49 protein-coding genes (1 of these 49 running past the window's edge) are annotated in these 57,671 nt (G+C 45.8%); 20 read left to right on the top strand and 29 right to left on the bottom strand.

The features are described 5' to 3' along the window. From RIC07_RS21445 to RIC07_RS21415, 7 genes are all read right to left on the bottom strand, one after another. On the bottom strand, nt 1-291 hold the 5' portion of the coding sequence (locus RIC07_RS21445; RefSeq protein WP_446396296.1) for a hypothetical protein. The gene continues 87 nt to the left of window position 1, outside the view; 291 of the gene's 378 nt are visible here — the first part of the coding sequence; it begins with the start codon at nt 289-291; its stop codon lies beyond the left edge, outside the window. A 906-nt stretch (nt 292-1,197) separates the two neighbouring features. Further along, on the bottom strand, nt 1,198-2,601 hold the full coding sequence (gene leuC / locus RIC07_RS21440; RefSeq protein ID WP_446396295.1) for a 3-isopropylmalate dehydratase large subunit: 1,404 nt from the start codon (nt 2,599-2,601) through the stop codon (nt 1,198-1,200). Between the two features lie 213 nt (nt 2,602-2,814). Next, a complete protein-coding gene (locus tag RIC07_RS21435; RefSeq protein ID WP_446396294.1) occupies nt 2,815-3,837 on the bottom strand; it encodes a ComEC/Rec2 family competence protein in 1,023 nt (340 codons plus the stop codon). Then, a complete protein-coding gene (locus RIC07_RS21430) occupies nt 3,815-4,513 on the bottom strand; it encodes a hypothetical protein (protein WP_446396293.1) in 699 nt (232 codons plus the stop codon). Before RIC07_RS21430 ends, RIC07_RS21435 begins: the two co-directional genes overlap by 23 nt. A gap of 5 nt (nt 4,514-4,518) precedes the next feature. Further along, entirely contained in the window at nt 4,519-6,561 is a 2,043-nt protein-coding gene (locus tag RIC07_RS21425) for a sensor histidine kinase (protein WP_446396292.1), read from the bottom strand. 261 nt (nt 6,562-6,822) lie between these two features. After that, complete coding sequence (ppsA, locus tag RIC07_RS21420) at nt 6,823-9,324, bottom strand: phosphoenolpyruvate synthase (protein WP_446396291.1); 2,502 nt, start codon at nt 9,322-9,324, stop codon at nt 6,823-6,825. Nucleotides 9,325-9,996: 672 nt separating this feature from the next. Beyond that, nucleotides 9,997-10,203 (bottom strand): hypothetical protein, encoded by a 207-nt coding sequence (locus RIC07_RS21415; protein ID WP_446396290.1) that lies wholly within the window; start codon nt 10,201-10,203, stop codon nt 9,997-9,999. A 218-nt stretch (nt 10,204-10,421) separates the two neighbouring features. Between RIC07_RS21415 and RIC07_RS21410 the strand changes: the two genes are divergently transcribed. The 7 genes from RIC07_RS21410 to RIC07_RS21380 all read left to right on the top strand — a co-directional run bounded on the left by RIC07_RS21410 (nt 10,422) and on the right by RIC07_RS21380 (nt 19,177). Then, nucleotides 10,422-10,976, top strand: a complete 555-nt coding sequence (locus RIC07_RS21410) for a peroxiredoxin (RefSeq protein ID WP_446396289.1) — start codon at nt 10,422-10,424, stop codon at nt 10,974-10,976. Between the two features lie 171 nt (nt 10,977-11,147). Continuing rightward, nucleotides 11,148-12,065, top strand: a complete 918-nt coding sequence (locus tag RIC07_RS21405; protein WP_446396288.1) for a heme-dependent oxidative N-demethylase family protein — start codon at nt 11,148-11,150, stop codon at nt 12,063-12,065. A 336-nt stretch (nt 12,066-12,401) separates the two neighbouring features. After that, complete coding sequence (locus tag RIC07_RS21400; protein WP_446396287.1) at nt 12,402-13,166, top strand: NYN domain-containing protein; 765 nt, start codon at nt 12,402-12,404, stop codon at nt 13,164-13,166. A gap of 323 nt (nt 13,167-13,489) precedes the next feature. After that, nucleotides 13,490-14,173: a ribonuclease III gene (gene rnc, locus RIC07_RS21395; protein ID WP_446396286.1), complete on the top strand. Its 684-nt coding sequence runs from the start codon at nt 13,490-13,492 to the stop codon at nt 14,171-14,173. 500 nt (nt 14,174-14,673) lie between these two features. Further along, nucleotides 14,674-16,575, top strand: a complete 1,902-nt coding sequence (locus RIC07_RS21390; protein ID WP_446396285.1) for a S9 family peptidase — start codon at nt 14,674-14,676, stop codon at nt 16,573-16,575. A 219-nt stretch (nt 16,576-16,794) separates the two neighbouring features. Beyond that, nucleotides 16,795-18,138 (top strand): DnaJ domain-containing protein, encoded by a 1,344-nt coding sequence (locus RIC07_RS21385; RefSeq protein WP_446396284.1) that lies wholly within the window; start codon nt 16,795-16,797, stop codon nt 18,136-18,138. 277 nt (nt 18,139-18,415) lie between these two features. Next, a complete protein-coding gene (locus RIC07_RS21380; RefSeq protein ID WP_446396283.1) occupies nt 18,416-19,177 on the top strand; it encodes a PEP-CTERM sorting domain-containing protein in 762 nt (253 codons plus the stop codon). A gap of 244 nt (nt 19,178-19,421) precedes the next feature. Here RIC07_RS21380 and RIC07_RS21375 read toward each other — a convergent pair whose 3' ends face one another. The 5 genes from RIC07_RS21375 to RIC07_RS21355 all read right to left on the bottom strand — a co-directional run bounded on the left by RIC07_RS21375 (nt 19,422) and on the right by RIC07_RS21355 (nt 24,259). Next, nucleotides 19,422-19,559 carry a hypothetical protein gene (locus tag RIC07_RS21375; protein ID WP_446396282.1) on the bottom strand — a complete coding sequence of 46 codons (138 nt, stop codon included), beginning with the start codon at nt 19,557-19,559 and terminating at the stop codon, nt 19,422-19,424. A 9-nt stretch (nt 19,560-19,568) separates the two neighbouring features. Continuing rightward, nucleotides 19,569-22,553 carry a pentapeptide repeat-containing protein gene (locus tag RIC07_RS21370; RefSeq protein WP_446396281.1) on the bottom strand — a complete coding sequence of 995 codons (2,985 nt, stop codon included), beginning with the start codon at nt 22,551-22,553 and terminating at the stop codon, nt 19,569-19,571. A 374-nt stretch (nt 22,554-22,927) separates the two neighbouring features. Continuing rightward, nucleotides 22,928-23,509 carry an HMA2 domain-containing protein gene (locus tag RIC07_RS21365; protein ID WP_446396280.1) on the bottom strand — a complete coding sequence of 194 codons (582 nt, stop codon included), beginning with the start codon at nt 23,507-23,509 and terminating at the stop codon, nt 22,928-22,930. Between the two features lie 78 nt (nt 23,510-23,587). Beyond that, nucleotides 23,588-23,875, bottom strand: coding sequence for a DUF5132 domain-containing protein (locus RIC07_RS21360; protein WP_446396279.1), 288 nt, complete (start codon nt 23,873-23,875; stop codon nt 23,588-23,590). A gap of 87 nt (nt 23,876-23,962) precedes the next feature. Next, nucleotides 23,963-24,259: a DUF5132 domain-containing protein gene (locus RIC07_RS21355; protein WP_446396278.1), complete on the bottom strand. Its 297-nt coding sequence runs from the start codon at nt 24,257-24,259 to the stop codon at nt 23,963-23,965. A 20-nt stretch (nt 24,260-24,279) separates the two neighbouring features. Here RIC07_RS21355 and RIC07_RS21350 point away from each other — a divergent pair, with 20 nt between their 5' ends. Continuing rightward, the gene (locus RIC07_RS21350; protein WP_446396277.1) at nt 24,280-24,495 is read left to right on the top strand and encodes a hypothetical protein; all 216 of its coding nucleotides are present in this window, start codon (nt 24,280-24,282) and stop codon (nt 24,493-24,495) included. Nucleotides 24,496-24,520: 25 nt separating this feature from the next. Here RIC07_RS21350 and RIC07_RS21345 read toward each other — a convergent pair whose 3' ends face one another. Together RIC07_RS21345 and RIC07_RS21340 are read right to left on the bottom strand one after the other, a co-directional pair. Then, entirely contained in the window at nt 24,521-26,788 is a 2,268-nt protein-coding gene (locus RIC07_RS21345; protein ID WP_446396276.1) for a heavy metal translocating P-type ATPase, read from the bottom strand. A gap of 73 nt (nt 26,789-26,861) precedes the next feature. Beyond that, the gene (locus tag RIC07_RS21340) at nt 26,862-28,124 is read right to left on the bottom strand and encodes a hypothetical protein (RefSeq protein ID WP_446396275.1); all 1,263 of its coding nucleotides are present in this window, start codon (nt 28,122-28,124) and stop codon (nt 26,862-26,864) included. A 716-nt stretch (nt 28,125-28,840) separates the two neighbouring features. Here RIC07_RS21340 and RIC07_RS21335 point away from each other — a divergent pair. From RIC07_RS21335 to RIC07_RS21320, 4 genes are all read left to right on the top strand, one after another. Further along, on the top strand, nt 28,841-29,707 hold the full coding sequence (locus RIC07_RS21335; protein ID WP_446396274.1) for a calcium-binding protein: 867 nt from the start codon (nt 28,841-28,843) through the stop codon (nt 29,705-29,707). A 1-nt stretch (nt 29,708) separates the two neighbouring features. Then, a complete protein-coding gene (locus RIC07_RS21330; protein WP_446396273.1) occupies nt 29,709-29,849 on the top strand; it encodes a hypothetical protein in 141 nt (46 codons plus the stop codon). A 437-nt stretch (nt 29,850-30,286) separates the two neighbouring features. After that, nucleotides 30,287-30,685, top strand: a complete 399-nt coding sequence (locus tag RIC07_RS21325) for a hypothetical protein (protein WP_446396272.1) — start codon at nt 30,287-30,289, stop codon at nt 30,683-30,685. A 189-nt stretch (nt 30,686-30,874) separates the two neighbouring features. Then, nucleotides 30,875-31,111 carry a hypothetical protein gene (locus RIC07_RS21320; RefSeq protein WP_446396271.1) on the top strand — a complete coding sequence of 79 codons (237 nt, stop codon included), beginning with the start codon at nt 30,875-30,877 and terminating at the stop codon, nt 31,109-31,111. Nucleotides 31,112-31,764: 653 nt separating this feature from the next. Here the strand turns inward: RIC07_RS21320 and RIC07_RS21315 are convergent. After that, nucleotides 31,765-33,621, bottom strand: coding sequence for a protein kinase domain-containing protein (locus tag RIC07_RS21315; RefSeq protein WP_446396270.1), 1,857 nt, complete (start codon nt 33,619-33,621; stop codon nt 31,765-31,767). Between the two features lie 351 nt (nt 33,622-33,972). Between RIC07_RS21315 and RIC07_RS21310 the strand changes: the two genes are divergently transcribed. After that, on the top strand, nt 33,973-34,263 hold the full coding sequence (locus RIC07_RS21310) for a hypothetical protein (protein ID WP_446396269.1): 291 nt from the start codon (nt 33,973-33,975) through the stop codon (nt 34,261-34,263). Beyond that, the gene (locus tag RIC07_RS21305) at nt 34,253-34,648 is read left to right on the top strand and encodes a toxin-antitoxin system TumE family protein (RefSeq protein WP_446396268.1); all 396 of its coding nucleotides are present in this window, start codon (nt 34,253-34,255) and stop codon (nt 34,646-34,648) included. Before RIC07_RS21310 ends, RIC07_RS21305 begins: the two co-directional genes overlap by 11 nt. Before the next feature lie 100 nt (nt 34,649-34,748). Here the strand turns inward: RIC07_RS21305 and RIC07_RS21300 are convergent, their stop codons facing one another. From RIC07_RS21300 to RIC07_RS21280, 5 genes are all read right to left on the bottom strand, one after another. Beyond that, on the bottom strand, nt 34,749-36,290 hold the full coding sequence (locus RIC07_RS21300) for an HlyD family efflux transporter periplasmic adaptor subunit (protein ID WP_446396267.1): 1,542 nt from the start codon (nt 36,288-36,290) through the stop codon (nt 34,749-34,751). An 89-nt stretch (nt 36,291-36,379) separates the two neighbouring features. Further along, nucleotides 36,380-39,430, bottom strand: coding sequence for a peptidase domain-containing ABC transporter (locus RIC07_RS21295; RefSeq protein WP_446396266.1), 3,051 nt, complete (start codon nt 39,428-39,430; stop codon nt 36,380-36,382). Nucleotides 39,431-39,488: 58 nt separating this feature from the next. Further along, a complete protein-coding gene (locus RIC07_RS21290; protein WP_446396265.1) occupies nt 39,489-40,226 on the bottom strand; it encodes a peptidylprolyl isomerase in 738 nt (245 codons plus the stop codon). Nucleotides 40,227-40,480: 254 nt separating this feature from the next. Continuing rightward, complete coding sequence (locus RIC07_RS21285; protein WP_446396264.1) at nt 40,481-41,611, bottom strand: tRNA (guanine-N1)-methyltransferase; 1,131 nt, start codon at nt 41,609-41,611, stop codon at nt 40,481-40,483. Nucleotides 41,612-41,742: 131 nt separating this feature from the next. Beyond that, a complete protein-coding gene (locus RIC07_RS21280) occupies nt 41,743-42,540 on the bottom strand; it encodes an SDR family NAD(P)-dependent oxidoreductase (protein ID WP_446396263.1) in 798 nt (265 codons plus the stop codon). A gap of 591 nt (nt 42,541-43,131) precedes the next feature. On the opposite strand from RIC07_RS21280, the gene aroF reads away from it, so the two are divergent. Further along, nucleotides 43,132-43,974: a 3-deoxy-7-phosphoheptulonate synthase gene (gene aroF, locus RIC07_RS21275; protein ID WP_446396262.1), complete on the top strand. Its 843-nt coding sequence runs from the start codon at nt 43,132-43,134 to the stop codon at nt 43,972-43,974. 256 nt (nt 43,975-44,230) lie between these two features. Here aroF and RIC07_RS21270 read toward each other — a convergent pair whose 3' ends face one another. Genes RIC07_RS21270 through RIC07_RS21260 form a run of 3 tightly spaced genes read right to left on the bottom strand, consistent with a single transcriptional unit; the run spans nt 44,231 to nt 45,832 of the window. Next, nucleotides 44,231-44,635 carry a DUF5615 family PIN-like protein gene (locus RIC07_RS21270; protein WP_446396261.1) on the bottom strand — a complete coding sequence of 135 codons (405 nt, stop codon included), beginning with the start codon at nt 44,633-44,635 and terminating at the stop codon, nt 44,231-44,233. 13 nt (nt 44,636-44,648) lie between these two features. Beyond that, entirely contained in the window at nt 44,649-44,975 is a 327-nt protein-coding gene (locus RIC07_RS21265) for a DUF433 domain-containing protein (protein ID WP_446396323.1), read from the bottom strand. Next, nucleotides 44,972-45,832: a pentapeptide repeat-containing protein gene (locus RIC07_RS21260; RefSeq protein WP_446396260.1), complete on the bottom strand. Its 861-nt coding sequence runs from the start codon at nt 45,830-45,832 to the stop codon at nt 44,972-44,974. Before RIC07_RS21260 ends, RIC07_RS21265 begins: the two co-directional genes overlap by 4 nt. A 12-nt stretch (nt 45,833-45,844) precedes the next feature. Between RIC07_RS21260 and RIC07_RS21255 the strand changes: the two genes are divergently transcribed. Then, entirely contained in the window at nt 45,845-46,765 is a 921-nt protein-coding gene (locus RIC07_RS21255) for a phosphodiester glycosidase family protein (protein WP_446396259.1), read from the top strand. A gap of 236 nt (nt 46,766-47,001) precedes the next feature. Here the strand turns inward: RIC07_RS21255 and RIC07_RS21250 are convergent, their stop codons facing one another. From RIC07_RS21250 to RIC07_RS21230, 5 genes are all read right to left on the bottom strand, one after another. Next, complete coding sequence (locus RIC07_RS21250) at nt 47,002-47,559, bottom strand: cytochrome C (protein ID WP_446396258.1); 558 nt, start codon at nt 47,557-47,559, stop codon at nt 47,002-47,004. An 87-nt stretch (nt 47,560-47,646) separates the two neighbouring features. Then, on the bottom strand, nt 47,647-48,510 hold the full coding sequence (locus tag RIC07_RS21245; RefSeq protein ID WP_446396257.1) for a Uma2 family endonuclease: 864 nt from the start codon (nt 48,508-48,510) through the stop codon (nt 47,647-47,649). A gap of 259 nt (nt 48,511-48,769) precedes the next feature. After that, a complete protein-coding gene (locus RIC07_RS21240) occupies nt 48,770-49,678 on the bottom strand; it encodes an AAA family ATPase (RefSeq protein ID WP_446396256.1) in 909 nt (302 codons plus the stop codon). 17 nt (nt 49,679-49,695) lie between these two features. After that, on the bottom strand, nt 49,696-50,673 hold the full coding sequence (locus RIC07_RS21235) for a bifunctional riboflavin kinase/FAD synthetase (RefSeq protein WP_446396255.1): 978 nt from the start codon (nt 50,671-50,673) through the stop codon (nt 49,696-49,698). Between the two features lie 128 nt (nt 50,674-50,801). Then, the gene (locus tag RIC07_RS21230; protein WP_446396254.1) at nt 50,802-51,707 is read right to left on the bottom strand and encodes an MBL fold metallo-hydrolase; all 906 of its coding nucleotides are present in this window, start codon (nt 51,705-51,707) and stop codon (nt 50,802-50,804) included. 989 nt (nt 51,708-52,696) lie between these two features. On the opposite strand from RIC07_RS21230, the gene grxC reads away from it, so the two are divergent. The 4 genes from grxC to RIC07_RS21210 all read left to right on the top strand — a co-directional run bounded on the left by grxC (nt 52,697) and on the right by RIC07_RS21210 (nt 56,282). Further along, nucleotides 52,697-52,975: a glutaredoxin 3 gene (grxC, locus tag RIC07_RS21225; RefSeq protein WP_006106260.1), complete on the top strand. Its 279-nt coding sequence runs from the start codon at nt 52,697-52,699 to the stop codon at nt 52,973-52,975. A gap of 236 nt (nt 52,976-53,211) precedes the next feature. Then, on the top strand, nt 53,212-54,174 hold the full coding sequence (gene gshB / locus RIC07_RS21220; RefSeq protein ID WP_446396253.1) for a glutathione synthase: 963 nt from the start codon (nt 53,212-53,214) through the stop codon (nt 54,172-54,174). A gap of 64 nt (nt 54,175-54,238) precedes the next feature. Beyond that, nucleotides 54,239-55,345 (top strand): Gfo/Idh/MocA family protein, encoded by a 1,107-nt coding sequence (locus RIC07_RS21215; RefSeq protein WP_446396252.1) that lies wholly within the window; start codon nt 54,239-54,241, stop codon nt 55,343-55,345. Nucleotides 55,346-56,024: 679 nt separating this feature from the next. Further along, a complete protein-coding gene (locus tag RIC07_RS21210) occupies nt 56,025-56,282 on the top strand; it encodes a hypothetical protein (protein WP_446396251.1) in 258 nt (85 codons plus the stop codon). A 410-nt stretch (nt 56,283-56,692) separates the two neighbouring features. On the opposite strand, the gene RIC07_RS21205 is transcribed toward RIC07_RS21210, so the two are convergent. Next, on the bottom strand, nt 56,693-56,992 hold the full coding sequence (locus tag RIC07_RS21205; RefSeq protein ID WP_006106268.1) for a ferredoxin: 300 nt from the start codon (nt 56,990-56,992) through the stop codon (nt 56,693-56,695). Nucleotides 56,993-57,671 lie beyond the last annotated feature (679 nt).

The raw sequence follows: 57,671 nt of genomic DNA, 5'->3' as shown, positions 1-57,671 counted from the left end.
CCATGCGACTTGATACTGATAATCCCCGTTGTTCCAGATATAAAGGCGGCGTTGAGGATTTCCCCGTACTTTCGCACCTCGGAGAACCAGGTTATCACCAGTTCGTTGATTAGTACCGTAGTACGTCAGGGCGTTGTTGCTATAGTTAATCGTGACCGACCATTCACCCCCTTGGAATGTCCCCAGAGGAACCCTAGCTTGGGCGACGACAGGTGTTTTAATGATAAACTCGGTAATTGTAGGCGCAGATAGACCGAGAATGGTAGCAAGCGCGATCGCTCTGATATTCATAGTATTTCCTCCGTTGCTGTAACATCAGCCTGGAAAGCAATTTCCGGCTAAAACGGTTTACTCTATAATTGAATTTCAACCCGTTTTAACTGAGATCTGGCAAAATTGGTAATACACCCCACATGACTCGCTCGGTGGGCAAGATTCACTACCTCTAATATAAGCGTTTCCCGCGTTATAATACTTGCCCGCGATCGCGGCGTGACCCAGCTAAAATTGTGGAATAGATTTTACCATTGAATCGGGCGCACGCCATGCGCCCCTACGGTTTCCGGGCTAATGGTTAATTCCTCCAATTAGGTGTGCCGAACCACTACTGGCGTGACCCAGCTAAAATGGTGGAATAGCTTTTACCATTGAGTCGGGCGCACGCCATGCGCCCCTACGGTTTCCGGGCTAATGGTTAATTCATCAATTAAGGTGTGCCACGCCACTACTGGACTGACACAGCTAAAATTGTGGAATAGATTTTACCATTGAATCGGGCGCACGCCATGCGCCCCTACGGTTTCCGGGCTAATGGTTAATTCCTCCAATTAGGTGTGCCGAACCACTACTGGCGTGACTCAGCTAAAATTGTGGAATAGATTTTACCATTGAATCGGGCGCACGCCATGCGCCCCTACGGTTTCCGGGCTAATGGTTAATTCATCAATTAAGGTGTGCCGAACCACTACTGGCGTGACTCAGCTAAAATTGTGGAATAGATTTTACCATTGAATCGGGCGCACGCCATGCGCCCCTACGGTTTCCGGGCTAATGGTTAATTCATCAATTAAGGTGTGCCACGCCACTACATAAAATTGGCTCAAGCTTACTCCATTAAAGGCTTTGAACCCGTTTTAACTGGTTTTAGCTTTCAGCCAGAACTTGAGTTCTTGGCTGGCTGGCTGGCTGGCTGGCTACTCACAATAACTGTCTAACATCAGAAACCTTCCCGTTAACCGCCGCCGCGACTACCATTGCTGGACTCATTAACAGCGTGCGTCCCGTAGCTGAACCCTGACGCCCTTTAAAATTACGGTTTGAGGAGGATGCACTAATTTGATCCCCTTGTAACTTATCCGGATTCATCGCCAAACACATAGAACATCCGGGTTCGCGCCACTCAAACCCCGCTTCCACAAAGATTTTATCCAATCCTTCGGCTTCGGCGTCTTTTTTGACTCGTTCTGAACCCGGAACAACAAACGCCTTCACCCCTTGTGCAACTCGCTTTCCTTGGGCAAATTGGGCGGCTTCTCGTAAATCTGTCAATCGTCCATTGGTGCAACTTCCAATAAAACAGACATCTACTTTTGTCCCCTGGATTGGCGCACCAGGGATAAGCTGCATATAACGATAGGCTTCTTCGGCGATCGCACGTTCTGATTCGGGTAAGCTATCAGGTATGGGAATCGCTTCATTTACGGCAATTCCCTGTCCCGGTGTAATTCCCCAGGTTACTGTTGGTGCAATCTCCGCCGCATCAAAGGTGACGATATCATCATAAACGGCATCATCATCGGAACGCATACTGTTCCACCATTCCACCGCTTTATCCCAGTCTTCCCCTTTCGGCGCAAAATCTCGCCCTTTGAGATACTCATACGTGACCGGATCAGGATTAATATAACCACATCGGGCACCGCCTTCAATGGACATATTGCACACTGTCATCCGTTCTTCCATCGTCATCTGCTCAAAGGTTGTGCCAGCATATTCATAAGCGTAGCCAACGCCACCTTTGACGCCTAGGGTGCGGATAATGTGCAGAATCACATCCTTGGCGTAAACACCGGGAGGAAGTTTGCCGTTAACTTCAATTTTGCGAACCTTAAGTTTAGACAGGGCGAGGGTTTGCGAGGCGAGGACATCCCGAACTTGAGACGTACCAATTCCAAACGCGATCGCACCAAAGGCGCCATGAGTTGAAGTATGAGAATCCCCGCAGGCGATCGTCATTCCGGGTTGGGTTAATCCCTGTTCTGGGGCAATCACATGGACAATCCCCTGATTCCCCGATCCTATATTATAGAAGCGGATACCATAATCTTTACAACTTTGCTCCAACACCTGCATCATCTCTTCGGCTAACACATCCGCAAAAGGACGCGCCTGATTTTCGGTGGGAACGATATGATCCACAGTCGCCACCGTGCGATCGGGATACAGCACCTTTAATCCCCTTTCCCGCAGCATACCAAAGGCTTGGGGGCTGGTGACTTCGTGGATTAAGTGTAAACCAATAAAGAGTTGAGTTTGACCCGAAGGCAAAGTACCGACGGTGTGGTAGTCCCAAACTTTATCGAATAGTGTTCTCTCGCTCATCTGCAAAAGGTCGTTATAGGATTTAAGGATAATCACCAGTCACCTATAGGCATAGATGCTGGAGCCTTCTATTTTATCGCGAGTATGACATTTTTCGGCATCTGTAGAGGGACGACATGTCCACTGGTGTCAACTTGAATTGAAGTTTTCCCCATAAGCTCCCATAATCTCTCTCTAGACCTTTATAGGGGTTTCTAATTGTTGCAGCAAGTCCTACCTAGAATCGGACTGAGATCTTGGTTTAAACTTCCGACATATTGGGGTAGGCACTTGAGCATCAATGAACGCTTTGTGCAAATCAATTTTAGTATAAGTTGTTCTTCCGCCATTTATATGGACTGAGACAGTTCCTCCACAACAACTGTTTTTTAACAATCCTTTAGCCGGAAGACGGCTTAAATGGGCTGGTTCAGAACTAGGCAGATTTTCAGCACATTGTTTGGATAGCTGAGTACACAAAATATGAGCCTCTGGAACCGATACACTTATCCCTTCTATGATTTCTTCACGAGGATTATTGAAACGATTGCGATCAATTGAAAAGATTATCAATTTGGGTTTGGTCAAATTACATAACTCTTGAGCAAATGTTTTGCCATCTGCACCACCCGGTTTTCCGCCATGATGAGGGAAGATAAGTATATCAGTGCTGATATCAGGTTCGTCCTGTAGCAGATTTTCTAATCCTATTTTGTCAATATCTGCCGCTAATATGGCGACTCGGTGAGAATTGTGGACTATGCCAATCACAACAGATATGGAGTTTGAACTCAATCCCCGTTCTTGTAAATCTTTTCTCCTAACACCATCAAGTATCAATTCAGGTGTTGGAGCCAGAACTTGTATCTCTACTTGACCAATGTTTAATTGTCCTGTCTTGGTTGTGGTTAGTTCTGTTGACACTGTCGTTCCAAAACGTTTGCGGGCATCTTTTAAAGCAATTCGTAGATCCTGCCAAATGGCACTATTTTTATTTGCATCAGGATTTAAATGAACATTGTGTATCCTGATATTCTCATCTAATAGCAAATTGACAATACCGGCAATATGGTCTGCATCTGCATGAGAAATTAAAATATGGGAAATTTCTTGAATCTCTTTATACTCAATAATTTCCTTTAATGTATTGCCATAGGGACAATCAATAACAACCACACCCTCTGTATCTCGGATAACAGCACAATTACCGTGACCAACATCTACAATAATAAGTTCAGGCAAGTCCATCATCGTCATCTGGCTCAGGTGCTAACTCAAATTTATCGAAGTATAAATCATCAGCCTTATCAGCTCCAATATTAACGTGAGCAAATAGACGGACACCTTTTTTTAATGCATCAGACCGAATAGTCTCAGGAATCAGTGAAGCTGGAAAACGGATGGCTTTATGAGGATTCCAACCAGGGACAATTGCATCGACAACAGGCTCATGAGATGCTTGATCAAGGTCAACAATTCTTACTAATGTTCTATAAGGTTTTCTGGTAATTGGCAGATAACCGCTAAGTTCTTGTTGACAAGCTTCAATTCCTTTGGTGATACTTGATGCATTTGCTTTGTCTCGACTTAACAAGACAGGAATTTTTCGTCTCCATTTTCTAATGGAAGAAGAAGTGTCAATTTCTACAAACTGAGATATCAGTAATGAAGGAAACTTCCGATCATACAAGGTAGCAACTAATTCAGCACCCGAAAAATTAGCCAGTCCAGAATTAGTCAAGCGATTATCACAAATAGCACCTTGAGTCTTTTCTAAAATAACTGATGCTAAATCATTGACGTTTGTAAAATGTCCCTTGACGACTAAAAAGGGTTCATACCCAGCGTCCTCTACTTCCCAGCCAGTTGCTTCTGCTAAGTCTGCTGCATCATCAACTATCGCTATTTTTTGATTAGATTGAATAACTGTCATAACAGTTAACCTCCAACAAGTGGTAGTTCTATGATAAATTCTGCCCCACCTAATTCTCCCTGAGCAATTGCCTGCACTTTTCCTCCCAAGTCAGTCATTGAATCTTTAACTATAGTTAGTCCCAATCCTGTCCCACCTGGTTTAGTTGTTTGACCCGGTAACCAAATGTCATTTAAGTTTATATCTCTAATTCCTAGACCATTATCTAAAATTTTTATCTGTACGTAACTTTCGATAATTTCAGTAACGATCATTACCTGACGTCCTTCTGTGCGTGATCCTTCGACATTAAAAGCATTGATAGTATTTGTCAAAATATTCGTAATAATCGCTTCTACTAAAGCCGTACTTCCGAGGATAAAATACTGATTATTAATACTACTTTTTACGACCTCTATTTTGCTGTCTTGAAGGAAAGGAGCAAATAGTTCAAGTATATCATCAATGACACGGGCAACCTCAACACGACCCGTTTTACGCTTTTCGCGCTTTAATAAATGCAAAGGAAACCTGGAAAAACTCAGTAACGACTTGCTAACTTTATAAAGGATGTCTACTGGTTTTGCAAAAGATTTTAAATATATCTCTCCTGGTAGTTCTTGACCTTTTTTCTCTATTCGTTTAGCGACTTTCTCGATTAGGGTGACAGGTTTACCAGACTCATGAGCAAAAACGGCTGCTGTTGTTCCGGCTGTCGCCAGACTTCGATAGAGTTGAAGGTCTTCCCGTAGTGCTTTTGTTTCACGCTCTTTTACCTCTTCGTACCGTTGAATTACCTTGCGTACTGTGTCACGGGATTGCTGTGGCACCGCTTTTTCAATAATACTTTCAATATTTCTTTTAGCAGAAATGACATCACGACTCGATTCTTGCTTAATTGTTTGTCGTTTATTTTCACTTTGTTTAAGCCTCTCTTTAGCCATCCAGTTCAATACATCAATGGCAAACCGCTTTAGCTCCAGAAAAGTTTCATTTTCTATAAAACCTAGCCTATCCGTCTTTTGAGTCAGCCGATCATTAGGATCATTGACTATTATCCGACCAATAACGGTGCTGGTTGAGGGACGTACCTCTGGGTTTCTGGCTCGTGCATAGTTTAAATTCAGCCAATCATCTCCTTGATCACCATAGGGTTTCACTCGCAAACCCCTGTGGTATAAATGAACATTACCCACTTCTGATAACCATTTTCTAACCTGTCCGAAAGAAGCTTTTTTTGTAGAGAAACTTTGAGGGTTTAGCAAAAATACCCATAATTCAAATTCTGCTGGTGCTGTTTTGTAAGGTTTTTGATAAATATCACTATGTTGGGCTTGAAATAGCAATTCACCCTTCCAGTCTAATACGGAAGCTTCTACAATTCCATCTCTATTAACTGACGACTTCAAATGATATTCAGCATCATCAAAATAAGATTCATTAACTTGTTTTTCAAGATCAGTAAATTCTGGAGCAATCAGCCGAGGGCGGAAAGCAATATCACTATCAAATGGATCTGCTAAAAATAAAAGTTCTCTGGCTAATCTTTTAACCTCTCGCCGACCCAACTTTATGTTTAAATTTTCAATTAAAATTTCCGTCCCTTGGGGCAAGTTAGCCATATCTTTTTGGACATCGAAGGAAATGTCTTCCACAACAGAGGCTTGCTCAAAATCTTGCCAATTAATCGTCAGAGAATACTCAACGGCGGGTTCATTTTTAGGTCGGGTTTTTAATTGTACTTTAGACCCTTGTCTCAACGCAGCTAACCGACCTAATCCCTTATCACCAACAGGTAGACGTCCTAAAGACGTAGGTTCGCGGGCGGCTTTTTTTGACCGACCTAGCACAAACCATCCGTTACTAATAGCCGCGAGATCCATACCAATGCCGTTATCTGAAATCAGGATCGAACCACCTGTGGTGTCAGTATTGATAAGCTCTACTGTACATTGGGTCGCATCAGCATCATAAGCATTCTTCACCAATTCGATAATTCCTTGGTCTGGATTAGGAATCAGTTCTTCACCTAATCTATTCAGGATATTGGGTGAAAACTTAAAATGCATGATTTTATCGCTGTAACTTGACAGCCAATCGCTCTGTTTAAGATTATACCTGAGTTCCATCGATGGGGTCGAGCCACGAACAAGTACACCCATAGAAGAGACGAATGTAGGGGCGCAAGGCTTGCGCCCTCACCCCCTCTCATCTTATGAGAAAGGCTATATACCTTCTATAAAAAAGCGATCGCACCTCCCACCGGAAATGCGATCGCTCTTTCTCAAGTCTACGCCCCATCAGGGACGCAGACGCTAAACACTCAAGACTTAGCCTTGTTGTTCTTCAACTTCAGCCACCATCAACAGTGTCTTCATCACCGAGTCAGGGTTCAAACTCATTGAGTCAATTCCCAACTCAACCAAGAACTTGGCAAACTCAGGATAGTCACTAGGCGCTTGACCGCAGATACCAATCTTACGACCATTCTTCTTCGCCTTCTCAATCACCATCCGCACCATTTCCTTAACCCCGTCGTTGCGCTCATCAAAGATGTGAGCTACTAAACCGGAGTCGCGGTCTAGACCCAAGGTTAACTGAGTCAGGTCATTGGAACCAATGGAGAACCCATCAAACACTTCACTGAACTGATCAGCCAAGATCACGTTGCTGGGAATCTCGCACATCACATAGACTTGGAGTCCATTTTCGCCACGCTTCAAGCCGTGTTTCTCCATTTCCGCCAGCACTTTGCGCCCTTCATCAGGAGTACGGCAGAAGGGAACCATGGGGATCACATTCGTTAAACCCATGTCATCCCGAACCCGCTTGATCGCTTGACACTCTAACCCATAGGCTTCGGCATAGTTGTCATCGTAGTAACGAGACGCACCACGCCAGCCAATCATCGGGTTTTCTTCCTTCGGCTCAAACTGCTGACCGCCGAGGAGGTTGGCATATTCGTTACTCTTGAAGTCGGACATCCGTAACACAACTGGGTTGGGATAGAATGCCGCCGCAATCATTGCCACACCCCGCGCCAACTTATCTACGAAGAAGTCCGCCTTACGTTCGTAGAGGTAGGTCATCTTGTAGACTTCCCGCTTGACTGTGGCATCTTCGAGCTTGTCGAAGTTCAGCAGTGCTAAGGGGTGCGCCTTAATATGATTGGCGATGATGAACTCTAAGCGGGCTAATCCCACGCCATCACAGGGGATCGCCGCCAAACCAAAGGCTTCTTCTGGGTTACCCACGTTCATCAAAATCTTGGTGCGGGTTGTGGGGAGGTTTTCCAGTTGGGTTTCTTGGACTTCAAAGGGTACAAGCCCTTCGTAAACCCGTCCTTCTTCCCCTTCAGAGCAGGAAACGGTGACCTCTTGTCCACTCTTAAGCACACCTGTGGCATCACCACAACCCACAATCGCGGGGATTCCCATTTCACGAGCAATAATTGCCGCGTGGCAGGTACGTCCACCTTGGTTGGTGACAATGGCTGATGCCCGCTTCATGATTGGTTCCCAGTCGGGGTCAGTCTTGTTGGTGACTAAGACTTCACCGGGTTCAAACTCATCAATCTTGTGGACATCCAGAATGACTTTGGCTTTGCCTTGACCAATCATTTCGCCAACAGCGCGACCGGTGACCGCCACCTCGGAGGTTCCTTTCAGCTGATAGCTCTTGAGGACGCTCTTGGACTTCTGGGATTGAACGGTTTCTGGACGAGCTTGGACGATGTACAACTCCCCAGTTTCACCGTCTTTTGCCCACTCAATGTCCATGGGGGTGTAGACACCCCGGACTTCGGAGTAGTGGTCTTCAATAATACAACCCCAGCGAGCCAGTTGCAGAATTTCTTCGTCGTTGATCGCGTATTTGACTTGCTCAGGCTCTGACACGGGTACGTTCTTGGTCAGTTTTGAACCACCGATGTCATAGATCATCTTGATTTCTTTGCTGCCCAAGCGCTTTTCTAGAATCGGGCGATACCCGTCCTTAAGCGTTGGTTTGAAGACAAAGTATTCGTCGGGGTTGACAGCACCTTGGACAACGTTTTCGCCCAAACCATAGGCAGCGGTAACTAGGGCGGCATTCTTGAAGCCTGTTTCTGTGTCAATGGAGAACATGACACCGGAAGAGGCTAAGTCAGAGCGCACCATTTTCTGCACACCAACGGACAGGGCGACATCAAAGTGATCAAACCCTTTGAGAGTCCGATAGGAGATGGCGCGGTCAGTGAAGATGGAGGCAAAGCAACGATGGCAAGCGTCTAAAACGTCCAGGACACCGTAGACGTTCAGGTAGGTTTCTTGCTGACCCGCGAAACTGGCATCAGGCAAGTCTTCAGCCGTAGCGGATGAACGGACAGCTACGTCAACCGCTTGGCTTTTCTCCTTGCATTCTTCTTGGTATTCCGGCTCAAACCGATCGCAAAACTCAGCGGTAACGCCATACCGTTCGCACAGCTTCAGGTAAGATTCCGCGATCGCGGTTCGCAGATCTTCCGGGAACGGTGTGTTGAGAATCAAAGACCGCGCTTGCTTACCCCTGACTCGCAGGTTACTCATATCCTCGACATCGAGGTCAGAAAACAGTTCGCGTAGCCTTTCTTCTAAACCGGCTTCCTTAATGAAGTAACGGTATGCATAAGCAGTCGTGGCAAATCCGGTGGGAACTCTGACGCCCTTAGCCGTCAGTTGTCGGATCATTTCACCCAGGGAGGCGTTTTTACCACCCACCAAGGGAACATCGACAATTCCTACCTCTTCAAACCACAGAATGAGAGCTTGTTCTTTGGACGATTGAGATGTTGTTGTTTCAGTAGCTGCAACCATTAAGTATTTCCTCCTACTCTTGGTTTCAGTATTTCAGTTTACCGATACTCAGCCGAAAAAATTCCTTTAGGTAATATTTTCTTTAGGATTCGGCTGTTTTTTATAGAACCATACCTCACAATTAAATTCGTAGCGATTTACACATTTATTTTTTGGCAACTCTGGCTACAGTCATAATCGCCGCCAAAATTGAATTGATGTTTATCAATTCTTTAGGTTTTGACTTAAGGCGTTGAATTAGGGAATAGATAGCTCAATCCACACTTGCTCAATCCCCACCTTGTCGCGCTTTGGCGGGTTTGTAGCCTTGCAAACTTCTTCTGGCGTTCTCCTTGAATAATTACTTACTTATTAGGAGAGCGAGTAATTCGGTCACAGTCCTTTATTTCAGAACAGTTATACCATAGCAGACTATTGAGAAATAGACAAGCCGTAATCCCTAATTTAAATCAGCACTAAAGCCACCCAACCCTAGGTATATTGACAACCTAGATATTGTTTATTCGGGAGGTAACCCCAATGATAGCTCTGCTGGTTATACATTGTTCCTTTAAATGTCTTCCATTTTTCAATGATCCCCAGATATAAGTATCAAATATTGTCTATCTATCCGTAATAGGTTTGGGTTTATCGAAATAAAGTCACTATAATTAAACTAGGGAATTTATAGGCTCAGTCGAGCGGATTGTCTTCATCCAAACGTCCCGAAAACTTTTGAATAGTTAAAACAATGGTGTTGAGGGGATTAGGGGTTGATGCTGAAAATAGCGATAGGCTTTTTTTTGTCACTTCCCCGGCTAAGAGTATGAGATTGTCGTGTCCCTCCAAAACGCGATCAGCATGAATTGTGGTGTGAACATCTCTAAATTCCCTTTCCATTGGACTCATCCTTATACCAGCCAATGCGGTCAGGAGCGTGTCTGTCTAAATTTTCTTTACCATTCCTGCACCCAAACATACCTCTCAGACTGACTTACGCGGGGATATTGACCTCCGACTGACCATTACCCTGCTAGACATGATAGCGCAATCCCAGAATCTGACAAGATCTAAATTAGGATTGTAAACTTATGTAAAACAAACACGCTGTATCAATCATGATTTCTCGTCGCACGCTTGTGAGCATTCTCTTGGCAAGTTGTCTGGCTTGCTTGACGTGGTTAAACGTCACTCCCGCCGCCTCTGCTCTCGGCGGTAAACAACCGCCATTAAATGAGCCTGCACCAGAGTTTACGCTACCGACCAATAGTGGGGATGGGGAGGTATCACTCTCCGATTACCGGGGGAAATGGGTAGTTTTGTACTTTTATCCCAAGGATTTCACCTCAGGTTGCACCTTAGAGGCTCGTCGCTTTCAGCAAGATTTGCCCAAATATATAGAGAGAAATGCCCAAATTGTGGGAGTGAGTGCGGATGATGTGGACTCCCATGCCGATTTTTGTGACTCAGAGGGGTTGAAATTCCCCCTTTTAGCCGATACAGATGGGTCAGTGAGTCAGGCGTATGGGTCTTGGATGGGGTTTGTCTCCCTACGTCATACTTATCTCATTGATCCCGATGGTATCTTGCGGGAGATATTTCTCGGCGTTCGACCAGCGATTCACAGTACAGAGGTACTGGCACATTTAGATGAGTTGCGATCGGTGACATAAGCCTCATCCGTTACCACAAAAGGAATTTGTAGGGGCGACCCGCTTGTATCAATTCACACTTCTAGTCGATTGAATTGGCTCGGGTCGCCCATTGCTTAACCCATTCGGCTTTCTCAACGACCCATGATCCGCCAACCCCTATATCTACCCTTTGCAGAAGGAAAATGGCAAATGAGAATGAGTCTCAAAACCCTTGATCCCCAGGATTGGATTGAAATTGACGACCAGCTTGTCAAGTATTTGTCACAAAAAGATACTCTGCTCAAGACTCGACATTCAGAGGTATTTGCTAGTCTCCCCGGAACCGAAGCCAGTCAGCAAGAGGTTCTAGATTTACTGCTGGATCATCTGGTGAAACACTTCCCCCAGCATTATCGACGCCACGGTCAAACGATTGAGGCGATCGCAACCCATCAAGTTTGGCATATCCCGGACTTCGAGTCAGCACCTTTGGATTTAGCTGGGCGTCTGGTACAGGAGGATTTATTATTGATGGAGCGATCGCCTCAAGGATATCGTTTAGTCGCCGCCTCCCTCTGTTTTCCCTTGCGTTGGCGACTGCGAGAAAAGTTGGGATGTCCTCTGACTCAAATTCACGCCCCTGTTCCGGGATATTCTGAAAAGCTGGCGCATCCTGTGGATAGTGTGTTCAGTCGCCTCAAATCCAGTCATCCCGTTTGGCGATTAAATTGGAGTATTGTGGAATCTCCCGAACTATTCTTCCCTCCAGAGATAGCAAAACCCGGTTGGGAAACAACGATAAATTGCCAAAACGCTGGGGATAAGCTGTTTTTGAGACTTGAACGTCAGACACTAAGACGGTTAACTGGAAGTGGTGACATTCTTTTTACCGTGCGTACCTACGTCCATCCTTTGCGAGTGCTTGAAGATAATCCCCAGATGGCGAAGAGTCTAGCAGAGATAATTGAACAAATGCCAGTTGAGATGCAGGAGTACAAAAACATTTTACCGATCCGCCAAGTGCTTCTGGGATATCTGAAGAGTATAGTCAAGACTGGAGCGATCGCGAATAATTTAGATAACCCCACCATTGTTATGAAAAGGGAACCAACTAGCCACAGCCAATGATTTGCTGAGATTGTGGCATAGTCAAGTAAAAAATGATTGACATTTAGTCTGGGATAGGTTAGGGTTTGGGTGGACAGCATTAATATCTCGCCAGCTAATGGGCAGGATGTTGGTTGCGGTCTCAGCTTTAGGATATGAATTCTGTAGCTTAATAATGGCTGTAGAATTCATCTGCTGAAGCTGAGACTTTAACCTAACAGATGAATCATTAGTGAAGCTAGTTGGTTATGTGGGTATAGAGAGATTTTATATAAATCTCTTGAATCATCTCTGTTACATCTAGATGTGTGACCTACTCGTGCTGTCCAGTTAATTACTCTTAATTGGACAAAATCCATGACTTTAGTTTCTGTGTATTGCGATTTTCAGAACGTCCCATCACTTCAAAAGTTCGCTAATTTATTACTGTCTTTTGCTCACACACAAGGACATTTGCTTGACAAAAAGGTCTACTATAATTCACAATGTCAAAACCAATCTCAAGCCAAAGAACCTCTATCCAGTCTTGGATTTGACTGTCGTGATGTTCCTTGTCCTCTCAAGAACAGCGCCGATTATAAATTGATAGCGGATTGTATTAAGGATATACAGAGTAATCGTTCTCCAGACATAATTATTCTTGTGTCAGGAGATGGAGATTTTTGCTCATTGGTTTATATTCTGCAAAAGTTGGGCAAGAAGGTGATAATCTTTGCCCAGCTCGGCAATGTGAAACAAAAGCTAAAGGAGCTTGTTCAAGATGACTTCTATTTTGTAGACCAATTGCCTAAGTTAGTTCAAGTTAAAACTAACCCTCAGACGACTGCCGTTCAAGCTCAGCTTATTTACGAGGAGGCGATTGATTGTTTGAGAAACGCAATCCAAACAGCATTAAACCAGGGTCAACGTACATCCCTTTCCAAGATTGGTAAACTGATGCGTGATAATCCGCATTTTCCTAAGTGTAGTAAATTCCCATTAGTTTGTAAATCTGATGGGACAACCTTCTCGAAATTGAGTAAGTTTGTTAATGCAGCTATTGCCGAGGGGATAGTCTACGCAAAAAAGACAGGTAAAGAGCAAGAATTATTTTTGAGCGAGAGAAATCGATTGCTTGTCTAAATCTTCTTTACCTAGATGTAAATAAACTTAAATCATCTCGGTTACTTAGTATAACTGAGGTGATTTAAATTCACGCTAATCGCGTTTATTTATATCAAACCATCTCACCTAACTTTTCACGGGAAGTCTAGAAACTCTTGTAGAGGCGTGCCATGGCGCGTCGGGGCGGGTTTAGTCACATCTGGGTGCAACCGAAAAGATGGTTGTGAAACCCGCCCCTACAGAGACACCACATACCGTGAAAAGTCCAACCCTTTCACTTCATTACTTTTGAACATTAAACTTCTATGCTAGTAACCTTTCCCACAACAAGTAAGTTAGAAATGCGTCAACTTCCAACTATCAAAAATGAAACGCTGCGACTCAGCGCCCTAACACACCGTTCCTACGTCAACGAACATCCAAAAGCTGGTGAACATAACGAACGCTTAGAATTCCTGGGTGATGCTGTATTAGGTTTTGTCGTCGGTGAACTCCTCTACAATCGTTACCCGGATTTAAGCGAAGCTCATCTGACCCGTCTGCGTTCTAATTTAGTGGACGAGAAGCAACTGGCTAAATTTGCCGCCCAAGTCGGTATCGGTGACTTGATGCGATTGGGTAAAGGTGCAGATAAAGAAGGGGGTCGCCAAAATCCAGCTTTACTCAGTGATACCTTTGAAGCTTATATGGCGGCGTATTATATAGAATCGGGGATTGACGCCGTTCGCGAATTTATTCACCCACTTTTTAGGAGTGTGGCTGATAGTATAGTTTTTCAGACATCCGATGCTGAACCCAAAAACTTAGTGGATGCCAAAGGTCGATTTCAGCAATGGGCGCTAGCCAAATTTGTCGAAAACCCGGAATATTTTATTATCGATGAGTCTGGACTCGATCATGCCAAGGAATTCACGGCTGAAGTTCGCGTAAAAGGCAAAGTCTATGGTGTCGGAACAGGTCGCCGTAAACAAGATGCTGAAAAACGTGCGGCTGAAGCAGCGCTTAAAAAGGTTGAAGTTGAATAAACCTGCGTGACTCCCCTAATGGAGTCCCATTGAAGAATTTAGAATTGTTATAAGTAGGTTGATGGAAATAAACTCAACCATGTTAAGTTATGTTAACAAGCCTCAAACCCTTACAAATGACGAATGACGAATGACGATCCCCACCGTTAACTTTAATTGTCCCCACCTACTTAAGCTGTTCGGCATTTAAACCTTAATGTCAATAATGGGGAAATATTTGTAGGTAGTGCGTTAAGCGAAGCCATGCCGCAGGCTTTGCATCTTGCTCGCTACTAATACCCAATTTAAATGCATGACAAAATTGATGCTTAAATTGGGTTCGTAATCAGGGCTTTCGCCTAAAACCTGGTTGGATTTCCAGCGTCAAGCCAACCGACACCCCATCCCACCATGTTAGCTGTGCCGTTCGATAATGGGGCTTACCCCTGAGTAGCTTCTAACACGCCAGATTCGTTACAGTGTCTCTAAGACAATCACAGCAATTGAATCCGTAAACTAAAATGGCAACGGCAACGACTTCTCCAGTATCCCAAGCACTACCTCCCTTAATTCCCCGCGAAACCCTATTCGGAAACCCCGATCGCACTCGCCCGCAGCTATCCCCCGATGGGAAGTATTTGGCTTATGTCGCCCCAGATGAGAAGAATGTGTTGCAAGTCTGGTTACGAACCGTGGGAGAAGATGATGATCAGCAGCTAACGGCGGATCAAAAGCGGGGGATTCGTCTTTATGTCTGGACATACAATCCTAACCAGCTTATTTATCTGCAAGACTCAGACGGCGACGAAAACTTTCACCTCTACTTGGTGAATGTCCAATCCAAGTTAGTGCGCGATTTAACCCCCTTCCAAGGCGTGAAAGCCCAACCGATTGACCTTGATCCGGAATTTCCTGATCAAGTCTTGGTGGGAATGAATCTCAACGATCGCCAAAAATTTGATGTGTATCGGATTAATCTAAATAATGGGGCAGTCGAGTTTGAGACCGATAACCCTGGTAATATCGTCAGTTGGGTAGCTGATGCTCAATTCCAGATTCGGGCAGCGATCGCAGCGACGCCAGATGGGGGTTCCGATCTGTTATTCCGCGAAACGCCTGATCAATCCTTTGAATTATTACGCCACTGGGGACCCGATGATGAAGGATCAGCCGTCACCTTTTCTGAGGATGGCAAAACCCTTTATATTACTGGATCACACGATGCCAATGCCCAACGGTTAATTGCTTTAGATTTAGCCTCCCGCCAAGAAACCGTTATGGCGGCTGATGAACAGTATGATATCGGTGGTGTGGTTATCCATCCGACTCAGCGCCGAATTCAGGCGGTGTCCTTTTATAAGGATAAAGTGGAATGGCAAATTCTCGATGAAAGCATTGCTGATGATTTTAATGCGATCGCACAAATCCGAGACGGTGAATTTGCCATCACCAATCGCACCTTAGCCGATGATACCTGGTTAGTGGGCTACGCCACGGATGATGGTCCAGTCTATTACTATGTGTATAACCGTGAAGCTAAAACCCACTCCTTGTTATTTAGCAATCAACCCGAACTGGAAACGTTGCAACTCGCATCAATGCAACCCATTTCCTACCAAGCGCGGGATGGTTTAACGATTCACGGCTATCTCACTACACCTGTTGGAATTGAGGCAAAAAATTTACCCACGGTGCTTTTGGTTCACGGTGGACCCTGGGCGCGAGATACGTGGGGCTATAGTCCAATCGTGCAATGGTTGGCAAACCGAGGTTATGCAGTGCTGCAAGTCAATTTCCGAGGCTCTACAGGCTATGGGAAAGCGTTCCTAAATGCCGGAAATCGAGAATGGGCGGCAAAGATGCACGATGATTTAATTGATGCCGTCAATTGGATTGTAGACCAAGGGATTGCGGATCGGAACAAGGTGGCAATTATGGGCGGATCGTATGGGGGATATGCCACATTAGTCGGATTAGCCTTTACCCCAGAAGTATTTGCGGCGGGTGTGGATATTGTTGGTCCGAGTAACTTAGTTACTTTAATGCAAAGTATCCCCCCATACTGGGCACCCATGAAAGCCATGTTTGCCCATCGCTTAGGGGACTTAGACACAGAGGAGGAGTTTCTCAAAGCGCGATCGCCTTTGTTTTTCATTGACCGGATTCAGAAACCCTTACTGATTGGTCAAGGGGCGAATGATCCACGGGTAAAACAAGCCGAAAGTGAACAAATTGTTGAAGCGATGCAAAAGGCAAATAAACCGGTTGAATACGCCCTTTATACAGACGAAGGACATGGATTTGCTCGTCCAGAGAATCGGCTTCACTTTTTCGCGATCGCGGAAGAGTTTCTCAGTAAGTATTTAGAGGGACGCTTTGAACCGATTGGTGAAATCAAGGGTCATTCGGGAGTTGTAAATTAAACCCTAACGTAGGGGCGCAAGGCTTGCGCCCTTTCCCGTGAAATTGGTTACGAAATTATGTTGTTTTAATGCAGAGGGGCGCAGAGGTTTACGCAGAGGGCGCAGAGAAAATTAGCGGATTTGAATGAATAGTTTATAGAATTGGATAAATAACCGGAAACGATATCGGTAGTCAAATTACCCATTAAATACGCCATTTCATGACAGACGTGCCATGGCATGTCTCTACAAAATCAGATGCAGGATTCTCATAATTATTATAAAATTCTGAAAATTTCTCCCGGTGCAACCGAACAGGAGATCAAACAGGCTTATCGTCGCCTTGTGCGTCAATACCATCCAGATTTGCATCCTGATAATCCAGACGCCACGGAGCGATTTAGAGTCATTTGTGAGGCGTATCAGGTGCTGTCGGATGAGGTAAGGCGGCGTCAGTATGACCAAGAGATTCAACCTCAGTCTAATCCGCCTAAAACTGAGTCAATGACGGCTCAAGATTTTTATGTGCGGGCGGTTAGTAAGGCGTTGGCTAAAAATTATCAGGGGGCGGTTAAGGATTGTAATCAAGCGATTTCCCTAAATCCTAATTTTGTAGACGCCTACGTGGAACGGGGCGCCGCGCATTATAAATTAGGAAATGCTAGGGGAACACTACAAGATTGTAATCAGGCATTAAGGATTAATTCTCAGTTTGCCCCAGCTTATTATTACCAAGGGAGAGCGCGTTATCGACTGGGATATAGTCAGGCGGCGATTGATGCTTATACTCAAGCGATCGCGTATGATTCTACTCACGCTCAGGCTTATTATCAGCGCGGTTTAGCCCATAAAGATTTGAAGGAATTTGAAAGCGCGATCGCGGATTTTCACCAAGCAGCAGAATTATTACGTGAACAAGGAGATAAAACAGGATATCGGTTAGTTCAGGAAACGTTGCGAACTCTGCAACAGACACCCGGAAAAGGGGGAGTTTCCCGGAAACGAAATCCTATCCGTTATCTCAAAGGGTTATTGGGGGACACGCTATTTACAATTAAGTCCTTTTTACTCAATCCCATGGGGGGACTCTTACCCAGTTTTGCCCGTCTCGATGCTCAACGCGCCATGGTGGTAGGATTCCTATTGGCGGCGATTTTTGATGCTTGTTTTGTCTGGGGTATTTATACAGGGTGGCGGGATGTAGTTTTTGTTTCCCTGGTTCCGTTAATCGGCGTGGGTATGATGCCGTTTATCATTCTAGCCGCGATGAGTGCGATCGCGCGATTAATTCGGCGTCATCCTGGTAGTTTGGCGGGGGATAGTTTTCTGGCTGGGGCGACACTGATGCCATTAACTATTTTAGCGATCGCTAATGGGATTTCGTCCAATTTGCCGAGTCAACTTATGGTGATGATCACTGTATTCACTAGCTGCTACACGATTCTGACGCTGTATAGTGGTTGCACACAGATCGCGAATTTATCAGAAAAGACAGCCGCGTTATTGGTTCCGGTGATGGTTCTAGTCAGCGGCTGGATTTCCTATTGGGCGTTTATGGCGATGCTGGGAATGGCGTCTTTTTGAGGATGCAATCAAGAAACTGTCCCAAGCCGACATTTGATAAAGTTTGTGTAAACGTCCAGACTCCCCTAAATAAAAGAGGAAATCCGGGAAATGATTCCAGGCGTTATCGCCAAACTAACTCAAACCGGGCATTTTTTAAACAATTCCCGAAAAAAAATCACTCTATTTCAGGTTGGGTTATAGGAAAAGCTGATGAAGTCAACGTAATCCGCTTGCCTTGGCGATCTGATAACTCTAAGCTAGGAAATAGCACAGTTATCAGTATTGTTAAGAAAGTATGAAAAAAACATTGTTGGCAAGTTTAAGTTTGGTCTTAGGCTTAATCTTTATTCCTGAGAATGTACAAGCCCTTACCTTGTATGAGGAAGATTTCTCTGGTGAAAACGGCAAAGGAGCAGCAGGCGGAGCCGCTACAGACGTAGTTGGCGTGGATTGGTCGATTGAGTTGAATGATGCGGCTCTCTTTGACTCCAACGATTACTTCAGAGTCGAGGCTGAAGCCTTCACCGCTCGTGATACAAACGCGGGTTGTCCGAATGTAAGATGTTCTGGGGGTAATCTTAATCCCTTATTTCCAGCGTGGCTGAGTCCAAAAATCGACATTTCTGGATTTAGTAATCTGGCATTATCGTTAGATGCTTTTGCCAGTGATGTCAGTTTTGAACATGAGGAAAACAGCCCGATTGGTCACAAAGATTACTTTATCGTGTCCTATTTACTGGATGATGTTGAGTTTCTGGCGGCTGACTTAATTACCCAGACTGGGTTTTTCAGGAATCAAACGGTGAATCAAGCGATCGGTAATGGTAGTACATTACAAGTGAAAGTGCAGCTTAACACGACGGCATCCACAGAGTTGTTGTCGTTTGATAACATTTTGGTCACAGGAGATCAAATCAATTCCTCTCAGTCTGTTCCTGAACCTGCATCTATTATGGGTTTAATCGCACTGGCGGGTGTCGGTATAGCTTCCCGTAAACACCAATCTGCTAAGAAAGCTATCGTCAACCCAATTTGTAGGGGCGGGTTTAGGAACTAACATATCAAAACCTAACCGATAACTTTCGTACAAAACCCGCCCTTCCACTGTTGAAAAGGAAATCGCAGCTACACAAACCAAGTCCGCCTGCGCGGACTAAATTAATCGCGTTATCGTCAACCCAATTTGTAGGGGCGGGTTTAGGGACTAACATATCAAAACATAACCGATAACTTTCGTACAAAACCCGCCCTTCCAAAGTTTGCGATCGCGTCTTTCCCGTCTGTTGTCATAATCTTTTTATTCACCGTTTCTTTGGCATTAGATTTTCCTTGACAAAATGACTTGAATAGGCTGAAGCCCTTACTACAAAACTCGCCCTCTCACCGCCTGCGATCGCGTCTTTCCCGTCTGTTGTCTTAACATTAGGATGGGTCAGCATTTGAGCGGATCATGAATTAGGCGCGTCTGGTGGTGGATTGGGTGGGGAAAGCGATAGCAGTTGCTTTAACCCTTCTGGCACATTGTAGGCTGTTTCTAATCCTCGCGCGTTTTTCCATTGAGTATTGGCATTCCAGATAATACTGTCTAGGTTGGCGTTGCTAAAGTCAGCGTCGCTAAAGTTGGCGCTGGTAAGATTGGCACTGTAAAGGTTGGCGTTCCAGAGGTCGGCTTCCTTGAGATCTGCGTTACTAAGGTTGGCGTTACTGAGGTCTGCATTGCCGAGATTTACCTTGCTAAGCAGGGCATCACTGAGGTTGGCGCTGGTAAGATTGGCACTGTAAAGGTTGGCGTCAAAGAGATTTGCGTTACTAAGGTTGGCGTCGCTAAAGTTGGCGTTCACTAGGTCAGCGTTGCTGAGGTTGACGCGAATGAGATTGGCATCGCTAAAGTTGGCACGGCTTAGGGCGGTACGGCTGAAATCCGCATATGTAAAGTCTGCATTTCTGAGGTCGGCGTTGCTGAAATCCGCACCTGTAAAGTCTACATTTTTGAGGTCGGCGCGGCTAAGAAATTGGCTAACTATATTTACAAAGGTGTCAAGTTTAACGCTATTGCTATAACTAATAATGCGAAGCAATCGAGTTGGTTCAAAACTATCACTATCTATCTGACTACAAGGATTAAAGCTAATCTTACCCTTCAGTTCATCCGTGTTCTGAGCGTAACGATTCAATACTAACAGCAGAATCATCACATTTAGCCCAGCATAGATATCCACCTCTCGTAGTCCCATTAAACTGCCATGCTTTCGCAATTGCAGCATCGTTTTCTGAGGCAGATTACTCGTAGGTTCTGCATTAATAAAGTCCCCATTGCACCAATCGAGGTAGAACTCTTCTAAACGCTGAAATAATTGCAAAAATTCTTCCTGATTGACATCAAGCAACACCATCACATACTCGACAATTTCCGATGTCAGCCCCCCATACCCCAGTAAATCGTAAACTTCCTCGGCTAACTTTTCCCGGCTAACCAGAAAACCTCCACGTCTGCGGCGCGGTTCAACTAATACCCACTCTTTCAAACTTTCAACTAACCGCTGGGCGCATAAGAACTCAGCAAAACTTTTATGGACAAACTCCACCGCGCCTTCTGTGGCGTCAGCAGCCGAAGCGGGTCGTAAATAAAACGCTGCTAGCGCATTTTTCAAGGGATTATTGCCAATGCGTTCTCGTGCCTTTTCTAACAATTTTCTGGCTTGATCATCTCCCTTGAGACGTTCCTCAATCATGGCAATTGAAGTCCACTCTCCACCCGATTGGGTGACACATAACCCCGCTTCCGTGAGAATGCGCCGCAAGTCTTCTGTTTCCTGTGCAGTAAGTTCCAGATTCAGTTCTTGAGAACGCTGCTGAGTCAGTACCCAATCTAAAGCCTTTTGATAAATTAACACTTTCGCACCAGCGCGGCTGGTTCCCTCAAACATTTCCAAGGATATTTCACCATCCCGGTGCATCGCAGCTAAAAGGTAAAGTAATAGCGGTTCTTGCGCCAATTCCTTCACCCGTTCTGGGCAGTTTTCAGCCTGTAAAAATTCCCCAAATGCATTAGCGTTATCCTCACCTACTAACTTTGACCATTTCCCCAACCACTGCTGCTGGAGTTGGTCATTCATGAGGGCAATTTCTACCCGTTCTAAATTTCCAGGGAGAAATCGTTCATCATGTAATGCTAATTCTCTACCCGTGACTAAAAACCGATGTACCAGTTGTGAATTTTGCTGACAAATGGTTTGATAATTTCCCACCTGTTTGAGAAACTTTTCAATCCCGCCTGTAGTTCTCCCCTCCATTCGCAATTCATCAAATCCATCCAGCACGAATAAAAATCGGGTATTGCGGTCAGTTAACCAGCCGTCATCACTCTTAACAAAATTTGCCTTAACCGCAGCGCGGAGGGTATTTTCGATATTGTTTTCAAAGGCGTCAATATCCCGGAGTCGAATCAGAATCGGTGTCCAGATGGGATGAAGATGTTCTCGCACCCAATTGGAAAACATGCGACAAAAGACACTTTTTCCTCGTCCGGGTCCCGCTTGAATGAACAGAACTTGACCATTTTTATCCGAGTCCGTAAGTTGTTCTGTTGCCCACTGTTCTAAATTAACCGGGTTTGCTTGTTTATAAACTTTGCCGTTTTTATCGACTAAATGGGCTTCCAGTGGCACATAGATATCCGGAAGCGTGAACATTTCACCCAATACCTTCCACTGACTTTGTAACAGAGGATTACTGGTATCAGGAGATATCTGTTCCGTTAAATAGGATTCAATGCTGCTATATTTCTGGGTTGCTTGGGTTTCCCGTGCGGCGGTTCGGGTTAATTGTAGAGGTTGGGTAATCTTCTCTGATTCATAGGAGAGTAGCTGATCAATTATCGGATAGATTCCCCAGGCTACCCATCCGGTGACAATGGGAATACTGTACTGATTTAATCCCGCTTGGTTTAAGTATTCTGATAATTGTTGATTTAAAGCCTGTCCTAACCGGGATTCAGGAAAATAAGTTAAAGCGTCTTCAATTAATTTCTGATCGAGTTGAAGTTCTCCAAGCTGATCCAGTTGTGATTTAGCCGCTTGATTTGATATCCCAGAACCGATCGCCTGCTGTAGCCAATCATTCTCACGCACTAACTTATCGAAACTTTCCAGATACGCTAAAGGAAACGCGATCGCAGCCCACGCTTCTAAGCTTGTCTTCCCCTTCGCCTTATCACGATACAGGTTCACCCCTTTGCGAGCAAGCCCCACAAACGACAACCCCGCCGGGATCACCGCCACAGGTGCGGCTGGCGTTCCCAACAAACCCAGCGCGATCGCTAATTCTAACCCCGCCTTAGAAACCTCTGCGCCAGCCTCGGCAATTTCTCCCGGTTTCCCTAAATCCCGGATATCAGTATTGAGAAGCTGCCAAACCTGCTTAAATTTATTCACCGTCACTCAGGCATTAGACTCTCCCTTACACAATAACCTGAAAGTTCGTAATTGCGCTTGTAGTTGCGCTTTAGCGCCATAAACGCCTGTCACCCACCACAAACCTTTATAGCACTACGCATTGAGGTTAGGACAATACAATTAGGTGAAAAGGCAACAGGCAACAGGGAAATATGCTAACGTATCCCCGTAGTGCTATAAATCTAATTACGCTGACTTAAACCGCACATTGCAAACTAGGACGAGGACGCCAGCAAATAAATTTCCGGAACCTAAAGCTTAAGTAAGCCTTAGCTTACTAGGTAAATCTTGCAACCCGTTTTAACGGGTTTAAGCTTTTAGCCGGAACTTTAGTTCCAGGCTTAATCGGCTATCTATTCCGGAATTTCGCTAGTATAATGCAGCTTAATAAAACTATCAAAAGAATACCAAGCTAAAACATACCAAGGAATCACTTCAATCATCAATCCCTTAACGATTAATTGCCTTATCGCTAAAACACTAAAACCCAAAGGAATCAAAAATCTTATATCAACTATCCCATCGGTTGCCCGTCTCACGCGACGATTGAAATGAGTAACGGCATAAGTTACACTCGCCGCCGCATCAGATTGACCCTTTTCCGAACGCCTCGGTTCTTTTTCAGGAATCGGACTAAACGTAACTCCTAAATCCTGCAAAATCGCCCAAACTCCCTCGAAATTAATGTGATCTTGGGCGTAAAAAATAGTAATACTACCACTGTGGATATTAGCTCGTACCCGATAAATCTCTAGACGTTCATTTAACAACTTGATCAGCGGTTCAATGTCCTCAGATTGGCGATACTCTGGAGCCACCCGTAATCGCACTCGCCCTGGCGTTTGACTAATCAATTCAGCATAAATCGATGAAGCACCGATGTCTGGCATCGTTTCCTTTAGTTTGGGCATTTTGGAATTATTGGTGATAATCATAATAAATTATCAATTATGAATTGTGCATCACGAATTGTAGAGACGCGCCATGGCGCGTCTCTACAGGATTAATCGAAATTAACCTTCACTATTCGGCGCGGGTTCCAATTCGGCTTGGCTTTTTTGTTCAGCCAATTCTGCCTTTGCTTCTGCCACGATGTCTTCAAAAACTTCGCCAGATTCTGAAATCATCCCTTTACCTTTTTCGTAAAAGACAATTCCACCTTTGACCATCGCTTTGGCAACAGGTTTCCCCACCTTGACAGCAGCCGGAATCAGCAACGGCGCAGCAACAACGGCACCAATACCCGCCACAACACCGGGAACCCCCAGATCTTCAAACAGATCAGTTATTTTAAAAGCCATAATGTACCTCCTTCATTCAAAAAACTTTTCCGGAACTGTTATTCTAGCAACCCACCCAGGAAAATGCATGATCCTAGGGATACACTATTAGTTCGTTTCCGGATGATTGGACACTTGAACAATGCTATTCTCGTCTAATTCAGTCGCCAGTTCTGCCTTACTCTGTGCCACTAAATCGCCAAAAGCTTCGCCAGCTTCTGCCATGACAATTTTGCTCTTTTCATAGAAGACAATGCCACCTTTAATCGCAGCTTTAGCAACAGGTTTACCTGCTTTCGCCAAGGCTGGACCAAAAATTGGTGCAAGAACAACCGCACCAACACCGATAAGAACACCGGGAATGCCAATGTCTTCGACTAAATCTTCGAGATCAAATAAACTCATAAAACACCTCCAAACGTAGATTGAAAACTTTCAAGTTGAGACAGCAGGGGGAGCGGGGGGAGCAGGGGAAGCAGGGGAAGCAGGGGGAGCAGGGGAAGCGGGGGGAGCGGGGGAAGCAGGGGAAGCAGGGGGAGCGGGGGAAGCGGGGGAAGCAGGGGGAGCAGGGGGAGCAGGGGGAAGCGGGGGAAGCAGGGGGAGCAGGGGGAGATGAGGGATATATAACAAATGACGAATGACGAATGACAAATGACAAATGACAAATTAGTCACTCGTGGCTTCAACCTCAATCGCCGCTTTATCCCCCTTGAGTGCAGGGCGTAATCCGTTGACGCCAGCAATCACACTAGAACCATTGTTAATTAACGTTGCCGTCATCGGATTTAATCCCACCGTCGCCGCGATCGCTAAACCAGATAAATTAGGTACAGCGACGATATTGGTATTCTGGCGGATAATCTCTTTAGCATTCCGGGCGATCGCAATCGCTTCCACTAAACCGCGCAAGTTATTCTGCATCAACACCACATCAGCGGTTTCGCGGGCAATATCTGATCCATCCCGGAAGGATACCGATACATCAGCATAGGCTAACGCCGCTGAATCATTCAGTCCATCACCAACAAACGCCACCGTTTTCCCCGCTTCATGTAACTGCTGCACCACTTCCGCTTTGCGTTGGGGGAAGGCTTCGGCGTGGGTATGACTGGGAGGAATATTTAATTGAGCCGCCACAGTCGCCGCCCGTTGACAATTATCCCCCGTTAGGATATGAATTTCCGCCCCAATCTCATCCCGCAACAGGGCAATCACTTCAGCACTTTCGGGGCGCAAGGGATCGGTATATTGCAATATACCCAGAAGTCTGCCATTACTTGCCACATAAATGGTTGGATATCCGGTTGTCTTCACGTCAGGATGGGCGGTATAGAATGACTCTAGGTCAATTCCCTCTTTCACCAAGAAGCGTTCGCTCCCCACTAACACCGTCTGTCCTTCAATTTGCGCCTGAATCCCTAAACCGACTTGGTAATCCCACTCACCGCGCTGGGGTATAATCACCTCCTGATAATTCGCGTAACGCATTACGGCTTCCGCAACCGGATGGGTAATCCGTTGTTCCGCCGCCGCCGCCAGTCGCAGCACATCTAGTTCAGAAATAGCGGGATCAGCGGTTTTAATCCCAATCATTGCCACATCGCCTTGTGTCAATGTCCCCGTCTTATCAAAAACGATCGCATCCACTCGCGCCAATTGCTCTAACGCCCGCCCACTCCGTAATAGAATCCCCTGACGGGCTGCACTTAACATCGCCGCCATTACAGTAGTGGGTACCGATACCCGAATCCCCGTAGCAAAGTCAATGGTTAAAATTGACGCCGCCCTCGCCGCATTCCGAGTTAGAGCAAAAATAGCCCCCCCTAATAATAAAGTCGGCAGTACCATGCGATCGGCAATTTTCGCCGCATAGTTTTCCACACGGGTATCATGAACCGGGGCATCTTGCAGTAACTTCAGGGTTCGTCCTGCCAGGGTATCTGCACCGATACGTTCAGCTAGAATATACAGTTGTCCTTCCCGTACCAATGTGGAGGCATAAACGTTATCCCCCTCACTTCGCACCACGGGCATAGCTTCACCCGTGAGTTTTTGCTCATCAATCAGGGCTTTGCCATGCAGAATCTGCCCATCCACGGGAATCTGATTCCCCGGATACACAATCACGGTATCCTCTGGCTGTACCTGTTCAATCGGAATTTGCTGTTTTTCGCCATTCCGTTCCACCCAAACAACCTGCGCCAAGGAACTGAGCAAATCTAAGGTTTGACTGTGAGAGGAACGCGCCGTGCGTTCTCGAATTGCCTCACCCAGTTCAATTAGCCCCAACATACTACAGGAGGTGAGGAAGTGGCGTTGAGCGGTAATAATCGTAATCGCGGCTAGATCCAGAAAATCCACATTGAGGCGGCGTTCCTGAGTAATACTTTCGATCGCCCGTCGAGCCACAGGTATTGTCGCCAGTGCGATTGTACCGCCGATAATTAAAGGATGGAACGATAACCCCAATGGACCACTAACCAGAGAAATCACTGTGGCTAACGTCGGTAATTTTAATCTAGACCAATTTCCGGGTTCCGGTGACTTCTCTGGCTGCGTCGGATTCTCTGGAATCGTTAGCGCTGCATTGGTAGCAAGCTGAATCAGTTTCCCTAACCGGGAACGCATCTGGCTATCCGGTTCACTGGGCAGATAGCGAATCACCACCGATGCGGCGGCTGGTTTTAACCGCACAGACGTAACTTGGGGTTCTGCGGCTAAAAGCCGTTGCAGCCGTTGAGCATAGTTAGAATCATGAGCAATGCGCGGAATCCGAAACCGCACTCGTCCAGGTGTTGAGTGAACCACTCGATAGGTTACCTGAAACTGTCGTGTTTTTGGCTTGGTTCGCTCAATCACAGTTGGCGATTTACGTTCCATGGCTGCTGTCTGTTTCTGGGAAACATTGCCAGATGTCAAAAGCACTTGCTTCATTTTCACCACCCTCTCTTTCTGTCAATACAATTTGTTTTGGTGAGCAATATATAGGGAGCGATCGCAACTGGGATTAAACGCCTACGATTGGCATTTTTGCCATCAATCTGAGAATGGTGGAAAGCGCTGCTGACTTAAATTCCAACCAAGGACTCACTGAGGTTGCGATCGCGGGTTGAGCGTCTTCCATGGATTCTGATTTATTAGCTACAGAATCATCGGTGTTGGCTGGTTGTACATCCGGCTCAACAGAACTCTCCTCAGGCTCCTCACTTTTGTGATCCTCTTGTTCTACCTGCACCGGAGGAGTCAACGAATTCACCTCGGCTGCAATCTCCTCAGATCCTTCCTCTGGTTCATCTGGAAGGGCGGGTTTAGTCAAGTTATCTGTTGTCTCCGGAACGTTATCGGTAAAACCCGCCCCTACAACCTGGTTCTCAGACGTGCCATGGCACGTCTCTACATCCCCGGCTCCTCTGCTTTCCGGCTCTTTGAAGTCAGGATCAGCAGCGATTTGAATCAGACTAATGAAATGTAACCCAGCTTCCGCTTCGGAAACCTGCATCGGATTGTAGGTGATCACCACAGATGCGACGGTGCTGTTGCAGCGCATCTGGGTAATCCAGTCATCTTTTTTAACTAAGGATTGCAATCGGCGCAGATAGGCTGAATCTTCGGTAACTTTAGGAACACGAAAACGCATCCGTCCCGGAACTGTATGAACTAAGCCATAGACAACCGCTGAATTGGTATTGAATGCGACTGTTGGCGGCTTATTATTTTGCTCATAAGGTGTAGCAGTTGCAATAGCCTTTCCGTCTAAATTGACATTATTTTCGTCCGCCTTGTCACCTTCCTTCTGTCCTGTGTCTTCTAACCAATCCAAATTATACATAATCTGGCGAACGACATTCGCTGTCAGTAAATAGACCAGAATTGACCGCCATCCTTGCAGTCCTAGTTGCCTTGTGGTTAACAGTCCAATTAATAAGGGAATAAAGGATATAAGCTGAGTTCCTGATTTTTTCCAAGCCTCTGCGTCTAAAGGTTCCTGACTCTGAGGCTGTTCAATTTCGCCAAGTCCTAAATTCCCCAGAATTTGAAAAAGTTGAGCTAGAGATAACTGATTCGTATCAAAGGTAATGAGTAAACTTCCAATTTGCTCATTGGTTCGTATCTCTCGCACGCCGACCCGCTTTCGCAGGTGAGGCGTAACCGCTTTTAATACGGTTCCCGGTTCCTCTCCTAAGACTCGGAGTCTTAGACGACCTGGAACAACATGTAAAATTTCGACCTGCCGCTCTGGGCGAGGTGAAACCACACCAACCATTGGCATTGACCCTCGTAACAGTAGTGTGGAGTTTCTCTGGTTAAGAACAGGTTAACCTCCATACTTAAGCATACACCCTATCTTTAATTTTTTATCTGAAAAAAATATTATGAATGTGAGAGAGTCTCTTAACCTAATCTTATACTCTATGTATACAGGAATACATTGGTTGGATTTTTGCTTGAGATTTTGACTGATCGAATCTTTGTATTCTGCTATACATTATCTGTCTGACTGTTCCTTCCCGTTCCTTTCCCATCTCAACCGTCAACGGTAATGTTGTTCGGCTACTTAGACAAACTGGATCAGCTGTCATGGATTTAAATTAGGGATGAGTAGCGAACGAGACGCTCGCACTGAACGTGATTTCGTCCTTAATACCATTAAGGCTTAAATGCCGAATCGCTGATTACTGCAGCATTTCAGAGTCAAGAGAACATTGCTGGGCATGGGAATGCCTATCAGTTAGGTTGCGTCTTGACCAAAACTTCATAAAATCCTGATGATTTCTTTATTAAAACTTTATAAAAAACAAGAGAAAACTTTATAAAATAAAGTTGAATTCAATTTTACTCTGACTAGAAAATATTGCATTCAAAAAGAGGGTTGGCGCGATTATATTGTCGCAAAATTCAAGTTAATGCATGGGTGGAAAGTTGCCGTCTTAGCATACAGATCCAAGAGATAATCCAATATCATACAATCACATTTGGAGCAAGTCGATGAATTACATTTTTGGAACAGTTGGTGATGATTGGCTAGAAGGCACATCAAGTGATGATGTTATTTTTGGTGGTGAAGGAATCAATAGGATTATTGCGATATATGGTGATAATCTGATTTATGGCGGTTCGGCTGCTGACACAATTACGGCTGGGGATGGCAATGATACCATCTACGCCAATGAAGGGGTCAATATAATTGATGCTGGAGATGGTAATAATTCGATTTATGGCGGTTCGGCTGCTGACACAATTACGGCTGGGGATGGCAATGATACCATCTATGCCAATGAAGGGTTGAATGTCATTGATGCTGGAGATGGCAATAATCTGATTTATGGCGGTTCGGCTGCTGACACAATTACGGCTGGGGATGGCAATGACACCATTTATGCCAATGAAGGGTTGAATGTCATTGATGCTGGAAATGGTGACAATCTGATTTATAGTGGCTCTGGAAATGATACGATTACCACTGGTTCTGGTGATGATACCGTCTACGCTGGTGAAGGGGTAAACACGATTAGTACCGGACATGGAAATGACATTATTTACAGTGGTTCAGGTGATGATTTAATTAATGCAGGTAGAGGTCAAAATCAAATCTGGCTGGGTGGTGGACAGGATACCATTGGCTTAGAAATGTGGGGATCTAGTGAGATTAATAACTTTAACCCCTATCAAGACAAAATTGATTTAGGTAGCTTAGATCCACGCCACGTAGTTTTGATTGGACAAGGTAATGATACGATGATTGCTTTACCTCATTATTGGATTATGGCAACGATCCATAATGTTGATGTTCAAACAGTAGCGGCTCAATCAACGGATATTTTTGGCGCAGAACTAACCATATTTTCTAGTTGAGGTGTTAAGAAACTACAATAACCTTGTAGAGACGTTGCATGCAACGTCTCTACAGGTCTATGTCTACACTGTTCCCTGTTCCCTGTTCCCTGTTCCCTGTTCCCTGTTCCCTGTTCCCTCTTGGGATCAACTGATGTCCTAAGGTATCCCCGTAGTGCTATACATGATATGAATCGGACATCTCGCGATCGCGCCCAATGACGCCCCCATGACGCCCCCATGACGCTAAGTGGTACTCAAGAAACCCAAGCGTGAGAGATCGCTGGGTGGAAGTAGGTTGCATGTACACTCTTCATTTAGATTAGCGCATTACGCTTCTAAATAAACCTTTGCCGCTTAAATTTACCTTTTTTAATATAGTGACGGCGATAAATTTACCAAAGCTTAATTCTACAATTAAAAATTAATTAATTCACTGACAATCTGAAGATTATCAGCAATTTTCATGAGAAGACTAGACAGATTGTAAACGAAATGTTATAAATATTAATTAAGCGCAATACATACGATAGTAAATACTCAAAGATTGACGGGGTGTTGTCTGAAGCACGAGGATTGTCCTTTACCTATAGACTTCCAATGAATCAAAATTACTCAACCGTTTCCGTTGCCGCCCCTGCTGCTTCCCAGCCCTTAGCCAAAGTTACTGCTAAGTCCGGTTCAGATAACTCCCTCTGTTATGAGTTTCAGGTGCATGGAGTTGGCAGAGGTACATTTAGCTGCTCTGGTCATTTCCTGAATGGGAATAATACGGAGTCTGTACTTTTAGAGTCTTTAGTCTGGAATGGGAACGTCATCAAATTAAATAACTTCCAAGAACATAGCCTATGCTTTGATCAAGGAAAATTATTGGGACTGAATCTTTTAGGTGAAGGGTGGGAAATTCTGTTGAATCTCGGCATTCAGATCAATAGTGTTCACCGGATTAAAGAAGTCACCTATAAACTGATAAACCCATCCGCATCGGTTCATAGATAACACCAATCGAGGTAGGGATGCATGGCGTGCCATTGGTGAAAAATCCGCCATACCTTGATTGAACCCCTCCCTAACCCTCCCCTTGTCAAGGGGAGGGAACTTGCATAGCCTGACATGATATAAAATCTAGACAAGTTGGGTGCGAACAGGGATCGTTCCTAGTAAAGTCCTTTAAGATTTATTTAAACGATGATGAAACCTAAAGTAGTAGTAGCGGCTGTTTTGGCGACGAGCGCGATCGCAACGGGTGTGGTGCTAGGTTCAGCTAGTTCCGCTCAACCCTGTATGTATAAGCAGTCTGAGTCTTATCAGCAAAAAGAAGCACAGCTAGACTGGTTGCGATCGCCTTGGGCTATCGTGATCACCTTACCCGGAATCGCCTTGGCAACAGCGCTGTCTAGAGGCGGGCGTGCTTACGAAAGTTAGAGGAATTATCGCGGTTGTAGGGGCGAGTCGCTGCATATTGGTGTCAACTTAAGCTCAACCCCTCACCCCCAGCCCCTCTCCCAAGCTTGGGAGAGGGGAGCAAGAGATCCGGTTCCCCTTCTCCCCACGGTGGGAGAAGGGGTTAGGGGATGAGGGGGAAATGTCGAGGAGTAGACAGACACAGCTTAAAACCTTGTCAGTATTAGTTTGCACCTTAAGTTGACACCCATGGTCGCTGCATATCGTCGGCGGTGTGAGAATTAACCTATCTCGACTCGCCCTTTTATAACGGTACGTGGTTTCTGATCATTCCCGATACTCAGCCCAGGGCGACCCGATCACATTAAGGGCTGGGCGGTGTGAATTGAATGCGGCGGGTCGCCCCTACCATTGTCTTTATGTAGGGCTTGCTGCACGAAGCCGAAACCGCAAAGCCCATCAATACTTTGAGCTTTATTGACAGAGGGTTTGATTCAAGGAAATCGGGTAGTATTCTTTAAATGTATGGCATCACTTTGCTCAGGAAAAATGTACCCTTGCTCCCCCAGCTCCCCCAGCTCCCCCAGCTTCCCCAGCTTCCCCCGCTCCCCCTCACCACAACACTTATTCAGCAGCCCCTATATAGGGCTTGCTGCATGAATATGGCGCGTCTTCTACTCCCGATTCCCATGCCGATTTACCGAACACTGGGGCGCAATATACCAAGCCCCACCCCGATTCCCACTCAAATCACACGCTTCAATTGGACCGGCACCATTGGATTCGACATAAATTCCTTGTGCCTGATTCCGATTAATCTGACATTGCCAAATCTTAGCATTACCCTCTTTTTTAATTGTGACGCCAACTCCCCCATTTGCGCCAATATCGCAGGCGGCTAACGTCACTTTACAATCCGAACCAATAAATACGCCATCCTGCTGCATTCTATAAATTTTGCAGTGCTGTAGCGTGGGATGACTGCCTTTAAGAATAGACACGCCCGTATTATGGTCTGATAGGGTACAGTTTTCTATTAATCCCTGACCATTCTGACTCACTAAAATCCCATACATCGCTCCACCTTGGATCTGACAATAGCGGATTTTGGGATTCGCGATCGCGCCATGAATATAGATACAGGCAATACCGTTGGATATAATCGTACAGTCCTCTAAAATTAATTGCCCTTGAGGTATATCAATGGCATAGGGCTTCAGCAAGGGTTCACCAATTAAACGCCCCATCCCATTTGCCTGTTGTACATTAAACCAATCTTGATGACGCAGGGTTAAGCCGCGAACAACGGCTTGTTCGGTCTGAATTTGCAGACAAGGTTGGTATCGACTTTCGATAATAATATCCTCGGGTTGTCCCTGTCCCACAATTTCCACGTCCTTATCAATTACTAAACTTTCCTGATAGAAACCGGGACGCACGATAATGCGCGTCTGAGGTTCCGCCTGTTTAATCGCATCCCGGATACGTCGATAATTCGCCTCACCCAGTTTAGCGACAATCAGTTCTTTTTTTATTGGAAGTAAGGAAGGTGTTTTAGACAGAGATAATGAAGGCGGATTTGTCACCGTCTCTAAGTCATGGAGGACTTCTGTCGCTGACTGATAACGTTGCTTTGTCGCACCTTGCAACATTTTATCCAGAATGCGACCTAACCGTTCGCTGATTGGATGGTTAAGAATGTCTCGCCATACCCAAACCCCGTCATCGAATGAATACAGATCAAAGGGATCAGTTTTGGTTAAAAGATGAATACAAGTTACACCTAAACTATAGATATCGCTAGCAAATACGGCTTTCCCGGCGGCTTGTTCCGGGGCAGTATAGCCAGCACTGCCAATCACGGTTCCGGTAACCGATAGGGCGGTTCTAGGGGAAAACTTAGAGGCACCAAAATCCACCAGTACCAGTTTGGGGGCAGACGTCTGGAAAGAGGTGACAGATTCTGTCTGAGAGGTTGCTGAAATTTGAGTCAGTTGAGACGGAGAAGCTGGAATACGTTGAATAATATTTTCGGGTTTAATATCTCGATGAATCACCTGTTGGTTGTGGATAAATTGTAAGACGGGTAATAAATCCTGCAACAGGTTAATAATTTGAGTGTCATCAAAACTACCCTCTTGAGCCAGTTTTTCAGCTAAAGTCTGTCCCGGAATAAACTCTTGCACCAAATATTGACAACCCTCTGCTTCAAAATGCGCCAAGAGTTCTGGAATTTGGGGATGTTTACCTAATTCGTCCAGGCGCACCGCTTCTTGTTCAAAGAGTTCTGCTACTTTTTGTCGGTTTTGACTTCCGTGAATATGAGGAAAAACCTGTTTAATCACGCAATGGGGTTTCGAGGGTTTATATTCATCCACCGCCAAGAAGGTTCTCCCAAAACCCCCTTGACCAATTTGGCGAATAGGTGTATAGCGATCGCCTAGTCGTAATTTTGCCCCACAGTTTTGGCAAACCCTACTCCCATTCTGGTTTTGGGGAGATTGACAGGTGAGGTTGATACAGTAGCTCATTACTCAAGGGAACAGGGAACAGGGAACAGGGAAGCTCTCCGTAGCCTCGTCGCCTCGTTTCCAGGCTTGAGAAGGGAATGCTTTTAGGGAGGCTCTGCCTTTCATACTAGCGCTAGGGATAACCGATTGAATTGAGTCGGGGCGGGTTTAGTCACATCAATGAGATAAGTTTCATCGATTGTACATAAGCAGGGTGGCTCAAAAATCGCGGAAAGCCTCACTGTGAGGCTGTTTCGTTTTTTTTGCTGGGAGAACTTAAGGTTAAAGCTTTATCAAGGGAAGCCCGCGACAAAATCCGCGATCGCACTGCGATACAATTAAACAACTCCTTCAAAATCTAAACAAAAGAGGATGGCTGAACTCAAACTTAGATCAAAAGATCCAGATTCTCTCAGACAAATTATTCAAAGTGCTTTGTCGGAAAGATTACATAGCATTAACGCAGGCATAAAAAAAACACAAGAACGTCTTCAAGCATTTGAAACCAAGTATCAATTATCGACAGAGGAATTTATCACCCGATTTAACAATGATGAATTCGCCCATAATTTTGACTTTGATGAATGGATTGGAGAATCTCGAATGTTGACACATCTACAAAAAACCAAAGAGTCTATAGAGGAAATTGATTTTGTTGATTGAAGAGTATTTTCAGCAAATTAAGCTTTTGATTGAATCTTCTTCAATCGTACAATTATTTAATCTTGAACGAGACAAAAGAGGAATATATGAAGGTTTTATTAGAGGAAAAATTGACTTCAACGATAATTCATTACTGCATTTTCGAGAATTTGTCTATGTAGAAATTTATCTGAATAGAAAAATGTATAGTTATCAATATATGGATTCAGTAAATAATTTAATTTTTCGCTATGACAATACAGAACACCACCGAAAATTAAATCTTTCTACTTTTCCCCATCATAAACATGATGGCAGCGAGGATAATGTCATTACATCAGATGCTCCACTTTTAGCTGAGGTGCTTAAGGAAGTTGAAAAAATAATACATCAACAAAACCCATGATATCAAATTTTGTATCCATAACCCTGTTATGTTTACAGACAGATTGTAGAGACGTTGCATGCAACGTCTCTACAGGGTTTTGGCTCACCCCGACAAACGACTACCTTACCGTTTTCACACTATCAATTTTCCGCATAAACAAGTCGCTGAAGATACTAATCACAGGGCGCTTGCGTACCCTGATATTAGCGCTTATCGACATCCCCGATTGTAAGGGAACTTCTTTGCCGTTGACGGATATTGTTTGTCTATCCATGCGAATTTCGGCGGGAAAACGATAGAAGGGATAAACTTCATTGGGGGGTAAGGCATCCGAACCAATCTGGACTAACTTGCCTTTGACATCCCCAAATTCGCTATAGGGGAAGGAATCAACCCTGACATCCACGGGCATTCCTTCATTGACAAAACCAATGTCTTGGTTAGTGATATAAACTTTGGCAACGAGTGTGTCATTCGGCACAATTTTCAGAACAGGTTCACTGGTGTTTGCCACAAATTCAGGACTGGCTTGCAAGTCAAAAACGATGCCGCCTTCAGGTGCCTGTAATTCCTGATTGGTTAACGTTACCTGGATTTGGCTGAGTTGACTTTCGATTTCTTGGAGACGTTTTTGGTTTTCAACAATAATTTTGGTGAGTTGGCTGTCAATTTCAGCAATCCGTTGTTCGTTTTGGGCAATTAGCGTTCGCAGTTCTTCTTCTGAGAGCGCCATGGTGTTTTGTTTGCGTTCCTGGGCTTGCTGAATCGCTTTATCTAACCGTTCCTGTTCTTGTCTCAAACGGGCTACTTCGGCGGCGCTGCTGTCGGTGTCTTGTTTCTGACGCAGATACTGGAGTTCGCCGAATGCACCTTCTCGCCACAGTTTTTCTAGGCGATCGGTAATTTGTTGGTTAAAGGCTAACACTTGTTCAGCATCGGCAAGTTGGATTTGGGTTTGAGTCAGTTGTCGGTTGAGTTGTTCGACTTCTAAATCGGCTGCCGCGACACGAGAGTTATACTCGTTTTGGCTTGCCTGTAAGCGTTGCCGTTGGGCTAGAGTTAATCCGGCTGGATTTCCGGTGAGTTGGGCTTGATAAAAGTTCTTTTCTGCCACTAAAGCCGCCCGATTTTTGGTCAGTGAGGCAATTTGGGGCGGGAGTTTCTCTGGCAGATTTTCGGGGTCAATGGGAACGGCTTTGCCCGTCATCTGAGCCTGATAAAATTGATTTTCTTGGATTAAAGCGGCGCGAATTTGCTGGAGGGATTTAAATTGAGCTTGAGCCGCCGTTTGGTCAAAGGTGAGTAGGGTATCCCCTTTTTCGACGCGATCGCCTTCTTCAATCTCCACCGATTTAACCACCCCACCTTGAGGGGCTTGGACTTCCTTGACGGCGGCTTTGGGTTCGAGTTTGCCTTGGGCGGGAATGGCTTCTTCAATTTTCGCCAAACACGCCCATCCGACGGTTAATGTCGTCACCCCAAGAATCGCTACCACAATCATGCGGGGCCACAGGGGAGATTGTTGCAGGATAACGGGTTGATCAAATTCTGGGGGTTGATTGGTTCGACGGGTGGTTCCGGCTTTGGTTGCGGTTTTCACCGACTGTGCGGGCGATCGCGTGGCAAGGGGTTGGCTGGATGATCCGTTGCGTTGATTCATGATATAATTAGTCCTTCGTCATTCGTCATTCGTCAGTTGTCATTCGTTATTTGCTTACTGGCTACTAACATAAGCATGATGAATGACCATTAAAGTTGAGCGTCTTGCTGTTGATAGAGGCAGTAGTAGCGCCCTTGCAGTGCCATCAGTTCGTCATGGGTTCCTTGTTCAACGACTGAGCCTTTATCCATCATTAAAATGATGTCGCTGTTGCGAATGGTACTTAGACGGTGGGTAATGAAAAAGACGGTGCGTCCTTTGAAGGCTTCAATTAGATTTAAACAAACTTGCCGTTCGGTGTCATAGTCAAGGGCGCTGGTGGCTTCATCCAAAATTAAGAGTCGCGGATTTTGTAGTACCGTGCGGGCAATGGCAATCCGCTGGCGTTGTCCTCCTGATAGAGATGATCCCCGCTCCCCGACTCTTGTATTGTAACCACTGGACAAGCCCATGATAAAGTCATGAGCGGCAGCGACTTTGGCGGCTTCAATGATTTCCTCGGCGCTAGCATCGGGATTGGTCAGGGCAATATTATCTTGTACCGTACCATCAAACAGCAGACTATCCTGGGGTACAATCCCTACCTGACGACGTAGAGAATAGAGTTCAACTTTGGAGATATCGTAGTTGTCGATTAGAATTCTGCCTGAATCGACATCATAGAGGCGGGGTAATAGTTTCATTAACGTACTCTTACCCGAACCACTTTGACCGACAATCCCGACAAATATACCAGCCGGAAAATGCAGGTTAATATTGGTTAATTGCCAAGGACCACTGGTGCCAAAGCGGAAAGAGAGATTTTCATACTCCACTTCCCCTTTAATCGCAGGCATAGGAATATTTAAGCGATCCTCTTCATCCGCTTCTTGAGGGCTATCCACAATATCACTTAACCGTTCCAAGGATAGCGCCGTTTCTTGGAAATTCTGCCACAGTTGGGCTAACCGGAGTAGGGGACTGGTAACATAGCCGGAAATAATTCGGAAAGCGATTAATTGCCCCAAGGTTAATTGCCCATCTAACACCAGATAAGCCCCCACCCATAACACTAACAACGCCGAGAGTTTATTCAAGAAATTACTCATTGAACCCGCCGTTGTGGACGTTAGCACCGTCTTAAACCCTGCCGATACATACCGGGCATAGCGTTCCTGCCATTGCCAGCGCGATCGCAACTCGATGTTTTGCGCTTTGACGGTTTGAATCCCAGACATAACTTCCACTAAATAGGATTGCGTCTGGGCGTTCCGTTCGGCTTTAGTTCGCAGTTGGCGACGGACAATCGGTGAAACAATGACGGTTAACAACACAAACAGGGGAATAATCGCCAAGGAGACAATGGTTAGCACCCAGCTATAAATAAACATGACCACGATGTACAACACGGAAAACACCGCATCTAACACCACCGTCAACGCCGTTCCGGTAAGAAACTGCCGAATATTTTCTAACTCATTAATTCGACTTGCCAGTTCCCCCACGGGACGCCGTTCAAAATACCGCAACGGTAAGCGGACTAAGTGGTCAATAATCTCCGACCCCAGATGCATGTCAATCCGGTTCGTCGTATCCACAAATAGATAGGTTCGGAAACTGGTTAATAGCGCCTCAAAAACGGCAATGATCACCAGGAACAACCCCAGCACATGCAGCGTATCAATACTGTTCTGCACAATCACCTTATCGATGATCACCTGAATCATCAACGGATTCGCCAATCCAAATAGCTGCACAAAAAAGGAGGCGATAAACACCAAAATTAAGACGCGGCGATAGCGTACCAGCGACGGCAGAAACCACTGCAAACCAAACCGTTGCTTCGGCGTATGTTTCGTCCGTTGTACCAGCAGCACTGGGATCGCTTCCGGTGACTGCCCGTCTTCGCTTCTCGGTAAACTATCCAGTAAATCAGCAGGTTTGCGGCGGACAATCCCCAGTTCTGGCACGCCCAGCAGCAATTCCCGTGGCTTGGCTTCATAGAGAACGGCAAAGCCTTCATACCAAGGAACCAGGGCGGGGGTTTGCAGGCGACTAATCGATTGGGGCGGTACATTTACCAATTGGGCATGTAAACCGATTAAATCCGCCACCGCCCCACACAGGGGTAACGACAGTCCCCCAGTTCGCTGCATCTGTTCATTAAGTACCCGACGAATCACATCCCGGCGAAAGGGCATTTCTAAATACTTACTCAGCATTTGGAAACAGGCGAGGGTACCATCGAGGAGTCCCTTCCCTCGGACATGGGGATATTTGCGGCGTTGGTCAGAGGTTTGATCGACGTCCTCTGTGGCTTCTGGCGGTTTATCGGGGGCATAGGGGATACTATCGTTGCCATCGGTATCATCCAGCCAGGGGTCATCGTCGGTGGTGAGGGGGGTTTGTTCACCAACTACTGTAACTGGGGCGGTAGGGGGTTCAGTTTCACCTTCCCCGACTAAATCCGATTCGCGAAACCCGACAATCCGGGCGGGGGTAGATCCTTGGATGTCCAATCCCTGAGAAATTGCCTCTGGCGTCAGCCGACTTCCCACGGGAAAATCTTTGACGACACTCCCGCCACTGACAAACCACACCCGATCTGGTGTCAGCAGTTCCGTGGCGTCTGTCATGGGATAGAGGTAACGCACCTCGGCATCTTGGTAAGCGTTTTTTGCCAGTTCTTTGAGATTCATAATCCCACTGGCTTGGCGCACCAACTCCGCGCCGATTAACTCGAAGGCTTCGATGACACTGCACTGGTTTTGGAACGCGGCGGTAGCGGTGGGTTCCTGTGCCATCAACGATAAAAACTGACCCGTGGGGATGGTTAAACAGACCGATTCCGTCGATGCGATCGCGGTTTCACAAGGGATACCCCGGATCAGACTCACCCAACCCAGAATCGCGCCCGGTTTCAACAAGTCCAGAGTGACGGGTTTTTGGGTGGTTTGTTCGTAGCTTAAAAGCCGCGCCTTTCCCTCATAGAGAATCGAGATTTGAGAGGGCATTTTGTCTCGCACCAGGATCGGTTGACCCATGCGATAGCGCAACAGTTGACTTTTTTCCGCCAACTTGGTTAGGGTCGAAGCTTCAAGTTGATTGAAGGGAACGATATCCGCCAGAAAATCCTGAATCGTTGTCTTTGTGTAGGTCATGGGCAAGCCTCAGGGAATAGCATTGTTCCAGACGTAGCATGGCACGTCTTGACAGGGTTTAGGATTGAACAGGTGTACCTAAGGATATCTGTTGTCGCAGTTGCTCTTTTAACCAGGTGGTAAACATTTCATCCAGGAGTCGCTGACGCATGGCATCATCTAGTTGTACGGGTAAAAACTTTTCTAAACGAATGACGATAAACCAGTCCCCCAAGCGGGTAGGGGGTAGAAGTTGACCGGGTTGGCTAACGGTTAACATTTGCGCCAAGGTGGGGTGGGGTGTACTCAGTTCCACAGGTCCGACTAATCCGCCTGTTTGCGCCTCTGGTCCTTGGGAATAATCACGGGCGAGTTCATTAAACGATTGTTCTCCTTCTTGGATACGAAAATAGAGTTCTTGGGCAATCGCCGCCTCCTTTGTCCGAATCAGGGAATAAATCACCCGATCTAACCGTCCTTTGCGCTTGAGGAAATAGGACTCAATCTTATGTCCCCAAGTCGCCTGTTTAAATTTTTCCAGCTTCAGTCCCCGAACCGCTAACTCTTCAACTTGTTCTAAGCTTAAGTCTTGGCGATCGCGCCACGCTTGACGCTCTTCCTCGGAAGTTAGCTGATTTTTAGTATAGAACTGCTCGCAGGCAGCATTTTTTTCTTCGTCGGTACAATCTAGGGTGGCAATGGCTTGATCAATAATGATTTCTCGCAATAACTGAGGGAGTAATTGATATTTGGCTAACAGGGGAATTACTTCTTCAGCCGTGATGGTTTGGTCGCCAACCTTTAAAATGGCAGTCATCGTGGTGAGAAGCCTCTCAAGGTAGTGTTTTCAATAGGTAATGGACTGGGCGATTTCCAAGATAACATCTTGCTTCAACTCAGCGTTATACTCTAGCACCACGATGAATTAAAAGTTTATGAAAGTTAAGATTTTTCCTTGGGGCGAGAATTTTGTTAATTTTTTTGTGCAACAGTAATAATTCGTCATTTGTCATTGCCCTACTCGTTCCCGAAAAGAAGCAAGCTACGTCCTTCGTAAGGGTTTGAAGCTTGTTAACATTTCTTAGTACAGTGTACAGAATTTAGGGCGACAGCGATACAAGTGTGAATATCGGCGTTGGTTTTAATCGCTCCGGGTGTAATATGAGTCGCACAGGCGAAATATCCGCGATCGCGCAATGCCTGAATCAGATACTCTCGTTTGGGGATATCCAAACGCCCTCGGCGTCCAATTTCCGCCAAGGTATAAAAGTAGGGCGGGAAATCGGCTTCGGCTTTCATGAGGCTGAGGAGTTGTACCCGTTTTGGCCAGTGCCACTTTTGAGCTAATTCCTGCATCTGTCTTAACCAAGATTGATTATGCAACAGTCCCAGCCACAGGGGACCACTCAGGGTCAGGGATTTTTGGTCATAAGCACAAACCACACGCCCTAACTGACGCCAGGACACAATTTGATAATTACCACAGTGATGACAATAACCCAGAAACCCGTAATTTTGTAGCGTCAACGGCTGGGTTTTGACCAAACGCACCATCAGGCGATAGGTTTGACCCGTAAACAGGGAGAAAATCGGCTCAATCCCCAAACCCTTGGCAATGGCTTGCTGCTGGAGTTTACCAATCACCACTCGCAATCCTTGTTCCTGGGCAGCGGGATGGTTGCGGGGATATGCCCCATAAATACCCAAACTACTTTCTGAAGCATGACCTGTTAGTTTACGCCCATCGGTACTGGTGAGATAGAGGAGTCCGCCTAGTTTCAGCGCCCAGAGGCTGGTATCCAGATAAGGGGTAGGGGAACCAAAGCAATCCACATCGATGAAATCGTAGTAATCTCGGCGGTTATAGCACTCAAAAAAGACCTGATTGGCGTCGAGATGGGTAAGGGTGGCTTTATGGCTTGCGATCGCGCCTGCTAAATTTTGCTGTAGAATCGGCTTAAGCTCAGGATTTCCCTCATTCACCCAGATCCAATCGGCTTGACTCTCCAAACTATAGCGTAGAGAACGCACTCCACAGCCACTCATCGCATCAATTACTCGTAAGTGACCAATTTTAGACTTATAAATGGCTGCAGCTAAAACCCCTAAATCTCGCACCACTTGCGTCCCTGGGCGATAAAACGCATTACCAATTTTAAATGTGGCGTTGCCTTCGGTATGTTCGGTTAAATTTAGGTTCATTGTTTGCGCTTTTGAGTCTTATATTTATTATTTATTATTTATTATTTTTCAAATTTTCAAATAAGTGATGTACACAGATCCCCGACTTCTCAAAGAAGTCGGGGATCTTGCTTGGATAGACCGAACACCTTTTATCTGGCGCTATACCCACCGTCGATAACTAATTCAGAGCCTGTAATAAAACTGGATTCATCAGAAGCCAGAAATAACGTAGCATAGGCAACATCGCTAGGTTTACCAATTCGACCGAGGGGATACATTTTGCCCAACTCTTCCTTGCTTTTCCCCCGTTCTTTAGCACCGTAATCTGCCATCTGCGTATCTACAATACTGGGATGAACTGAGTTAATGCGTACCTGTTGGGGTGCGAATTCCATCGCCGCATCTTTGGTCATCGTGCGTACAGCGCCTTTACTTGCACCGTACAAGGTTTGTCGGGGAACACCGAGTAAGCCAGCCGTGGAAGAAATATTCACAATTGAACCGCCATCCTGTTGAGCCATTAATGGCGCACAATACTTCATGCCCAGGTAAACGCCTAAAGCATTGACATTCATCATTTTGTGCCAATCGTCTACTGTTGTTTTCGCCAGTTCTTTGTAGAAGAGAATCCCGGCATTATTGACGAGGATATTGGGTATACCCCAAACAGTTTGCGTTTCATTTAAAACACGTTGCCAATCCTCTGGTGAGGCAACATCATGCTGGTAGAATTGAGCTTTGCCACCTGCCTGCTCAATCTGGCTGATGGTGTCTTGACTCTTTTGTTGGTCAATGTCCGTTACCACTACCTTTGCCCCTTCTGCTCCCAGTAGTCGTGCGATCGCCTGTCCAATGCCAGCAACGCCACCTGTGACGAGAGCAATTTTGTTATCGACTCGACCCATAATGCTATCTTTACCCAATGGAATATTAGAACTATTCGCCACAGTAGACAGAACAAGCTAGAATCTACATCCTTCTTGAGCTAGAGTTCTTGAGTTTTGATTTTTACTGTTCCCTGTTCCCTGTTCCCTGTTCCCTCTTGGGAGAAACTGATGTCCTAAGGTATCCCCGTAGTGCGATATATATGAGTTGGGTTTCGTCCATCAACCCAACCTACATCTTGCCTCCACACCCGTGGGAAACAGAAACTTGATCCCGATCAGGTATTGACTTAGCCACAACAGCTTGCTATCGTGTCCAGTAACAGGCATCTCGTTAACGTTTCATAGAAAGCCCACAGCTATGCTCAACTGCAACAACTACTTTTATTTTTGGTTTACGGAGGTTCACCGGAGGTGAGCAGAGTTCCTCATGGAACCTCCCCGGTGGACCGCAGAGCGAAAGCTGCGGTCTTTTTGTTTTTTAAGGAGTATCTGATGACAACCTACCTGAATCACTGGTTTACCTTGTTTTACTTTTTTTGGTTCGGAAGTAGTTCCGGGTAGGTGATGCTGCGTTAAATTTTCTCAGAACCCGGAACCCACAAGGAACCGGGTTTTTTTATTGTCCACTCATTGTTTAAAGGAATTAGTCTGATGTTGAATGCTACACTTGCCACTCAATCTGATCGCCAAACTTTGGTTCATCTGTCGGATCGTATCACTTTCGGCGGTGAGGAACTGGTAATAATTGCCGGTCCTTGTACGGTGGAGAGTCGATCGCAGATGGAAACGGTTGCGACTCAATTGCAACGCGCCCCAGTTCAAGCGTTACGCGGCGGTGCTTTCAAACCCCGCACCTCCCCTTACTCGTTCCAAGGTTTAGGGGTAGAGGGATTAGAAATATTATCCCAGGTGCGATCGCGTCATCAGATTCCCGTGGTGACGGAAGTCATGTCCATTACCCAAATCGAGTTAGTCGCTGCCCATGCTGATATGCTTCAGGTGGGCAGTCGTAATATGCAAAACTTTGATTTACTCAAAGCCTTGGGTCAAATTGATAAACCGATTCTGCTGAAGCGGGGATTAGCGGCGACTCTAGAAGAATTCGTTATGGCAGCCGAATATATTCTCAGTCATGGAAATTCTCAGGTGGTGCTGTGTGAACGAGGGATTCGCAGTTTCGATACCTATACCCGGAATGTCTTAGATTTGGGGGCAGTTGTGGCACTCAAGCAGATGACTTCATTGCCTGTGATTGTCGATCCCTCCCATGCCACGGGGAAACGGGAATTAATTTCCCCGTTGGCGAAAGCGGCTGTCGCAGTAGGTGCGGATGGATTAATCATCGAGTGTCATCCCGAACCGGAAAAATCCGTATCGGATGCCCGTCAAGCGTTATCGTTAGACGATATGGTGCAATTAGTTCACAGCTTACATCCCGTCGCCGCCGCCGTCGGGCGAAAAATTCCAGCCAGTTTAGCGGCTGTGTTAGCCTGAGGTTTAATTTTAAATTGAGTTTTCGGCTGATGCGATCGCCTTATCCCGGACTTAGAAACAGTTCCGGGATGTTGTCGTTGTCAGGTCGATTCCCTTGTCGCTGGTGGTCAAGTAAGATGATGTTATCTTGCCTAATAATGCGAGGTTTCGGGAACATTAAACGGCTTTTCGCGCCAAGAGTGTTAGTTAACCCAATTACCAGGGAGAGAGGAATAAAGAGTAGCAGAGTAGAATGCATCGTCGCGATGAGGAAGACTCACCGGGTATATTCTTGGATCACAAACACTTGACGGCTGGATTTAGTAGGTGTCTGTTTTTTCACTCGAATTAAGCGATCGCGCAACGTTCCCACCGGGTTGTTGTTTAGTTCTTCTTGCAGGTAACTATGTAACGCTTGTGCCTGTCCGCTATAATCTCGATCCGTTTTACAGATAATGATACCGTGGTGAGGAATACCGCTACGGTGTAACTCAATAAAATCATCCCGGTTGAGCGTAATCACGGCTCGTTCGTGTTGGATGGCAAAGGCAAGAACCTCGTCATCTGGGATACCTTGATTCGCTTGCCCTGCATCATAAGAGGTGAGAACATCATAACCCAATTGGCGGAGTTCCTGGACAATATCCAGGGGAAAATTCTCATTCGAGTAGAGACGCGCCATGGCGCGTCTCTACTTAACCATCCCCATCCTGATCAACCGTCGCGATCACGCGATCGCATTCTTCTGGATGCTGTTTATAATATGCCCAAGCCGCCGTCAAGTCGTCTTGCGTCAATGTCGGATAATTTCGCAGAAGTTCCTGATCATCCGCCCCTTGCTGGCGAAAAGCCACCAATGTCCATACGGGGATGCGCGTGTTGTGAATGCACGGGTGTCCACCACATACCCCTGCTGTCACCTGAATTCGCTGGTTACTAAGTTGTTCAATGAGCAAACGGCGTTCTTCTGGGGTGAGGGATTCAATAATTTGCACCAATGAATTGACCAGTTGCACGTTCATCGACATTCGCTATTGTTACCCCTAAATATTCTAGCGGAAGTCAGAAAGGGGGGAGCGATCGCACTTTCTCTCCGACCTGGCTCAAATACAGCATTCGTCAAGTTAGCACCTCTAAAGCATGTCCCCGAAAACTCTTTAATTTCTCGAATCGCGAGGATCAGGGAGTGCATCGTCAGCCAGAGAAAACTCACCGATAAACAACTACAGACAACTCCCAAAGTTAGCTTTTGCACGCTTAAATACGCGATCGCACTCGTTCCCACCAGAAACGCAAACCCATACCCCGCGAGAGTTCCCGCCACTGCGATCGCAATGGCGACGAATCGACTTCTCACTTTGAAACTCACAATCGCTGCGACTATTCCTCCCAACACCGCCGCCGCCGTAGCGATTTGGGGGTTGTTGTCAGTGGTGGTTCCGGCGTAGAAGAAACTCAGCAAAGCACCAGATGCTGTTCCCGATATCACGGTTGCGATCTGTCCGACGCTAGACTTTGTACCCGTAATCTCCCTAACTCCCGAACCCGCCCCAGCCATTCCCAAACTAATATATAAGGCTAGAATATAAGCCCAAGTTGAACCTCCCGGAATCTGACCCAAAGCCCCAAAAATTGTATGCGCGATCGCATCGGCTGCTAATAATGCCACTATCATCGCCACTCCTAGTACCAAGATGATCTGTCTGAGTGTTTGACCCACCTTGACTCGCTCAAAATTGGCTCCTTTTAAGGAAGCATAGCTAAAATCACAACCTCGAATATCTGAACCGCTAAAGTCTGCACCGTTGAGGTTTTGACCTTTAAAAGAGCGGTTTCGCAAGTCTTGGTTAGTAAAATTAAGCGGGTGCGAATGAATCATGAATCGAGAACGATGAATCACCGAAATTGGATTAACTGGAAGCAATTTTTCATCATTGCGGGTATGGGTATCTTAGCCATCCCACTAATACTTTATAGTCGGCTGATTAGCTTACGCCCACCCCGTACTGATGTGGAAAAACTCCTGTTTCAAGGTATTGTTTATAAACGCGATGTTCGATTATCACCCCGCCCACTGGTTATTCATCGTGTCACCATTGACTTAACAGCACCCGGAGTGAAGGTATTTGTTACCCCAGGAACACCAACGTCAGATAATACCGTAACCAATGCGCGAACCACCTCAGAATTTGTCCGCGAGTTTAAACTGCAACTAGCAATCAATGCTAACTTCTTCTATCTCTTTCGGGAAAAGACGCCTTGGGACTATTATCCTCACAGTGGCGATCGCACGACTGTAATCGGACAAGCCATATCCAATGGCAATCGTTACTCACCCCCTAAACCGAATTGGTCTGCGTTATGCTTTTTAGGGAGCGATCGCGCCCAAATCGTTGAACAGGGAAACTGTCCAGAAGGTACAGTGCAAGCGGTTGCAGGTAATCGTCTTTTTGTCAACCATAGTAAACCTGTCACGGCTAGCTTCTCTAAGCAAAGCAACAACAAACCCTATTCGCGAATCGCCGTTGCTGTTGATCAGCAGGGTCAAAAATTGTGGCTGATTGCTGTAGATGGCAAGCAACCCTTTTACAGCGAAGGAGTAACCTTAGCTGAATTAGCTGAAATTGTAATTAATTTAGGTGCTGATCAAGCCTTAAATCTAGATGGGGGCGGTTCAAGCACATTAGTAATGGCAACCTCATCAGGAACGACTGTATTAAATGCACCAATTCATACCAAACTTCCCATGGTTGAACGTCCAGTTGCCAATCACTTAGGCTTTTATGCTTTACCCGCGACAGAAAATCAGTAAATCGAATAATAGTGAAGAAAAACACTGACTCATCAAGGGATTGAGCGATTTAAATTTTTCTTTTTTTGTCCTAACCTTAGAGCGTAGTGCTATATAACCCAGTCCGCGCAGGCGGACTTTGTTTGTGTAGCAGCGATTTCAATCGCCTTGGCAAAAGGGGGTAATAAAGGCGGATTTGGTATCAGAGGCTCTATCAGTGTAAAAATGACCATCAAATCCATAATCTTTCCACATCCCTACGGTGAATCATCCCACTCTGGTGTTAAACGCCGATAGTTATAATCTCTTGCTCCTGGATGACAACTAATGCACCCAGCCGCCGTCAATGTCGGAGGTAAATCAACACGCGGATGAAGTGCTTTAAAATATCGTGATTCAGTCACACGAAAGGGCGTTTTCTCATCTTCCCCTAACGGACGAGAAAACGTTCGTAAATAATTCCAGACAATGAAGATAAACGGGCGCGGAATCTGCTCTAACCGTTGTCCATAATGCTGTTCGGGTTCTAATAGCAAAGTTTCCCAGGTTTGAGTTGGCATGACTTCTGGGGGTAAAGCAACATGACAACTGCCACAGTTTTCCAGGTACAGTTTTAATCCAGTTTGATAGCGCTCTGGAATTGGGTCAACGGTGCCAATCGCCACCAGTGTTTCTGAATTCGGGGATTGGGGTGTTTCTGCTGCCCTTAAAACCCCTGCCATACCGCCACCAAGAAGGATACTCCACACCAGTACAAGTACCAATAAAACAGCGTGCGATCGCAGATTTTTATGTTGCCGAATTTTTAACCCCACAGGCTTTACCCTAACTCGAACACCGGAAGTTTTTCTTGAACATTGGGAGATCCCCCCAAACCCCCCTTCAAAAGGGGGGCTTAAACCTCAGCTTTGACCCTCCAAAAATCTATCAGGGTCAATTCCTGATTCCCGCAGTCGCTGAAGCACTGATTCTAACCTAGTTTCTGCTTCCTCAGCCCTAGATTCAGCCTCCTCAGCTCGCTGTCGCTCTTGTTCCGCCTCAGTCAGAATCCAGTTGCCCTCTGCATCATACCAGCGCAACCACAAGCGCTCAATGCCTTGAAATTCACTCTGCCATAATCCCAAACCTAACCCTAACTCCCTCATCCATACTCGCGATTCAGGTAACTCTAATTCTTGGTAACGCGCCCCCTCTAGTTTAAAGACTCGGAGCTGATTAGTATAACGACTAAAAACGATATAGTAAGGAATCCGTAAAATCTGTTCATAAACCTCCCATTTTCGCGGCGGTTTTTCCTTAGACGGAGGCTCAATAGTTTGTCCATCACCCTCCAGCGAACTTGGCGCAGGTGGTAACGTATCCGCTGCCAATTCCCCTAAATCTTCTTTTTCCGTACCGGGAGACAGTAACTCCACCACCACAAACGGATTGATACCCTCTTGCCAAACCACATAAGAAAGGCGCATATCGGCTTGATCATAAAGTCGGGGTACACCCACCACACCAAACCAATCAGGTCGTTTGTACCATAGAGCATGACGCACATCATAGTAAAGGTTCATGTCACTGGCACAAAACACCTCCTCCACCGGATAATGGGGCGGACAAAACGTGAGGCTCAACAATTGTGCCTGCCAATCATGGAACTCATCAGGCAAACCAGGTTCCTCCGGATTTTCACTAGGCAGATCATACATCGTCGGCAGGGTTTCCCTCGGCGATTTGGGTGGATCACTTTGAGGAATAGGGTATTTGATCGGAAACATAAGATCTAGCTAGGAATGATCAGAAATAATAAGTCAATTTTAGAAATTCCCTTTAGGGACAAATCGTAGGGGCGGGTTTAGGGACTTAATTCAGATATCCACCAATAAATGTTCAACAAAACCCGCCCTCCTCACCGATAAATCAACTAAATCAACAAAAACGCCCCTCTTCCCCACCGATAATGGAACAGCAAAACCCACCCTTTGTCCTAACCGAGATAATTTTGTCGCTTTTATGACAATTTTCCACGAGTTCCTCTTACGGAATTGCCACCGAACGCAATAACTGTTCAACAATCGGCTTCGCCTGTCGCCCTCCTGCTGCCATGAGACGATGGGACAGAACATGAGGTGCCAGCATCTTCACATCATCGGGAATCGCGTAACTTCGCCCGTCCAAAAATGCGAAGGCTTGCGCCGCCCGTTGTAATGCCACAGTACCCCGTGGACTGACTCCCAAAACCACATCTTCCGCCTCACGAGATGCCCGTACTAAGTTAAGAATATACTGCTGTAACTCTCGTTCAACTTGCACCTGCTGACAAAGACGCTGTAATTCCAAAACATCCTCCGTTGAAATACAGGGTTTAAGTTCCGAAAGCACCATCCCTCCCTGATGCAGTTGCAGCATTTGCAGTTCTTCCTCAGGCGTCGGATAACCCAGGGATAAAGATAGGGTAAATCGATCCATTTGCGCCTCTGGCAAGGGAAACGTGCCATGATACTCAATCGGATTTTGAGTGGCAATCACAAAAAAGGGTTGGGGAACGTTACGAGATTCCCCATCCACAGTCACTTGCCGTTCTTGCATCACCTCCAGTAATGCTGACTGCGTGCGCGGGGTTGCCCGGTTAATTTCATCCGTCAGTAGAATATTGGCAAAGACTGGACCGGCGAGAAATTCAAATTCACGGCTACTGGGATTCCAAATATTTGTCCCGGTGATATCCGCAGGTAAGAGGTCAGGTGTACATTGAATTCGCTGAAATCGCCCATCAATGGAACGTGCTAAGGATTTCGCCAGCAGAGTTTTACCCACCCCAGGTACATCCTCTAGCAAAGCATGACCGCCTGAGAGCAAAGCAACCAGGACTAAACGAATGGCATCGGCTTTCCCGACAATTGTCTGAGCCAGATTTTCTTTGAGTTGCTCAATCCGTTCTCTCATTACCGTTTCCCCATTCCCTATTGCTGAGATTCAAAAAAAGTTATCGTCGCCGCACAGTCAGCCTGGATTTGCGTCCTTAGGTCATCTAGGGAGGCAAATTTTTGTTCCGATCGCAAAAACTGCTCTAGGCTCACGGTTATCGTCTGTCCGTATAAATCACCAGACCAATTTAGCAGGTGAATCTCAACTGTCAAGCAGGTTCCTTTGACGGTAGGACGTTCTCCTATATTCATTACACCCCATTGATCCGGGAATGAGGGACGACTGACTCGCACACAGTAAACCCCATTGCGTGGTAAAAACTTGTCGGGGAACCATTCCAGATTGGCGGTGGGAAAGCCTAGGGTTCTGCCTAATTGCTGCCCTTTGACCACTTGACCCATAATGCTGTAAGGACGCCCCAATAAGCGATTAGCTTTGAGGATATCTCCTTCTTCTAGGGATTGGCGAATTAAGGAACTACTGATTCGTTCACCTTGACAGGTTTGGATAGTAACAATGGTAACCTGAACCCCATAAGTGGCTGCGATCGCCTGCAAGTCTTTCGCGGTTCCAGTCCGGCGATATCCGAAGCGAAAATCCTCTCCCACACTGACATGGGTGGCTCGCAATTGTTCAATTAAAATCTTGTCCACGAATTGTTCTGGACTTAATGCTGCCAATTCTCGGTCAAAGGGCAGTAGTACCAGTTGTTCAATGCCCAAGCGCTGCAACTGATCTACTTTTTCGGGCTTGGGTGTCAATAGCTTCCACGGTTGACCGGAAAAAAATTCACGGGGATGGGGATAAAAGGTTGCCAAAGTCGGATAAATATGCTTTCCTTCCCGATTAACCCTCTCTTGAGGATTTATCGGCTCAGACTGACCGGGTAAAATGCTAGAGTGCTGCAAAATAGGATGAATGACCTGTTGATGCCCTCGGTGAATGCCGTCAAAGTTTCCTAGGGCAACAGCAGTTGGTGTTAAAGCAGTGGCAAGAGAAGAAGTAACCCACACGCTTTACATTTTTACACATTCTCGGAGTCGTGGCTAGATCTTGACCAACTCGTTGGCTTCGAGTTAAATTAGATCCCCAACTTCTTCAAGACGTCAGGGATCGGGTAGGAGGGATAAAGTCGGGGATATTATCGAATCGAAGCTTTTGCCTCTTGTTGCAGAGGTACTGGATCGGAGACAGCCGACTCCACCAAAGAAATGGACAAGCCTTCACGAGCCATAACGGTATTGCGAAAGTGTTGAATGGCTTCTTCCCCAATTCGATCCAAGAAATCATCGTTGTGTAACGGATCGTGGTGAAAGATAACCAGAGTTTTCACGTTAGCGGCTTTGGCTAACTTAATCCCTTCTTGCCAAGTCGAATGACCCCACCCCACTTTGCTAGTTGCCGGAGAATAATATTCGGTATCCGTGTAGGTGGCGTCGTAGATCAGCACATCCACATCTTGAATCAGTTTTAAGATATTTTCATCTAAACCACTAGGTCTATGTTCGGTATCGGTAATGTAGGCGGCTGCATGTCCCCGCCAATTCACCCGATACCCCACCGCTTCACCGGGATGATTGAGCAGGGTATTTTCGACGGTAATCTCGCCCAGCTCAACGCTTTCACCAACCTCTAGGTCATAGAACTGCAAATCAGCTTGCATGACTTGCAACGGGACAGGAAAATTGGGATGGAGCATTTGGTCGGTGAGGCGTTGCTTAATCGTGGAACCATTGGGCGCGATCGCTCCATAGATACGGAAACGATTGCTTTTGATAAACGCGGGCACAAAAAACGGAAACCCTTGAATATGATCCCAGTGGGAGTGGGTGAAAAACAGATGAGCATCCACTGGCATTTGTGATAGCATGGACTGTCCCAACACCCGCAAGCCTGTACCCCCATCAAAAATTAATCGTTCTCTACCCACTCGCATTTCCACACAAGGAGTATTTCCGCCATAGCGAACCGTTTCTGGACCCGGACAGGCAATACTTCCTCTAACGCCCCAAAAGTGAATTGTGAATCCGTTGTGCTGACTAGACATAATTTTTCCTTGCAGGCTTTTTCAGACAGTCCATTTGTTAGTGTTTTCAGGTTGATGAGGAGTCTTTTTCATCCAATTTCCACAGTCTTAACATCTCCACCGACCCGGAGTAATCATCAACATATCATTGCTAGCGGTAGGCAACCCAATAAAACTCCCGGAGAGATTTAAATAGAATAGTCATGGTAATTTAGGAGTTTTTTTGTTTAAGCTGATTTGAACCAGTTGTTTTGATTGTGGATGGATGAGCTTAGGGACGTCAAGTAACATGTAACGTCTGCGGAATTTATCACCAGGGAATAACTTCCGCGATCGCGATAAATCCGTTCCTGACGCTTTTGAGTTGCTCACACCGCTCATCATCGAAACTCTTTTGGGTCTGAAACCCTGTCTTTATAAGACAGCTTTACAATTAAATGCTGGTTTTTAAATGGATATAATCCCAGGAACCAGCAAAACCTGTAATAAGTCCCTTCGCTCACCTAGTCCAAGATGTCTTGGCATTACCCAACGCCTAACCAATTAGGCTTAGAGATAGTCCGAACTAGGGAAGTATTCGGAAGTCTGTGCCAGGACTAGGCTCAAAAAGCTATTCACCTCTTACGTTGTCCAAACTGGCTTGGTCAATCCTTGTCCCTTTTAGGGCAAGGTTGGTGAATCGAGGCTATTCAGCAGTAGTGGTCTGAGGGAGGTAGTTGCACGAGAGCGATCCAGTTTCTTTTTGGGTTAAGGGGTCTAGCTACTATATCTGATGCTAGTTCCTCACGGATTAGCATCAGGTCTGAGATGCTTTACCTCTAGTTTATACCTACTGTTTTCCACAGCCTAACAAGTTTAGCTAAACTTGTTAGGCATTTGAGGCAACACCAATATGTGATTTTGATCACGTTTTAGCTCAAGTTGAGCTTGAATGACTTAATGACTTTGTGCAGACGTTCCGGCGAAGAAAGCTAAAATTTAAGAAATGTTGCTGACGTTGAGAAAAGAGAATGGAACCCAAGGTCGAAATTTATACCTGGAGCCGCTGCCCCTATTGTATGCGGGCTAAAGGGTTGCTCAATGAAAAGGGCATTAACTTTACCGAATATTGTATCGATGGTGATGAACAGGCGCGAGAGCAAATGGCACAACGGGCAAATGGACGCCGTTCTCTGCCACAAATTTTTATCAATGACCACCATATTGGGGGTTGCGACGACCTGTATGGGTTAGAACTACAAGGTGAACTAGATACCTTACTGCAAGACGGAGCAGGGGCGAGTCATTGATAGGGGAGTTCTGGGAGCAGGGGGAGCAGAGGAAGCAGGGGAAGCTGGGGGAGCAGGGGGAGCTGGGGAAGCTGGGGAAGCAGGGGAAGCTGGGGAAGCTGGGGAAGCTGGGGGCGGGTTTTGAACCAACGTTATCGTCAATAGTGAAACGAAAGTCCCTAAACCCGCCCCGACAAACCCCAAAATGGTACTATTAGCCGCAACTTGATTATTAATAACCGAGGTAGGATTCCAGCGTGAAATTTGCGTTTATCATTGACCCGCTCTCAAAGCTTAATCCCAGTCATGATACGAGTGTGGCACTCATGGAAGCTGCCCAAGCCTTAGGTCATGACGTTTGGATTACTCAAGCTCAAAAGCTAACAGTTGTCAATAATCAAGCGTGGGCAAATCTAGAGAAAGTGCAGCTAACCCCAGCCGAACTCGTTGAGGGGCGTTGGGTTGTCAGTGAACGCTGGTACGCGATCGCGGATACGGTGTCCCTTCCATTAGAGGATATGGATGCCGTTTTTATGCGGACTGACCCCCCCGTGACAATTCCCTACCTCTATGCGACGTACATTCTTGATTACATCAACCCCAAAAAGACTCAGGTTATCAATACGCCAACGGGTTTGCGACGGGCGAACGAGAAAATGTATGCCCTACAGTTTAAGGAAGTGATTCCTGAAACTATTGTTAGCCAGGATAAGTTGACCATCCAGAAATTCGTCGAGAAACAAGGAGCAGCCGTGCTTAAACCCTTGGGCGGTAAAGCTGGGGAAGGGATTTTGTTTCTAGAAGCAGGCGATCGCAACTTTAATTCCCTAGTCGAAATTAGCACTAAATGGGGATATGAACCCGTCATGGTGCAAACTTATCTTCCGGCGGCTAAAGAGGGAGACAAGCGGATCATCCTCCTCAATGGTGACCCGATTGGGGCAGTCAATCGCATTCCTACAGGCAGCGAATTTCGCGGCAACATGGCAGTTGGGGGTCGAGTGGCGGCGACAGAAATTACAGCGCAAGAGCAAAAAATTTGTGCTTTACTCAAACCACAGTTGCAACAAGATGGTTTGTATTTTGTGGGAATCGATGTGATTGGTGGCTATCTCACCGAGGTGAATGTTACCAGTCCCACGGGTATCCGTGAGATTGATCAGCTTAATGGTACGTGCTTAGGCAAAGACGTGATTGCCTGGGTTGAACAACAAAATTAGCTCATGAATTATGAATTAAAATTCCTTCTCGCCTGTTCCCTGTTCCCTGTTCCCTAAACAACAAATGACAAATCAAATTGGAGTTGCTGTAATCGGTACCGGATTTGGACAGAAAATTCATATCCCAGGTTTTCAGATTCACCCTCGCACACAGGTGGTAGCGGTTTATAATCCGCATTTGGATAAAGCCAAGGCGGTAGCTGAATCTCATAATATTCCCCAAGCGAGCGATCGCCTGGAGGATATACTAGCGATGCCAGATGTCCAAGCGGTGAGCATTTCTACCCCACCCTTTCTCCACTACGACATGGCGCAGCAGGTGTTGCAAGCCGGAAAACATCTGTTATTGGAAAAACCAATGACCCTCTCAGCTACCGAAACGCGAGATCTCTATCACCTCGCCCATAAGCAAGGGGTTGTAGCTATGCCGGATTTTGAATTTCGCTTTGTTCCCCCATGGCAACTCTTGGCAGAACAGTTAGAATCCGGCTATGTTGGTCAGAAGCGTCTGATTAAAATTGACTGGTTAGTCTCCAGTCGTGCCAACGCGCAACGGGCTTGGAACTGGTACGCCCAAAAAGAGAAGGGCGGCGGTGCATTAGGCGCTGTGGGGTCTCACGCTTTTGATTACATTAATTGGTTGTTTGGTTCGGTGCGTCGGTTGTGCGCCCAAATGAGTACGGCAATTCCAGAACGTCCTGATCCCAGTGCAGGGGGAAAACTGAAACCCGTGGACGCCGATGATACCTGTCTGCTGATGCTGGAATTAGCCGATGGTACACCTTGCCAACTTTGCATCAGTTCCGTTACTTATAATGGGCGGGGGCATTTTGTCGAAGTCTATGGCGATCGCGGAACGTTGGTTTTGGGCAGTTCCAACCAAAACGATTATGTCCATGGATTTCAGCTTTGGGCAGCCTCGGCTGGAGAATCGCTGTCAGAAGTAGACATTCCTAAACGACTAGCATTTCCCCAAGTTTACCCGGATGGACGTTTAGCACCCTTTATTCGGGTTGTGGATCAGTGGGTACAAAGTATTGATGCGAATAAACATCAAAGTCCTTCGCTGGCGGAAGGCGTCTATTCCCAATTATTAATGGATTTAACCCATCAATCGCATCAAGAGAACAGTTGGGTAGATGTACCTAGTTTATCCAGTTTTTTAGCGTAGGGGTTGCTGAATCAGTATTGTGGTGAGGGAAGAGAACAGGAAACAGTGTTCTCATAACTTTTTAACCCCTAAATGAGGAGGATCAACTGACTGCTTCCTGAATTTTGCCATCTTCCTCACCTTTATTCAGTCAACTTTTGTTAAAAGTAAGAGTTATAATGGGGAGTATTCGGTAGCGCTTGTTACTTTTTTAGAGTTTATAGCCACAAAATAAAATGATTAAGGCTTTTAAGTGGGCATCAAATTTAGCCAATTAATTTAATAGCTTGAGAGAATAATTGAGGCATTTTAATTTAATTGCTCAGAAGAATAATTGACTGTAAAAAATTATTTGAAGTCTGAGTAAAAATAACGGTAAAATTCTGTGAATCTTCCATAAAGAGAAGGGATTACAAGCCCTTATAACCACATCCCCACCAGGGGGGTATTCATGAAATTTTTATAGAATAAGTGATTTACGGCTATCCCCCCTAGAGGAAGTCTATGGCAGCAGACTTGAGGACATCGGAACCTAAGCCTCACTTAATGAGTCTAGAAATGTTAAGGTAAGGATGAAATGTCTTGATTTCCGTGCCTGTTGAGGTTGAAGAAAAATTCACCTATGTCACAGCCTACTATGAATACGTGTTCCCAAATTCAATGCCCTTTTTGCGATGTCAACTCTTCTGATAGCGGATGTATGCGATATAGTCATCCTACTCAATGTCACTTAACCTCGATGTTTGAGTTTGACTCGGATGATAAGTGGTTATTTAAGTCCGCCGACAGTGAATTCCAGGAGATTCAAACTCTCAATAACCGTTTTATCAACAAAGATAAAGCGAGTCGAAAACAACTCCAGCAACTCAAGAAGAAATCACCGAGAAGCCTGGAGTTACCAATTCCTCAAGCAATACCTCATCCCAGAACAGAAACACAGTTACAACTGGGAGGGTAAACAATTGTTCATTGTTGATGGTTCATGGGTGGCTGTTTGGAGATGTTTTAGTCTCTCTACAGTTTGACCTGAGTCTGGCTGGCAGCGAAAATAATACGGTTTTTATCCTCACCTCATGTAGGGGAAAGTGGTGTCTTCTTCTAGAGTAATTCCAAATCATTTATGGAATCCAATGCTAGTTTCTCAATAAAAAAACACCTGTCCCTCTTTCTGACTGTTCTCTGTTTCCTATTCCCTATTCCCTATTCCCTTTGTCTACTATCGTGAGTTCCACATCGCAAATGAAAACGCTATATATACTTTAAGCAGGAACACCGTTTTTTTGTGTTCCTGCTTTCCTTACTAACATAGTTAGCAGGCTTATTGATGGATTAGGCGATTGAGTTAACGCCTGAACAATATTGACAGAATTAGTACAGTTCTTCTTCTTGGTGAGTGACGATGGTGCAGTCAGATTTAGGATAAGCTACACAGGTCAAAATATATCCAGCTTCAATCTGATCATCATCTAAGAAAGACTGGTCAGACTGATCAATTTCACCATTGACGAGTTTACCAGCGCAGGTCGAACAAGCACCAGCACGGCAAGAATAGGGTAAATCAATACCCTGCTCTTCCGCCACATCGAGAATGTACTCGTCATCAGGTACTTCAATAGTAGTATCCAAGCCTTCAGCTTCGTTCTTTAAGGTGACTTTGTAACTTGCCATTTGTGTTCCTCTCTATTACTCTGAAGCAGCAGAATAAATTGTGCTGTAGTATGCTCCAACTAGCCTAAGCTGGTGGGAGCAACTTTTTCTGCCTCACTTCTGATACTACGAAAAAAAGTTAAAAAGTTTAAACAGGATTAGGAATGAAAGTGTTAATTGAATATTAAATTAGTTATTCTTATAGGTACATCAAGCCGTCAGTGTCCAGATATGTGAGGCATTATTATCCCAGTCAATGGCGGTGTTGGCAAGGGTTTGCCTGGTTTTTTATTCACGCTATTGACGGATTCCAGCCTGGATTAATCAGTATTAGTTATATTTATAATTAAGTTCGATGATTTGTACTTAGACATGAACCACCCCGCCGACTGTGAGGGCGGGGAAGCCTAAGTAAGTTGAATCAGTTGAAGGGGTGACAAGCTCGCGTCAAAGGTAGGCAGGGTGTGGGGTATGGGGTGTGGGGTGTGGGGAAAATCGTAGAGAAACACAAAAGAAAAGCCCCTAAGATGAGATAGGGTAAGGAGCGAGCGCTCTCCAAGCGAGCCAACGAATAAACAATTTTGGTGACTTCCTGAGTAAAGTTCAACACCTCGACTCCGCGGCAATTGAGCCTGTCGAAATTCGGTGTTGACGCCCTCGCGGAGTCGAAGCGTCAATTTTTCCCTACACCCTACACCCT

This window comes from Coleofasciculus sp. E1-EBD-02 (assembly GCF_040218245.1).
In the GTDB taxonomy this organism is placed as follows: domain Bacteria; phylum Cyanobacteriota; class Cyanobacteriia; order Cyanobacteriales; family Coleofasciculaceae; genus Coleofasciculus.
This window is presented reverse-complemented; position numbering and strand designations above follow the sequence as displayed.

What these genes read in the sequence shown, in the direction of transcription:
- leuC (WP_446396295.1), bottom strand. Translation starts at nt 2,601, where the DNA reads ATGAGCGAGAGAACACTATTCGATAAAGTTTGGGACTACCACACCGTC.
- RIC07_RS21435 (WP_446396294.1), bottom strand. Translation starts at nt 3,837, where the DNA reads ATGACGATGATGGACTTGCCTGAACTTATTATTGTAGATGTTGGTCAC.
- RIC07_RS21430 (WP_446396293.1), bottom strand. Translation starts at nt 4,513, where the DNA reads ATGACAGTTATTCAATCTAATCAAAAAATAGCGATAGTTGATGATGCA.
- RIC07_RS21425 (WP_446396292.1), bottom strand. Translation starts at nt 6,561, where the DNA reads ATGCATTTTAAGTTTTCACCCAATATCCTGAATAGATTAGGTGAAGAA.
- ppsA (WP_446396291.1), bottom strand. Translation starts at nt 9,324, where the DNA reads ATGGTTGCAGCTACTGAAACAACAACATCTCAATCGTCCAAAGAACAA.
- RIC07_RS21415 (WP_446396290.1), bottom strand. Translation starts at nt 10,203, where the DNA reads ATGGAAAGGGAATTTAGAGATGTTCACACCACAATTCATGCTGATCGC.
- RIC07_RS21410 (WP_446396289.1), top strand. Translation starts at nt 10,422, where the DNA reads ATGATTTCTCGTCGCACGCTTGTGAGCATTCTCTTGGCAAGTTGTCTG.
- RIC07_RS21405 (WP_446396288.1), top strand. Translation starts at nt 11,148, where the DNA reads ATGAGAATGAGTCTCAAAACCCTTGATCCCCAGGATTGGATTGAAATT.
- RIC07_RS21400 (WP_446396287.1), top strand. Translation starts at nt 12,402, where the DNA reads ATGACTTTAGTTTCTGTGTATTGCGATTTTCAGAACGTCCCATCACTT.
- rnc (WP_446396286.1), top strand. Translation starts at nt 13,490, where the DNA reads ATGCGTCAACTTCCAACTATCAAAAATGAAACGCTGCGACTCAGCGCC.
- RIC07_RS21390 (WP_446396285.1), top strand. Translation starts at nt 14,674, where the DNA reads ATGGCAACGGCAACGACTTCTCCAGTATCCCAAGCACTACCTCCCTTA.
- RIC07_RS21385 (WP_446396284.1), top strand. Translation starts at nt 16,795, where the DNA reads ATGTCTCTACAAAATCAGATGCAGGATTCTCATAATTATTATAAAATT.
- RIC07_RS21380 (WP_446396283.1), top strand. Translation starts at nt 18,416, where the DNA reads ATGAAAAAAACATTGTTGGCAAGTTTAAGTTTGGTCTTAGGCTTAATC.
- RIC07_RS21375 (WP_446396282.1), bottom strand. Translation starts at nt 19,559, where the DNA reads ATGCTGACCCATCCTAATGTTAAGACAACAGACGGGAAAGACGCGATC.
- RIC07_RS21365 (WP_446396280.1), bottom strand. Translation starts at nt 23,509, where the DNA reads ATGATTATCACCAATAATTCCAAAATGCCCAAACTAAAGGAAACGATG.
- RIC07_RS21360 (WP_446396279.1), bottom strand. Translation starts at nt 23,875, where the DNA reads ATGGCTTTTAAAATAACTGATCTGTTTGAAGATCTGGGGGTTCCCGGT.
- RIC07_RS21355 (WP_446396278.1), bottom strand. Translation starts at nt 24,259, where the DNA reads ATGAGTTTATTTGATCTCGAAGATTTAGTCGAAGACATTGGCATTCCC.
- RIC07_RS21345 (WP_446396276.1), bottom strand. Translation starts at nt 26,788, where the DNA reads ATGAAGCAAGTGCTTTTGACATCTGGCAATGTTTCCCAGAAACAGACA.
- RIC07_RS21340 (WP_446396275.1), bottom strand. Translation starts at nt 28,124, where the DNA reads ATGCCAATGGTTGGTGTGGTTTCACCTCGCCCAGAGCGGCAGGTCGAA.
- RIC07_RS21335 (WP_446396274.1), top strand. Translation starts at nt 28,841, where the DNA reads ATGAATTACATTTTTGGAACAGTTGGTGATGATTGGCTAGAAGGCACA.
- RIC07_RS21325 (WP_446396272.1), top strand. Translation starts at nt 30,287, where the DNA reads ATGAATCAAAATTACTCAACCGTTTCCGTTGCCGCCCCTGCTGCTTCC.
- RIC07_RS21320 (WP_446396271.1), top strand. Translation starts at nt 30,875, where the DNA reads ATGATGAAACCTAAAGTAGTAGTAGCGGCTGTTTTGGCGACGAGCGCG.
- RIC07_RS21315 (WP_446396270.1), bottom strand. Translation starts at nt 33,621, where the DNA reads ATGAGCTACTGTATCAACCTCACCTGTCAATCTCCCCAAAACCAGAAT.
- RIC07_RS21310 (WP_446396269.1), top strand. Translation starts at nt 33,973, where the DNA reads ATGGCTGAACTCAAACTTAGATCAAAAGATCCAGATTCTCTCAGACAA.
- RIC07_RS21300 (WP_446396267.1), bottom strand. Translation starts at nt 36,290, where the DNA reads ATGAATCAACGCAACGGATCATCCAGCCAACCCCTTGCCACGCGATCG.
- RIC07_RS21295 (WP_446396266.1), bottom strand. Translation starts at nt 39,430, where the DNA reads ATGACCTACACAAAGACAACGATTCAGGATTTTCTGGCGGATATCGTT.
- RIC07_RS21290 (WP_446396265.1), bottom strand. Translation starts at nt 40,226, where the DNA reads ATGACTGCCATTTTAAAGGTTGGCGACCAAACCATCACGGCTGAAGAA.
- RIC07_RS21285 (WP_446396264.1), bottom strand. Translation starts at nt 41,611, where the DNA reads ATGAACCTAAATTTAACCGAACATACCGAAGGCAACGCCACATTTAAA.
- aroF (WP_446396262.1), top strand. Translation starts at nt 43,132, where the DNA reads ATGTTGAATGCTACACTTGCCACTCAATCTGATCGCCAAACTTTGGTT.
- RIC07_RS21270 (WP_446396261.1), bottom strand. Translation starts at nt 44,635, where the DNA reads ATGGCGCGTCTCTACTCGAATGAGAATTTTCCCCTGGATATTGTCCAG.
- RIC07_RS21265 (WP_446396323.1), bottom strand. Translation starts at nt 44,975, where the DNA reads ATGAACGTGCAACTGGTCAATTCATTGGTGCAAATTATTGAATCCCTC.
- RIC07_RS21260 (WP_446396260.1), bottom strand. Translation starts at nt 45,832, where the DNA reads ATGATTCATTCGCACCCGCTTAATTTTACTAACCAAGACTTGCGAAAC.
- RIC07_RS21255 (WP_446396259.1), top strand. Translation starts at nt 45,845, where the DNA reads ATGAATCACCGAAATTGGATTAACTGGAAGCAATTTTTCATCATTGCG.
- RIC07_RS21245 (WP_446396257.1), bottom strand. Translation starts at nt 48,510, where the DNA reads ATGTTTCCGATCAAATACCCTATTCCTCAAAGTGATCCACCCAAATCG.
- RIC07_RS21240 (WP_446396256.1), bottom strand. Translation starts at nt 49,678, where the DNA reads ATGAGAGAACGGATTGAGCAACTCAAAGAAAATCTGGCTCAGACAATT.
- RIC07_RS21230 (WP_446396254.1), bottom strand. Translation starts at nt 51,707, where the DNA reads ATGTCTAGTCAGCACAACGGATTCACAATTCACTTTTGGGGCGTTAGA.
- grxC (WP_006106260.1), top strand. Translation starts at nt 52,697, where the DNA reads ATGGAACCCAAGGTCGAAATTTATACCTGGAGCCGCTGCCCCTATTGT.
- RIC07_RS21215 (WP_446396252.1), top strand. Translation starts at nt 54,239, where the DNA reads ATGACAAATCAAATTGGAGTTGCTGTAATCGGTACCGGATTTGGACAG.
- RIC07_RS21210 (WP_446396251.1), top strand. Translation starts at nt 56,025, where the DNA reads ATGCGATATAGTCATCCTACTCAATGTCACTTAACCTCGATGTTTGAG.
- RIC07_RS21205 (WP_006106268.1), bottom strand. Translation starts at nt 56,992, where the DNA reads ATGGCAAGTTACAAAGTCACCTTAAAGAACGAAGCTGAAGGCTTGGAT.